The 56147-nt window shown below is 64.7% G+C and carries 56 protein-coding genes and 1 tRNA gene (2 of these 57 running past the window's edge); 31 read left to right on the top strand and 26 right to left on the bottom strand.

Annotation, left to right across the window (positions count from 1 at the left end; genetic code table 11):
* A protein-coding gene (dusA, locus tag VSR68_RS21635) for a tRNA dihydrouridine(20/20a) synthase DusA (RefSeq protein WP_342941776.1) crosses the window boundary here: on the top strand, window positions 1–392 show its 3' portion. Its footprint begins 610 nt before the window's first position; the window shows 392 of its 1002 coding nt (coding positions 611–1002); its start codon lies beyond the left edge, outside the window; the stop codon is at window positions 390–392.
* 85 nt (window positions 393–477) lie between these two features.
* Window positions 478–553 (top strand) — tRNA-His (locus VSR68_RS21630).
* Window positions 554–698: 145 nt separating this feature from the next.
* Here VSR68_RS21630 and VSR68_RS21625 read toward each other — a convergent pair.
* Window positions 699–911 (bottom strand): DUF3820 family protein, encoded by a 213-nt coding sequence (locus VSR68_RS21625; protein ID WP_087735861.1) that lies wholly within the window; start codon window positions 909–911, stop codon window positions 699–701.
* A 43-nt stretch (window positions 912–954) separates the two neighbouring features.
* Window positions 955–2397, bottom strand: coding sequence for an MFS transporter (locus tag VSR68_RS21620; RefSeq protein WP_342941775.1), 1443 nt, complete (start codon window positions 2395–2397; stop codon window positions 955–957).
* A 159-nt stretch (window positions 2398–2556) separates the two neighbouring features.
* Here VSR68_RS21620 and VSR68_RS21615 point away from each other — a divergent pair, with 159 nt between their 5' ends.
* From VSR68_RS21615 to VSR68_RS21605, 3 genes are all read left to right on the top strand, one after another.
* Entirely contained in the window at window positions 2557–3609 is a 1053-nt protein-coding gene (locus tag VSR68_RS21615; protein ID WP_342941774.1) for an NADP(H)-dependent aldo-keto reductase, read from the top strand.
* Window positions 3610–4039: 430 nt separating this feature from the next.
* Complete coding sequence (locus VSR68_RS21610) at window positions 4040–5098, top strand: permease (protein ID WP_342941773.1); 1059 nt, start codon at window positions 4040–4042, stop codon at window positions 5096–5098.
* 309 nt (window positions 5099–5407) lie between these two features.
* Window positions 5408–5830 carry a hypothetical protein gene (locus tag VSR68_RS21605; protein ID WP_087735858.1) on the top strand — a complete coding sequence of 141 codons (423 nt, stop codon included), beginning with the start codon at window positions 5408–5410 and terminating at the stop codon, window positions 5828–5830.
* Window positions 5831–5888: 58 nt separating this feature from the next.
* Here the strand turns inward: VSR68_RS21605 and VSR68_RS21600 are convergent, their stop codons facing one another.
* Both VSR68_RS21600 and nodI read right to left on the bottom strand, forming a co-directional pair.
* On the bottom strand, window positions 5889–6716 hold the full coding sequence (locus tag VSR68_RS21600; RefSeq protein WP_342941772.1) for an ABC transporter permease: 828 nt from the start codon (window positions 6714–6716) through the stop codon (window positions 5889–5891).
* Window positions 6717–6766: 50 nt separating this feature from the next.
* Entirely contained in the window at window positions 6767–7681 is a 915-nt protein-coding gene (gene nodI, locus VSR68_RS21595; protein WP_342941771.1) for a nodulation factor ABC transporter ATP-binding protein NodI, read from the bottom strand.
* 261 nt (window positions 7682–7942) lie between these two features.
* Here nodI and VSR68_RS21590 point away from each other — a divergent pair, with 261 nt between their 5' ends.
* Entirely contained in the window at window positions 7943–8407 is a 465-nt protein-coding gene (locus VSR68_RS21590; RefSeq protein ID WP_090862032.1) for a universal stress protein, read from the top strand.
* 39 nt (window positions 8408–8446) lie between these two features.
* Here the strand turns inward: VSR68_RS21590 and VSR68_RS21585 are convergent, their stop codons facing one another.
* The 3 genes from VSR68_RS21585 to lexA form a co-directional block, all read right to left on the bottom strand.
* The gene (locus tag VSR68_RS21585) at window positions 8447–9106 is read right to left on the bottom strand and encodes a DUF2939 domain-containing protein (protein WP_342941770.1); all 660 of its coding nucleotides are present in this window, start codon (window positions 9104–9106) and stop codon (window positions 8447–8449) included.
* A gap of 203 nt (window positions 9107–9309) precedes the next feature.
* A complete protein-coding gene (locus VSR68_RS21580) occupies window positions 9310–9666 on the bottom strand; it encodes a hypothetical protein (protein WP_342941769.1) in 357 nt (118 codons plus the stop codon).
* 27 nt (window positions 9667–9693) lie between these two features.
* Complete coding sequence (gene lexA, locus VSR68_RS21575) at window positions 9694–10344, bottom strand: transcriptional repressor LexA (RefSeq protein WP_342941768.1); 651 nt, start codon at window positions 10342–10344, stop codon at window positions 9694–9696.
* Between the two features lie 353 nt (window positions 10345–10697).
* On the opposite strand from lexA, the gene VSR68_RS21570 reads away from it, so the two are divergent.
* The 7 genes from VSR68_RS21570 to VSR68_RS21540 all read left to right on the top strand — a co-directional run bounded on the left by VSR68_RS21570 (window position 10698) and on the right by VSR68_RS21540 (window position 18631).
* Window positions 10698–11789, top strand: a complete 1092-nt coding sequence (locus VSR68_RS21570) for a sulfate ABC transporter substrate-binding protein (protein ID WP_342941767.1) — start codon at window positions 10698–10700, stop codon at window positions 11787–11789.
* Between the two features lie 157 nt (window positions 11790–11946).
* Entirely contained in the window at window positions 11947–12849 is a 903-nt protein-coding gene (gene cysT, locus VSR68_RS21565; protein ID WP_342941766.1) for a sulfate ABC transporter permease subunit CysT, read from the top strand.
* Complete coding sequence (gene cysW / locus VSR68_RS21560; protein WP_342941765.1) at window positions 12846–13814, top strand: sulfate ABC transporter permease subunit CysW; 969 nt, start codon at window positions 12846–12848, stop codon at window positions 13812–13814. Before cysT ends, cysW begins: the two co-directional genes overlap by 4 nt.
* Window positions 13815–13829: 15 nt before the next feature.
* Window positions 13830–14888, top strand: a complete 1059-nt coding sequence (locus VSR68_RS21555; RefSeq protein ID WP_342941764.1) for a sulfate ABC transporter ATP-binding protein — start codon at window positions 13830–13832, stop codon at window positions 14886–14888.
* 67 nt (window positions 14889–14955) lie between these two features.
* Window positions 14956–15882: a CysB family HTH-type transcriptional regulator gene (locus VSR68_RS21550; RefSeq protein WP_342941763.1), complete on the top strand. Its 927-nt coding sequence runs from the start codon at window positions 14956–14958 to the stop codon at window positions 15880–15882.
* A 78-nt stretch (window positions 15883–15960) separates the two neighbouring features.
* Entirely contained in the window at window positions 15961–17028 is a 1068-nt protein-coding gene (locus VSR68_RS21545; RefSeq protein WP_428983548.1) for an asparaginase, read from the top strand.
* Between the two features lie 340 nt (window positions 17029–17368).
* Window positions 17369–18631: a PQQ-dependent sugar dehydrogenase gene (locus VSR68_RS21540; protein ID WP_342941761.1), complete on the top strand. Its 1263-nt coding sequence runs from the start codon at window positions 17369–17371 to the stop codon at window positions 18629–18631.
* 298 nt (window positions 18632–18929) lie between these two features.
* On the opposite strand, the gene VSR68_RS21535 is transcribed toward VSR68_RS21540, so the two are convergent.
* The 3 genes from VSR68_RS21535 to gcl all read right to left on the bottom strand — a co-directional run bounded on the left by VSR68_RS21535 (window position 18930) and on the right by gcl (window position 22633).
* Window positions 18930–19838: a 2-hydroxy-3-oxopropionate reductase gene (locus VSR68_RS21535; RefSeq protein ID WP_342941760.1), complete on the bottom strand. Its 909-nt coding sequence runs from the start codon at window positions 19836–19838 to the stop codon at window positions 18930–18932.
* A 104-nt stretch (window positions 19839–19942) separates the two neighbouring features.
* Window positions 19943–20743, bottom strand: coding sequence for a hydroxypyruvate isomerase (gene hyi / locus VSR68_RS21530; RefSeq protein WP_342941759.1), 801 nt, complete (start codon window positions 20741–20743; stop codon window positions 19943–19945).
* 114 nt (window positions 20744–20857) lie between these two features.
* Window positions 20858–22633: a glyoxylate carboligase gene (gcl, locus tag VSR68_RS21525; RefSeq protein ID WP_342941758.1), complete on the bottom strand. Its 1776-nt coding sequence runs from the start codon at window positions 22631–22633 to the stop codon at window positions 20858–20860.
* 441 nt (window positions 22634–23074) lie between these two features.
* Between gcl and VSR68_RS21520 the strand changes: the two genes are divergently transcribed.
* Window positions 23075–23983: a LysR family transcriptional regulator gene (locus VSR68_RS21520; protein ID WP_342941757.1), complete on the top strand. Its 909-nt coding sequence runs from the start codon at window positions 23075–23077 to the stop codon at window positions 23981–23983.
* Window positions 23984–24102: 119 nt separating this feature from the next.
* Here the strand turns inward: VSR68_RS21520 and VSR68_RS21515 are convergent, their stop codons facing one another.
* Window positions 24103–24426 (bottom strand): cupredoxin domain-containing protein, encoded by a 324-nt coding sequence (locus tag VSR68_RS21515; protein ID WP_342941796.1) that lies wholly within the window; start codon window positions 24424–24426, stop codon window positions 24103–24105.
* Window positions 24427–24493: 67 nt separating this feature from the next.
* Window positions 24494–25405 (bottom strand): metallophosphoesterase, encoded by a 912-nt coding sequence (locus tag VSR68_RS21510; RefSeq protein WP_342941756.1) that lies wholly within the window; start codon window positions 25403–25405, stop codon window positions 24494–24496.
* Window positions 25406–25575: 170 nt separating this feature from the next.
* Between VSR68_RS21510 and VSR68_RS21505 the strand changes: the two genes are divergently transcribed.
* From VSR68_RS21505 to VSR68_RS21465, 9 genes are all read left to right on the top strand, one after another.
* Entirely contained in the window at window positions 25576–26427 is an 852-nt protein-coding gene (locus VSR68_RS21505; RefSeq protein WP_342941755.1) for an RNA polymerase sigma factor, read from the top strand.
* Window positions 26417–27364 carry an anti-sigma factor gene (locus VSR68_RS21500; RefSeq protein ID WP_342941754.1) on the top strand — a complete coding sequence of 316 codons (948 nt, stop codon included), beginning with the start codon at window positions 26417–26419 and terminating at the stop codon, window positions 27362–27364. Before VSR68_RS21505 ends, VSR68_RS21500 begins: the two co-directional genes overlap by 11 nt.
* A gap of 184 nt (window positions 27365–27548) precedes the next feature.
* Entirely contained in the window at window positions 27549–27923 is a 375-nt protein-coding gene (gene rpsF, locus VSR68_RS21495; RefSeq protein ID WP_087735835.1) for a 30S ribosomal protein S6, read from the top strand.
* Between the two features lie 73 nt (window positions 27924–27996).
* Window positions 27997–28296 carry a primosomal replication protein N gene (gene priB / locus VSR68_RS21490; RefSeq protein WP_152759767.1) on the top strand — a complete coding sequence of 100 codons (300 nt, stop codon included), beginning with the start codon at window positions 27997–27999 and terminating at the stop codon, window positions 28294–28296.
* Window positions 28297–28298: 2 nt separating this feature from the next.
* Complete coding sequence (rpsR, locus tag VSR68_RS21485) at window positions 28299–28574, top strand: 30S ribosomal protein S18 (RefSeq protein WP_087735833.1); 276 nt, start codon at window positions 28299–28301, stop codon at window positions 28572–28574.
* Between the two features lie 27 nt (window positions 28575–28601).
* The gene (gene rplI / locus VSR68_RS21480) at window positions 28602–29054 is read left to right on the top strand and encodes a 50S ribosomal protein L9 (RefSeq protein ID WP_342941753.1); all 453 of its coding nucleotides are present in this window, start codon (window positions 28602–28604) and stop codon (window positions 29052–29054) included.
* A 171-nt stretch (window positions 29055–29225) separates the two neighbouring features.
* On the top strand, window positions 29226–30614 hold the full coding sequence (locus VSR68_RS21475) for a replicative DNA helicase (protein ID WP_342941752.1): 1389 nt from the start codon (window positions 29226–29228) through the stop codon (window positions 30612–30614).
* 149 nt (window positions 30615–30763) lie between these two features.
* On the top strand, window positions 30764–31390 hold the full coding sequence (locus VSR68_RS21470; RefSeq protein WP_342941751.1) for a DUF47 domain-containing protein: 627 nt from the start codon (window positions 30764–30766) through the stop codon (window positions 31388–31390).
* Window positions 31390–32400, top strand: coding sequence for an inorganic phosphate transporter (locus VSR68_RS21465; protein ID WP_342941750.1), 1011 nt, complete (start codon window positions 31390–31392; stop codon window positions 32398–32400). The genes VSR68_RS21470 and VSR68_RS21465 overlap by 1 nt, the downstream gene beginning before the upstream one ends.
* Window positions 32401–32449: 49 nt before the next feature.
* Here VSR68_RS21465 and VSR68_RS21460 read toward each other — a convergent pair whose 3' ends face one another.
* From VSR68_RS21460 to VSR68_RS21400, 13 genes are all read right to left on the bottom strand, one after another.
* Window positions 32450–33256 (bottom strand): SDR family NAD(P)-dependent oxidoreductase, encoded by an 807-nt coding sequence (locus VSR68_RS21460; RefSeq protein WP_342941749.1) that lies wholly within the window; start codon window positions 33254–33256, stop codon window positions 32450–32452.
* Between the two features lie 162 nt (window positions 33257–33418).
* Entirely contained in the window at window positions 33419–34540 is a 1122-nt protein-coding gene (locus tag VSR68_RS21455; RefSeq protein ID WP_342941748.1) for a C40 family peptidase, read from the bottom strand.
* A gap of 301 nt (window positions 34541–34841) precedes the next feature.
* Window positions 34842–36674 (bottom strand): PhoH family protein, encoded by a 1833-nt coding sequence (locus VSR68_RS21450; protein WP_342941747.1) that lies wholly within the window; start codon window positions 36672–36674, stop codon window positions 34842–34844.
* A 98-nt stretch (window positions 36675–36772) separates the two neighbouring features.
* Window positions 36773–36931 carry a hypothetical protein gene (locus tag VSR68_RS21445; RefSeq protein WP_342941746.1) on the bottom strand — a complete coding sequence of 53 codons (159 nt, stop codon included), beginning with the start codon at window positions 36929–36931 and terminating at the stop codon, window positions 36773–36775.
* A gap of 96 nt (window positions 36932–37027) precedes the next feature.
* Entirely contained in the window at window positions 37028–37489 is a 462-nt protein-coding gene (locus VSR68_RS21440; protein WP_342941745.1) for a peroxiredoxin, read from the bottom strand.
* A gap of 193 nt (window positions 37490–37682) precedes the next feature.
* Window positions 37683–38579, bottom strand: a complete 897-nt coding sequence (locus VSR68_RS21435; protein WP_342941744.1) for a polysaccharide deacetylase family protein — start codon at window positions 38577–38579, stop codon at window positions 37683–37685.
* A 12-nt stretch (window positions 38580–38591) separates the two neighbouring features.
* On the bottom strand, window positions 38592–39638 hold the full coding sequence (locus VSR68_RS21430; protein WP_342941743.1) for a bifunctional UDP-4-keto-pentose/UDP-xylose synthase: 1047 nt from the start codon (window positions 39636–39638) through the stop codon (window positions 38592–38594).
* Window positions 39635–40570 (bottom strand): formyltransferase, encoded by a 936-nt coding sequence (locus tag VSR68_RS21425; protein WP_342941742.1) that lies wholly within the window; start codon window positions 40568–40570, stop codon window positions 39635–39637. The genes VSR68_RS21430 and VSR68_RS21425 overlap by 4 nt, the downstream gene beginning before the upstream one ends.
* Window positions 40567–41643, bottom strand: coding sequence for a glycosyltransferase (locus tag VSR68_RS21420; protein ID WP_342941741.1), 1077 nt, complete (start codon window positions 41641–41643; stop codon window positions 40567–40569). Before VSR68_RS21420 ends, VSR68_RS21425 begins: the two co-directional genes overlap by 4 nt.
* An 18-nt stretch (window positions 41644–41661) precedes the next feature.
* The gene (locus VSR68_RS21415; RefSeq protein ID WP_342941740.1) at window positions 41662–42813 is read right to left on the bottom strand and encodes a DegT/DnrJ/EryC1/StrS aminotransferase family protein; all 1152 of its coding nucleotides are present in this window, start codon (window positions 42811–42813) and stop codon (window positions 41662–41664) included.
* 315 nt (window positions 42814–43128) lie between these two features.
* A complete protein-coding gene (locus VSR68_RS21410; protein ID WP_090862102.1) occupies window positions 43129–43500 on the bottom strand; it encodes an SMR family transporter in 372 nt (123 codons plus the stop codon).
* A 72-nt stretch (window positions 43501–43572) separates the two neighbouring features.
* Window positions 43573–45411 (bottom strand): glycosyltransferase family 39 protein, encoded by a 1839-nt coding sequence (locus tag VSR68_RS21405; RefSeq protein WP_342941739.1) that lies wholly within the window; start codon window positions 45409–45411, stop codon window positions 43573–43575.
* A gap of 455 nt (window positions 45412–45866) precedes the next feature.
* On the bottom strand, window positions 45867–46241 hold the full coding sequence (locus VSR68_RS21400) for an Mth938-like domain-containing protein (RefSeq protein WP_342941738.1): 375 nt from the start codon (window positions 46239–46241) through the stop codon (window positions 45867–45869).
* Window positions 46242–46939: 698 nt separating this feature from the next.
* Here VSR68_RS21400 and VSR68_RS21395 point away from each other — a divergent pair.
* The 6 genes from VSR68_RS21395 (at window position 46940) to moaE (ending at window position 53420) form a co-directional block, all read left to right on the top strand.
* On the top strand, window positions 46940–48187 hold the full coding sequence (locus VSR68_RS21395) for a pyridoxal phosphate-dependent aminotransferase (protein WP_342941795.1): 1248 nt from the start codon (window positions 46940–46942) through the stop codon (window positions 48185–48187).
* A gap of 57 nt (window positions 48188–48244) precedes the next feature.
* Window positions 48245–49576 (top strand): homoserine dehydrogenase, encoded by a 1332-nt coding sequence (locus VSR68_RS21390; protein WP_342941737.1) that lies wholly within the window; start codon window positions 48245–48247, stop codon window positions 49574–49576.
* Window positions 49577–49628: 52 nt separating this feature from the next.
* Window positions 49629–51080 (top strand): threonine synthase, encoded by a 1452-nt coding sequence (gene thrC, locus VSR68_RS21385; protein WP_342941736.1) that lies wholly within the window; start codon window positions 49629–49631, stop codon window positions 51078–51080.
* 268 nt (window positions 51081–51348) lie between these two features.
* Window positions 51349–52614: a molybdopterin-binding protein gene (locus VSR68_RS21380; protein ID WP_342941794.1), complete on the top strand. Its 1266-nt coding sequence runs from the start codon at window positions 51349–51351 to the stop codon at window positions 52612–52614.
* A 29-nt stretch (window positions 52615–52643) separates the two neighbouring features.
* Window positions 52644–52901: a molybdopterin converting factor subunit 1 gene (moaD, locus tag VSR68_RS21375; RefSeq protein WP_342941735.1), complete on the top strand. Its 258-nt coding sequence runs from the start codon at window positions 52644–52646 to the stop codon at window positions 52899–52901.
* Between the two features lie 42 nt (window positions 52902–52943).
* Window positions 52944–53420: a molybdopterin synthase catalytic subunit MoaE gene (gene moaE / locus VSR68_RS21370; RefSeq protein ID WP_342941734.1), complete on the top strand. Its 477-nt coding sequence runs from the start codon at window positions 52944–52946 to the stop codon at window positions 53418–53420.
* A 39-nt stretch (window positions 53421–53459) separates the two neighbouring features.
* On the opposite strand, the gene VSR68_RS21365 is transcribed toward moaE, so the two are convergent.
* A complete protein-coding gene (locus VSR68_RS21365; protein WP_342941733.1) occupies window positions 53460–54008 on the bottom strand; it encodes a group III truncated hemoglobin in 549 nt (182 codons plus the stop codon).
* Between the two features lie 268 nt (window positions 54009–54276).
* On the opposite strand from VSR68_RS21365, the gene VSR68_RS21360 reads away from it, so the two are divergent.
* Together VSR68_RS21360 and clpB are read left to right on the top strand one after the other, a co-directional pair.
* Window positions 54277–54780: an Rrf2 family transcriptional regulator gene (locus VSR68_RS21360; protein WP_342941732.1), complete on the top strand. Its 504-nt coding sequence runs from the start codon at window positions 54277–54279 to the stop codon at window positions 54778–54780.
* A gap of 291 nt (window positions 54781–55071) precedes the next feature.
* Window positions 55072–56147 carry the beginning of an ATP-dependent chaperone ClpB gene (gene clpB / locus VSR68_RS21355; protein ID WP_342941731.1) on the top strand. It continues 1522 nt past the right edge of the window, so 1076 of the gene's 2598 nt are visible here — the first part of the coding sequence; it begins with the start codon at window positions 55072–55074; its stop codon lies off the right edge, out of view.

Raw genomic sequence — 56147 nt, 5'->3', positions numbered from 1 at the left:
AACTCGAGATCATCATCAACGGCGGCATCAAGACGCTGGATGAAGTCGATGCGCACCTACAGCACGTCGATGGCGTGATGCTCGGGCGTGAGGCGTATCACAACCCGTACGTGCTCGCGGAAGTCGATGCGCGTTTCTACGGCTCGACGCAGCCCGCGCCGACACGCGAGGAAGTGGAAGCGAAGCTGATCGAGTACTGTCGCGCCGAGCTGGCGCGCGGCACGTATCCCGGCGCGATCGTGCGTCACGCGCTGGGGCTGTATCGCGGCGTCGCGGGTTCGCGCGGATGGCGGCGCGTCTTATCGGACAGCAAAAAGCTGGCTGCGCGTGATCTTGCGATTTTCGACGAGGCGCGACAGCATTTGCGCGAGCCCAGCGAAATGTTTGAATAAAGGGCTTTGCAAATACGATTCGTGTTTGTATAATCTCGCTTCTTCGTTGCTGAGCAACATTCAGCGGCGAAGGTGTAGGGCAGTGGTGGCTGTAGCTCAGTTGGTAGAGTCCAGGATTGTGATTCCTGTCGTCGTGGGTTCGAGTCCCATCAGCCACCCCAGAGAATTCAGCAGCATCAAGAAACGGCACGGCGAAAATCGCGGTGCCGTTTTTGTTTTGGGGTCCCTTTTCTCAAGGCCTATCGCATTCGATGCAGCGCATCGATCTTCGAACGATCCCACGCTCGTCACACGCACAAACGCCGTTCACTTCTTCCTCAACGGCTCCAGCAAGCTCTTCAAGCCGTTGTGATCGATTTCATGCATTAACGCCAGCAGCCGCCCGATCTCGCCGGGCGGAAATCCTTCGCGTGCGAACCAGTTGAGGTAGTGCCCCGGCAGATCGGCGATCACGCGCCCTTTGTACTTGCCATACGGCATCACTCGCGTCACGAGCAATTCGAACTGTTCGACATTCATCGCCAAATCGCATTCAAACAAAGACAAAGACAAGGCACATCGCTCACGTCCGTTCCCGACGATGCCCGCTCACATGCGCGCCCGCATCGCGCTCGAGACCGAACACATCCAGAATCGCAAACAGCCCGACGACAGCCACCAGCAGGAACGCGACGCTGAAATCGGCGGCCGTCACCGACCGCGCATCGTGTCCATGCAGCCACGCGGCGAGCCGCATCGCGATCGCGCCGAGCGCGACACCCATCCCCATCGTCATCTGCGTGAGCGTGCTGGATAGCGTCGATGCGCCGTTCATCTGCGGCTTCGGCACATCGGCGAAGCTGAGCGTATTGACGGCCGTGAATTGCAGCGAGCGCGACAGGCCGCTCGCGAACAGCACGATACTCGTCAGCGCGAGCGGCGTCGAGGCTGTCAGCAGGCTCATCGCCGCAATGCTCAGCGCCGCGAGCGCGCCGTTCACGAGCAGTACCGATCGAAAGCCGAAGCGCCGCATCACGGGTGTCGTCACGAGCTTCATCGACAGATTGCCCGCGAACACCACGAGCGTCAGCAGGCCCGACTGGAACGCGTTCATTCCGAAGCCGAGCTGAAACATCAGCGGCAGCAGAAACGGCACCGCGCTGATCGACACGCGAAAGAGCGATCCGCCGCCCATCGCGACGGCAAACGTCTTCACGCGAAACGCGGAAAGGTCGACGACGGGGTGCGGACTGCGGCGCAGATGAAGCAGCGCGGCCACACCCGCCGCGAGGCCGCCCGCGAGAAACGCGAGCGCTTCGCGCCACGGCGCGTCCGAGCGGCCGAGCAGTTCCATCGCGTACATGACAGCCGTGCCCGCGATGCCGCACAGCACGAAGCCGGCGCTGTCGAACGGGCGCTTCTGCGTGTCGCGCGCCGCGCCGATGAAGCGCCACGCGAGCACGATGCCGACGATGCCGAGCGGCAGATTCAGATAGAAGATCCAGCGCCACGATGAGTAAGTCGTGATGAAGCCGCCAAGCGGCGGTCCCAGGACGGGCGCGACGAGCCCCGGCCACGTGATGATCGAAATCGCGCGCATGAGGTCGTCTTTGGGCGTCGTGCGCAAAACGGCGAGCCGTCCGACGGGCACCATCATCGCGCCGCCGATGCCCTGCACGATGCGCGCCGCCGTGAATTCGACGAGCCCGTCGGTCATCCCGCATGCGACGGACGCGGCAGTGAACACCGCGAGCGCGGCCGTGAACACGTTGCGCACGCCGAAGCGGTCGGCGGCCCAGCCGCTGATCGGGATGAACACGGCGAGCGTCAGCAGATACGACGTGATGCCGATCGACAGATCGACGGCATGCACGCCGAACGAGCGCGCCATCTGCGGCAACGCGGTGGCGATGATCGTGCCGTCGAGGTTCTCCATGAAGAACGCCGCGGCGACGAGCGTGACGATCAGCGACTGCCGCCTGTCCGCAGGACCGGACCGCGCAGTCGGTGTATCTGACATCGACATGACACTCCGAAGGTTGTAAGCGCATCGAAACCGGCCGCATTGCGTCGCGGCCAACCGACATTCTAGCCACGCACGCGTTTTGCGCGGACGTGGTAATTTCGCCCCTTGTCGTTTTGTCACCCGACAAGACCAGCATTAAAGGAAGAGGGGAACAGTTCGATGGAATATCGCAGACTCGGCGATACGGATGTGCAGGTCAGCCTGATCGGTCTCGGCACCATGACGTGGGGCGAGCAGAACACGGAGCGCGACGCGCACGCGCAGATCGATTACGCGCTCGACCAGGGCATCACGCTGATCGACGCCGCCGAAATGTACCCCGTGCCGCCGCGTGCTGAAACGCAGGGCTCGACGGAGCGCTACATCGGCACATGGATCGCGCAGCATCGCAGCGCGCGCGACAGGATCGTGCTCGCGACGAAGATCGCCGGCCCCGCGCGCCAGCCGCACAATCCACGTCACATTCGCGGCGAGGGCAACCAGTTCGATCGCAAGAATCTCACCGAGGCGCTGCACGACAGCCTCAAGCGCCTGCAGACGGACTACGTCGACCTGTATCAGCTGCACTGGCCCGATCGCAGCACGATGACGTTCGGCCGGCCCGCGTATCCGTGGATCGACGATGCGTACACCGTGCCCATCGAAGAGACGCTTTCCGTGCTCGCCGACTTCGTGAAGGAAGGGAAGGTCCGTCATATCGGCGTGTCGAACGAGACGCCATGGGGCGTCGCGCAATTCCTGCGCGCGTCGGAGAAGCTCGGCTTGCCGCGCATCGCGTCGATCCAGAACCCGTATAGCCTGCTGAACCGCACGTTCGAATCGGGGCTCTCGGAGTTCTCGCATCGCGAGCATGTCGGTCTGCTCGCGTATTCGCCGCTCGCGTTCGGCTGGCTGTCGGGCAAGTACGAAGGCGGCGCGCGTCCGGCAGGCGCGCGCATCTCGCTGTTCGAGCGCTTCCAGCGCTATAGCAAGCCGCAAGCCATCCAGGCGACGTCGCGCTACGTCGAACTCGCGAAGCGCCACGGCCTGTCGCCCGCGCAATTCGCGCTCGCGTTCGTCAACAGCCGGCCGTTCGTGACGAGCAATCTGATCGGCGCAACGTCGCTCGATCAGCTGAAGGAGAACATTGCGAGCGTCGACGTGAAGCTGTCGCCGGAAGCGCTCGCCGAGATCGACGCGCTGCACGAATTGCAGCCGAATCCGGCGCCCTGAACGCTTCGTTTAGTTTTTAATGTTTTAGTGTTTAGTGCGCCGCGGCATGCGTGTCGCGGTGCAGCGCACTCATCGAGCGACTGGATCGCCAGACCAAAAAGACACGCGCGGCGGCACATCGCCGTGCAAACTCGCGTACGATAGCGCGCTTGCCCATTTTCAAGCGCTTTCACGGGCCTTCACGCGCCTTCGCGACACCGGCTCGCACACCGGCCGCCGCATCCGACCTTAGCTCGACAGCCGCTTGCGCGCTCCGCGTGATGTGCGCGACGCCGCGCACCCAATCCTGTGCATGGGCCGCGCGCGGCATACAATGCACGATGCTGACCTTGCACGCGCCGAACGGACGGGCACCGGCGCGATCCTGGCGATACACCCGGGCGAAATCCAGGCGAAATCCAAGCGAAATCCAAGCGAACCGACCACGACGATGAACACCTCGCGCTCCACCACTCCGATCGCCGCCTCGACATGGCCGATTTTCGTGCTGCTCGCCATTGCCGGGCTTTTCTACGTCAAATGGTTTCCGTATTACAACCGCGCGTTCGTCGCGGCGTCGACGCATTCGATCGGCGCGTCGATCCTGATGGGCAGCGCGGCGAGTCCGCCCACGCCGTCGTGGAGCGCGGCGCTCGGCTACGCGCTCGCCTACGGCAAGGCAATATGGCAGGCGATGGTGCTCGGCCTGCTGCTCGGCTCGGCCGTGCAGGCGCTGTTGCCCGCGCACTGGGTCGCGCGACTGCTCGGCAAGACGGGATTCGGCAGCGTCGCGGCGGGCGGCTTGCTCTCGTTGCCCGGCATGATGTGCACGTGCTGCGCGGCGCCCGTCGTCGCGGGATTGCGCGAGCGGCAGGCGTCGCCCGGCGGCGCGATCGCGTTCTGGCTCGGCAATTCGGTGCTGAATCCGGCGACGCTCGTCTTCATGGGCTTCGTGCTCGGCTGGCAGTGGGCCGGGCTGCGCGTCGTGCTCGGCGCCGCGATGGTGTTCGGGCTCGGCTATCTGGTGAACCGTCTCGTCAGCCCAACCGAAGCGCAAGCGGCCGATGCGCGCCTGGTCGAGCTCGTCGACGAGCAGCGCTCGGGCAGTCCGTTCGTCCGCTGGGTCACGATCTTCGTGCGGATGGCCGTGCGCCTCGTGCCGGAGTACATCGTGCTCGTCCTGCTGCTCGGCGCGGCGCGCGCGTGGCTCTTCCCGCACGTGAGCCCGGCGATCGGCAACGAATTCGTGTGGATCGTCGCGCTGGCCGTCGCCGGCATGCTGTTCGTGATCCCGACGGCGGGCGAAGTGCCCATTATCCAGGCGATGCTGTCGCTCGGCATGGGCGTCGGTCCGGCCGGCGCGCTGCTGATGACGCTGCCGCCCATCAGCGTGCCGTCGCTGGCGATGCTCGCGCGCTCGTTCCGTCCGCGCGTGCTGACGATCGTGGCCGTTTCGGTGGTCGGCTTCGGGATCGTCGGCGGGCTGCTGGCCGTGGCGTTGCGATTCTGACGAATCGCTTGCCATCAAACCCGGCGTCGTTGTGCCGAATCTCGACCTAAACTGGGAAACAGGGAGCTGGTGCGCGGTCTGCTGCGTGGCAAGGTGCATACGGCGCATACGGCGCGCGGCGAGTGGTACGATGGCGCCCCTTGAAGCTGGCTAGCGTGAAAAATGCGAGAAAGTGCGCACCAATGCGTAGCAATGGCGCGATAGTCGCGTATCGCTCGTGAAGCAGTGTGGCAATTCGCGGACATTGCTGCGCGGCAGCGCAACAGCAAAGCGGTGAACAACCGCCAATCAGTCAATCCAGGACAACGCATGGCCCAACAAAAGACCAATCCGAAACTCGAGCAGGCGCTGACGCGCGGGGATCTCGCTATCCGTCAGGCGAACTCGGCGCGCGCGACGGCAGTGCTGCGTGCACTAGGCAAGATGATCATCGACGCATCGGCGACGATCGGCGTCGAGGCACACACGTCGATTCCCGACGGCGACCGCATTTACGATCCCGTCGAAGGCCTGTGGCCGCAGGCGTTGCTGGTCTCGCTCGATGGCCCCGTCGAAGAAGCCGACCCCGAAGAGTTGCGCACGATCCGCCTGCGCTCCGACGATCCGGGCACGATGTTCCGCGTCGAGTGGCATCGCGCGGACGGCAAGATCGGGCGTCAGGAAGGCGGCCCGTTTGCGACCGTCGAATTCATCTCCGACGTCGACGTGCCGTGGTCGGACGACGAAGAGTGATCTGATTCGATCTGCCCGAGGGCGCCGCGCGTGGGTCAATAGCCTGCGCGCGGCGCCCTTAGCGCATCATCCGTCGGCGGAACAGCACCGCCGACACGCAGAACGGCACCACCACATACGCGGCCAGCACGGCCACGTGCAATGCGGCATCGTCGAGCGGACGCGCAAGCATCGCCGGCCGGATCAGGTCCACCGCATGCGCGAGCGGCAGCAGTTGCGCCGCCGTTTGCGCGGCGGGCGGCAACTGCGAGAGCGGGAAGAACACGCCCGACAGCAGCAGCATCGGCGTCAACACCAGCGTCTGATAAAACATGAAGAAATCGTACGACGGCGCGAGCGCCGTCACGATCATCGCGGTGCTGGCGAACGCGAGACCCGCGAGCACGATCACGGGCAGCGCGAGCAGCATCGACGGAAAGCTTGCGTAGCCGAGCGCACCCGCCACCAGCATGATCGCGACGCCGGACAGGACGGCTTTGCTGCCCGCCCACACGACCTCGCCGAGCACGATGTCGCCGAGCGTGAGCGGCGTGTGCATGATCGCTTCCCACGTGCGCTGAACGTGCATCCGCGAAAAGCCCGAATACATCGATTCGAAGCTCGCCGACATCATCACGCTCGACGGGACCGTGCCCGCCGCGAGAAACGCGATGTACGACACGCCGTCGACATGTCCGACCATCAGCCCGAGTCCGAAGCCGAGCCCGAACAGATAGATCATCGGATCGGCGAGATTGCCGAACATCGATGCGAGCGCGAGCTTGCGCCATACCAGATAGTTGCGCCGCCACACGGCAATCCAGTTGACGGCGTTCGCCGGCAGCGCGGCGAAGCGCTCGCGCATCGGCTCGGTATGTTCGGGGGTGTCGTATGTGCGTGCGTCCATTGTCGTGGTGTCGCTTGCCTATGCGTTACGTTGCGATTGCGCCGTGACCGTCAGTCCTGCATCTCGCGGCCGGTGAGCCGCAGAAACACGTCTTCGAGATTCGCCGGCCGGTGCAGATAACGCAGCCCCGCGCGCTGCTTCAGCCGCGCATGAACCGGCTGCGGATCGTCGACATAGCAGAAGAGCGTCTCGCCGCTGATTTCCGTGCGCACCGAGAAAGGCGCGAGTTCATCGCGCAGCGCGACGGGATCGGGGCCGTACACCTCGATCACGTCGCAGCCTATTTCGGAAGCAATCAACTCGTTCGGCGCGCCTTCGGCGATCTTGCGTCCTTCCTCGATCACGCATAGCCGGTGACACAGACGCTCCGCTTCCTCCATGAAGTGCGTAGTGAGCAGGATCGTCTTGCCGCGTCCGAGCAGCGAGCGCAGCCGCTCCCAGATCAGATGACGCGCTTGCGGATCGAGGCCCGTGGTCGGCTCGTCCATGATGAGCACATCGGGATCGTTGATCAGCGCACGAGCGAGCGTGAGACGCCGCTTCATGCCGCCCGACAGTTCGCTGACACGCGCATCCGCCTTGCTCTCCAGCCGCGCGAATTCGAGCAGCGACGGCACCATCTCGCGGCACTTCGCGGCGGACAGACCGAAGTAGCGGCCGAAGACCAGCAGGTTTTCGCGGACCGTGAAGTCTGGATCGAGATTGTCGAATTGCGGCACGACGCCGACGCGTGCGCGCGCGAAACGCGAGCGGCCTGGAATCGGTTCGCCGCACAGCCGGATCGTGCCGGCGTCGGGCGCGGCGATGCCGAGCAGCATGCGCAGCGTCGTCGTCTTGCCTGCGCCGTTCGGACCCAGCAGTCCGAAACATTCGCCGGCGCGCACGTGAAACGACAAGCCGTCGACGACAGCCTTGCCGCCATAGCGCTTCTCGACGCGGTAAAACTCGATTGCAGCTTCAGACATACGAAGACGAATGCTCCATGAGTGTGCGCGACGGCTGCGGCGTGGTGCAAAGCGCAAGCCGGCTGCTTATTTTAGGGCATCGGGCTCGGCGCGTTTGGCGCGGCGACACGCATCGCTGGCGGCTCGTTGCGCGATCTTGCGATGCGTCATGCCCGACTGCGCGCTGCCGCGCACTTAGCGTTTTCCATCCCTTGCATGTCGAATTGCGGCGCACCATGATGCAAGAGAGACCGCGATGGTCGCGGAAGGGGGGAAGCGAAAATGGCGAGCTACAAGAAGATTCTGCTGTGCTATGACGGCTCGCGCGAAGGCCGCAAGGCGCTGCGTTGCGGCGCGGATCTGGCGCTCGATCTGCAGGCGGAAACGCATCTGCTGTCGGTCGTCGATATGCGATCGAGCATTGCGCAAAGCGCAGGCCTGCTGACGGATGTCGCTTGCGGCAGTTTCGAAAAGACGGCACGCGAGATATTGCAGGAAGGCGTCGATTGGCTCACACAGCGCGGCGTGCGGGCGACGGGGCATTTCGCGTTTGGTCATCCTATCGATGAAATCGCGTCGCTCGCCGACGAATTGCATGTCGATCTCGTCGTCGTCGGGCATCGTTGCCGCACGGGGTTGTCGCGCTGGTGGATGGGCGCGGGCAACACGCCGCTGCTCGATCGCGTGTCGTGCAGCATTCTCGTCGCGTGCTCGTCGCCCGCCGAAGAGGCGCAAGCGGCAGCCTGACGCGCCGCCTGCGGTTCGGCTCGGTTGAATGGATGCGCGTCAGCCGTTCAGGTCGACGGCTGACAGCTTCCAGTTGACGAGCCCCTGGCGACGGAAGATCGCGGAATAGCGCGTATCACCGACGCCATGCCGATACGTCACAACGAACTCGTTGATGCCACGATAGCCCGCCGTGGTTTCCGGCGGTTGAGGCGGGGGCGCGCCGTTGGCCGCGCTGTTGCTCGTGCTGTTGGCTGCGTTCGAGCCCGGCGCGGGATGCTGCGCTGAATTGTCAGGCGGCACGGCGGACGGCGCAGCAGGCGGCGGCGGTGGGTGCTCGCCCGGTTCGCCGCGCGGCGGCATGCCGTTGAGCAATGCCGCGACGCCATCGGGTGTCGCATACGCATCGACGAGCGGACCAATCAACGCTACACCGATCATCGCGCCGATCGCGGCAAGCGGATTGCCGTTGTGCTGCACGTCGAGCCGGCGCGTGAGCAGTCCCGTCACCTGCAGCTTCAGGCTTTCACGCAGCGACGGATAATCGACGTACTCGTTGACCGTTTCGACATCGCGCGCATCGGCGGCGCGTTTGAGCCGGTCGAGCGCGATATACGGCGACGCATAAGCGAAGCCCAACGCGGCGGCGATGACGATCACGATCAGCGTGATCAGCAGCGGCCGGCTTACCCGGCCTTTCATGCGTACCAGACCTGCCATTGCGCGGGACTCTCCGTTTTCAGTGTCGATCTGATGTGGACCCGATCGACGTCAAAACGATCCCGCAAAGTTGAACGCCCGAACGTGTGCTCTGCGGCTTTAACTACGCGCAGCGCTTGCGTGGCGAATGACGTTTCGACGAAGTTCGCGATGTTCACGCGTGAGCGAACGACTTCGCGACGACGGCAACGTCACTGCGCGCATCAAGCCGCTTGCCTCGCCAGACGATTGTCTTCCTCGGCAATCGCGTGATCGATCATCCGGCACACGGCTTCCATCGTGCCGACCATGATCGTGCGCGACGGACCGTGATAGACCCGCACCGGCGCGCGCCGCGCGGGCTCTGCATTGAGCGCGGAGTTCAGCGACACGCGCGCGAACGCCGGTTGTGCGGACGGCAGCGGCTGAGGTTCTTCATCGAACAGCGATGCCGTGCGGCCCTTGATGCTGGATGCAGCATTCGACGCCAGCGTGACGAGCGGCTCGCAAGGGACGAGGCTGCGCAGATGACGCAGACGGCCGAACTGGCGAAAAGGCAGCAAGCGGGCAAGACGGTCCATGAGTCTCTCCAGACGGTGTTCAGATAATTAGAATTCCGTCGGCCGGATCAGCCCGACCGCGATGCCTTCCAGCGCGAACTCCGCGCTGCCGGCCTGAACAAAAATATTTTCGTAATCGGGGTTCTCGGCGATCAGTTCGATGCCGTTCGGACGGCGCTTCAGGCGCTTCACGGTTACGTCGTCGCCCAGCCGCGCGACGATGATCTGGCCGTCTTTCGCTTCGCTCTTTTTCTGCACCGCGAGCAGGTCGCCGTCGAAGATGCCGGCGTCGCGCATCGACAGGCCGCGCACTTTCAGCAGGTAGTCGGGCTTGCTCGAGAAGAGCGCCGGGTCGCAGGTGTAAGTCTGCGAGATATGTTCTTGCGCGAGGATCGGGCTGCCCGCTGCGACACGGCCGATCAGCGGCAGTGACAACTGCATGATGCTCGCGTGCGGCAGCGTGAACTGATGGGGCGAGTCGTCCGGGCCCGCGATGAGCCGGATGCCGCGCGACGCGCCTGCCGCCAGTTCGATCACGCCTTTGCGCGCCAATGCCCTCAGATGCTCTTCCGCCGAGTTGGCAGAGCTGAAGCCGAGTTCCGCCGCGATTTCGGCGCGCGTGGGCGGGAAGCCCGTGCGCTCGATGGCGCGGCGGATCAGATCGAAAACCTGCTGCTGTCGTGCGGTGAGTTTGGTCATGGCGCCACTGTATGGATAGACAGGTGACTGTATTTTTATACAGTATTCGGCGCATTTCAAGCTTTACTTTAAGTTCGTCGCGGCGGGTGACGTGCAAGCGTCGAAAACCGGCGTTGCGACAGCGCACCTCGCGTCGCGGCGAACGGCAAGCGGTTCTTTACCACGTTTGCATATTAAAAAATGAAGAAACATTATTTTTAATGATGAAAGCCCTTCGATAGACTGGCCTCCACTGATGCAACAGCAGCGCAGAAGCCGCGCCAAAGCCGCTTCCAGCTTGCGAAGCAGCGAATTTCGGCAGGCAGCGGAAGCGCCGGACGAGCGGAATCAAACCAACGAGACGGAGAAGGTCGATGGGCAATCGGAATACGGGGTTCGCGGATGCGGTGACGACAGTGAAGGCGCCGCGCGCGACGCCGCGCGTGGCGAAACGCGGCGGCGCGAAGCGGTTGATCGCGGCGCTCGCGCTGGGCGTGGCGTCGGCGGTCGGCATGATCTCGCAGGCGCAGGCCGATACGGCGCTGCTGAACGTGTCCTACGACCCGACCCGCGAGCTGTATCAGGACGTCAACCTGGCGTTCGGCAAGGAATGGAAGGCGAAGACGGGCGAGTCGGTCACGTTCAAGCAGTCGCACGGCGGCTCGGGCGCGCAGGCGCGCTCGGTGCTCGACGGCCTGCAGGCGGACGTCGTCACGCTGGCGCTCGCCTATGACATCGACGCGCTCGCCACGAAGGGCATCGTCGACAGGAACTGGCAGAAGCGCCTGCCCGACAACGCGTCGCCGTACACATCGACGATCGTGTTCCTCGTGCGCAAGGGCAACCCGAAGCACATCAAGGACTGGGACGATCTCGTGAAGCCGGGCGTGTCGATCGTGACACCGAATCCGAAGACTTCGGGCGGCGCGCGCTGGAACTATCTGGCCGCGTGGGCATATGCGGCGCATCAGCCGGGCGGCAATGACCAGAAGGCGAAGGAGTTCATCACGAAGCTGTACAGGAATGCCGGCGTGCTCGATTCCGGCGCGCGCGGCGCGACGACGAGCTTCGTGCAGCGCGGCATCGGCGATGTGCTGATCGCCTGGGAAAACGAAGCGTTCCTGTCGGTCAAGGAATTCGGCACGGACAAGTTCGAGATCGTGGTGCCGTCGGCGAGCATTCTGGCCGAGCCGCCCGTGGCCGTAGTCGACAAGGTGGTCGACAAGCACGGCACGCGCAAGCTCGCCGAAGCGTATCTGAACTTCCTGTACAGCGACGAAGGCCAGGAAATTGCCGCGAAGAACTTCTATCGTCCCCGCTCGAACAAGGTGCCCGCCGCGCTGACCGCGAAGTTTCCGAAGCTGAAGCTGTACACGGTCGACGACTCGTTCGGCGGCTGGGCGAATGCGCAGAAGACGCACTTTGCCGACGGCGGCGTGTTCGATTCGATTTACCAGCCGCAATGACGTAGCGAAGCTGCGATGTTGGAACGGCGCGCGTCCGCAAGGCGCGCTTCCGCGAGGCGCGCTTTCTGCCGCTTCCGGCGATAAACGAGAAGCACATATGCAGGCGAGGCATGGACCATCCACGCGCCGCGACGCATGACCTTGAAGGGCATTGAGCATGACGACGTTTAACTTGCGCAAGCCGAGCGCGATTCCCGGCTTTGGCGTGACGCTCGGTATCACGGTGGCGTATCTGAGCCTCGTGGTGCTGATTCCGCTGGCGGCCACTTTCCTCAAGACGGCGACGCTCGACTGGAGCCAGTTCGTGCGCGCCGTCACGTCGCCGCGCGTGCTCGCGTCGTACCGGCTGACGTTTTTCGCGGCGCTCGGCGGCGCGCTGATCAATGCGATGTTCGGTTTTCTCGTCGCGTGGGTGCTGGTGCGCTACCGCTTTCCGCTCAAGCGGATCGTCGATGCCATCGTGGATCTGCCGTTCGCGCTGCCGACCTCCGTCGCCGGCATTTCGCTCGCGGCGATCTATTCGGGCAACGGCTGGATCGGCCAGTTTCTCGAACCGCTCGGCATCAAGATCGCGTTCACGCCCGCTGGCGTGCTCGTCGCGCTGACGTTCATCGGCTTGCCGTTCGTCGTGCGCACCGTGCAGCCCGTGCTCGAAGAGTTCGAGCGCGAGCAGGAAGAGGCGGCTGCGTGCCTGGGCGCATCGCGCTGGCTGACGTTCCGGCGCGTCGTGTTGCCCGCCGTGTTTCCCGCGCTGCTGACGGGCTTCGCGCTGGCGTTCGCGCGCGCGCTCGGCGAATACGGCTCGGTGATCTTCATCGCGGGCAACGTGCCGATGAAATCGGAGATCACGTCGCTGCTGATCATCACGAAGCTCGAGCAATACGACTATGCAGGCGCGACGGCGCTCGCCGTCGTGATGCTGGTGGTGTCGTTCGTGATGCTGCTGTTGATCAACACGCTGCAATGGTATTTGCAGCGGCGCACGAGCCGCGCGCGCACGGCGCCTTCCGTGGCGGGCGCTGCGACGCATGCGGCCGTGCTGACGGGAGGTGCGCAATGAGCCGGAATTCAGCGGTGATGTCGCGCGCGGCCGTGGGCAATGCGAGTGCCGCGCGCCGTCCCGATCCCGTGACGGAGCCGCGCGCCGTGCGATGGATACTGACGGGGATCGCGCTGCTGTTTCTCGCGCTCTTTCTCGTGCTGCCGCTCGTCGCCGTGTTCTATCAGGCGCTCGCCAAAGGCGTCGGGTTCTACTTCGAATCGCTCGCCGATCCCGATGCCGTGTCCGCGATCAAGCTCACGCTGCTGACGGCCGCGATCGCCGTGCCGCTCAATCTCGCGTTCGGTCTCGCGGCGTCGTGGTGCATCGCGAAGTTCGAGTTTCGCGGCAAGGCGCTCTTGACCACGCTGATCGATTTGCCGTTCTCGGTGTCGCCCGTGATCTCCGGTTTGATCTATGTGCTGATGTTCGGCGCGCAGGGCTGGTTCGGCCCGTGGCTCGCGAATCACGACGTGCAGATCATTTTCGCGGTGCCGGGCATCGTGCTCGCGACGATCTTCGTGACGTTCCCGTTCGTCGCGCGCGAGCTGATTCCGTTGATGCAGGCGCAAGGCAACGACGAAGAAGAGGCCGCGCATGTGCTCGGCGCATCGGGCTGGCAGATGTTCCGGCGCGTCACGCTGCCGAACGTCAAATGGGGCCTGCTGTATGGCGTGATCCTGTGCAACGCGCGGGCGATGGGCGAGTTCGGCGCGGTGTCGGTGGTGTCGGGCCACATTCGCGGGCAGACGGACACGATGCCGCTGCACGTCGAGATTCTCTACAACGAATACAACTTTTCGGCGGCGTTCGCCGTGGCGTCGCTGCTCGCGTTGCTCGCGCTCGTGACGCTCGGACTCAAGCTGCTCGCCGAGCGTCATCTGTCGGCGGAACTGTCGGGCGCGCGCGACGTGCCCGCGCATGCCGGTCCCGTTCAGTCCTCCGGCGCGGCGCCGCACGCGCGGGCCGCACATTCGGTTCAGTAAGGAGAGTGGTCGAAGATGGGCATCACCGTACGCAATCTGCAAAAGCGCTTTGGCGACTTCACCGCGCTCGACAACGTCTCGCTCGACTTTCCGCCGGGCGAACTCGTCGCGCTGCTCGGCCCGTCCGGTTGTGGCAAGACCACGCTGCTGCGCGTGATCGCGGGCCTCGAATACGCGGACGCGGGCGAGGTCCTGCTGCAAGGCCAGGACGTCGCGGAAGTGGGCGCGCGTGAGCGCAACGTCGGCTTCGTGTTCCAGCACTACGCGCTGTTCCGCCATATGACCGTCTTCGAGAACGTCGCATTCGGCCTGCGCGTGAAGCCGCGCAACGAGCGTCCTTCGGAAGCCGCGATTCGCGAGAAGGTGCACGAGCTGCTGAAGCTCGTGCAGCTCGACTGGCTCGCGCAACGCTATCCGTCGGAGCTGTCGGGCGGACAGCGGCAGCGGATCGCACTGGCGCGCGCGCTCGCCGTCGAGCCGAAAGTGCTGTTGCTCGACGAACCGTTCGGCGCGCTCGATGCAAAGGTGCGCAAGGAGCTGCGCAGCTGGCTGCGGCGCCTGCACGACGATCTGCATATCTCGACGATCTTCGTCACGCATGACCAGGAAGAAGCGCTCGAAGTCGCGGACCGCATCGTCGTGCTGAATCACGGACATGTCGAGCAGGTCGGCAGCCCGCAAGACGTGTACGATCATCCGCAAACGTCGTTCGTCTACGAGTTTCTCGGCGCGGCAAACCGGCTGCATGGGAGCGTCGACGGCAAGGGTTTCGTCGCCGATGGCGCCGCGCAGCCGATCGCAATCGACGCGCATTTCGAGGGCCCGGCCTTCGCGTATGTGCGTCCGCACGATCTCGTGCTGTATCCGCAATCGGCGGGGCATCGCGAAGGCATCGTCGTCGGCGTGCGGCGCGTGGTGACGCTGGGCGGCTCGGTGCGTGTCGAGCTCGAAGCGCGCGAAGGCCATGTGCTCGAAGCGGAACTCGATCGCGAGGCATGGCGCGGCCTGCAACTGGCCGTCGGCGATGGCGCGACGGCCGTGCCGCGCGCGCTGCGCGTGTTTCCCGCGCAGTGATTTGCGTGTTTGTTTCCCATGATGCAGCTAACAACAAATTGACTCTGGCCGAACCGGAGACTTCAACATGAATTTCCAGCAATTGCGTTTCGTGCGCGAAGCCGTGCGGCAGAACATGAACCTGACGGAAGTGGCGAACGTGCTGTACACGTCGCAGTCGGGCGTATCGAAGCAGATCAAGGATCTCGAAGACGAACTCGGCGTCGACATCTTCATCCGGCGCGGCAAGCGCCTGACGGGTCTCACGGAGCCCGGCAAGGCCGTGCATCAGCTGATCGAGCGGATGCTGCTCGATGCGGAGAACCTGCGCCGCGTTGCGCGTCAATACGCGGATCAGGACAACGGCCATCTCGTCGTCGCGACGACGCACACGCAGGCACGCTACGCGCTGCCGAAAGTGGTGCGCCAGTTCACCGAGGTCTATCCGAAGGTGCATCTCGCGCTGCGCCAGGGCAGTCCGCAGCAGATCGCGCAGATGATCATCAACGGCGAAGCGGACATCGGCATTTCGACGGAAGCGCTCGACCGTTATCCGGACATCCTCACGTTCCCGTGCTATTCGTGGCATCACATCGTGGTCGTGCCGAAGGATCACCCGCTCGTGGGCCGTGAGAACCTGACGCTCGAAGAGATCGCGGAGTACCCGATCGTCACGTATGACCAGGACTTCACGGGCCGCTCGCACATCGACCAGGCGTTCGCGAAGGCGGGCGCGCTGCCCGACGTCGTGCTGACGGCCATCGACGCCGACGTGATCAAGACCTACGTCGAGCTCGGCATGGGCATCGGCATCGTCGCGGCGATGGCGTTCGATCCGAAGCGCGACACGGAGCTCGTCGCGCTCGATACGCAGCATCTGTTCGAAGCGAGCACGACGCGTGTCGGCTTGCGCAAGGGCGCGTTTCTGCGCGGCTACGCGTACCGGCTGATCGAGATGTTCGCGCCGCAACTGCACGAAGCGGACATCGCGAGCCAGTTGCGCGAAGCGGCATGAGCGTTGTAAGCGGCACAAGCGTGAAATAAGCGCGGCGTAAGCCTCGCGAGCGTTGCGCGAAGGCTCGCGTTTTCATCGATGGCGGCGGCGAGCGCATCGCTTACAATCGCCGCCATGAATACTTCCACGACTACCTCTACATCGTCCGCGCTGCCGCGCATCGCCGTGCTCGCCACGGGCGGCACGATCGCGGGCGCCGCGCCCGATGCGACCAATACGTCGGGCTATCAGGCGGGCGTCGTCGGCGTCGCGCAACTGCTTGCGGCCGTGCCGTCGCTGGCGACGGTGGCGAACGTGCAGGCCGAGCAGGTCGCGAGCGTCGACAGCAAGGACATGGCGCTCGCGCTGTGGACGAAGCTCGCGCAGCGCGTCGACGAACTGCTGGCCTCCGCCGAGATCGACGGCGTCGTCATCACGCACGGCACCGACACGCTCGAAGAAACCGCGTACCTGCTGCACCTCGCGGTGAAGAGCGACAAGCCCGTCGTGCTGACGGCCGCGATGCGGCCGTCGTCGGCGCTGTCGGCCGATGGTCCGCTGAATCTGCTCAACGCGGTGACGGTCGCGGGCAGCGCGCATGCCAAAGGGCAGGGCGTGCTCGTCGCGTTCAACAACCGCATCCATAGCGCGCGCGATGTCGTGAAGACGAGCACCTATGCCGTCGATGCGTTTCACTCGCCCGAAATCGGCGCGCTCGGCTGGGTGCAGGACGGACGCGTCGAGTTCCAGCGTACCGTCGTGCGGCCGCATACGACGGCGACGCCTTTCGCGATCGCATCGATCGGCGCGCAATGGCCCGCCGTCGAAATCGTGGCGAGCTATGCGGGCGCGTCGCGCATCGCGGTCGATGCGCTCGTCGCAGCAGGCGTGAAGGGCATCGTCGTGGCGGGCACGGGCAACGGCTCGATCCATGCGACTTTGCAGACGGCGCTCGCCGAGGCCGCGGCAAAGGGCGTGGCGATCGTGCGCTCGTCGCGCGTCGGCTCGGGGCACGTGATGCGCAACGGCGCCGCGTCCGACGATGCGCTCGGCTTCGTGACGGCAGGCGCGCTCAATCCATATAAGGCGCGCGTGCTGCTGATGCTCGCGCTGTCGGCGGGACACGCGATGCCGGCTGCATTACAACGAGTGTTCGATACCTACTGAGCCGTCGCGTACGAAGGCCGCCGGCTATATCGCCGTCGCTTTCCATAAGCCTTGGCGCGTTCATTCTTTGCATGCGCCGCGATCTCGGCGACATCAACGCCTTCGCGTGCGCTTTCCCTTCATGTTCCCGCAAGCTACGTAGTCTGCATCGACGATGACTTTCGTCACGTCGATGCAGGCCGCCATTCGTTCCTGCGCTTGCTGCAACATCGTCTATAACAATCAATAGCCAGACGATTGAGGCACGCAGACCTTCATCACCTGAAACGCCCGAAACGTTCATGTCTTTCCAGTAGTTGCAATTCCAACAAACTGCATCACGATAAGTGGAGACATCACGATGAACGCAATTCCGAGGCTTCTGCCGCTCGCCGTCAGCGCGGCGCTCGCGGTCCTGCCCGTTGCGCAGGCGGCTCAGGACAACGTTCAGGCGTTGTCGAACTTCAAGACGACGGGCAATACCAAGCCGGCCGAAGTCGTGCCTCAGACAGGCCCGCGCGCCGAAGCGCTGCGCGAGAACCTGAAGGCGATCAAGCTGCCGCCGGGCTTCAAGATCGAGCTGTATGCCGTCGTGCCCGAGGCGCGCGCGATGGCGATCGAGCCGTCGACGGGCGTGGTCTTCGTCGGTACGTACAAGGATCATGTGTGGCAGGTGACGGACCGCACGAAGCGGCGCGTTGCCGACGATGTCGTGCAGTTCGCCAGTTCCGTGAACTTCAAGGTGCCCAACGGCGTGTGCTTCTCGGCAGACGGCGTGCTGTACATCGTCGAACAGAACCGCGTGCTGGGATTTCCCGCCGCGCAATTCTTCGGCGAACGCGGGCCCGACGTCGCGGCCGCCGTCGTCGTGCCGCAGGGCAAGCTGATTCCGACGCAGTTCGAAAGCTTCAACCACGGCGCGCGCTACTGCCGCGTCGGCCCGGACAAGAAGCTGTATATCGCGCTGGGCCAGCCGTGGAACGTGCCGCCCAAGGACAAGCTCGCCGAGCTCGACAGGAACGGTCTGGCAGGCATCATTCGCATAGATCAGAACGGCAAGAACCGCGAGGTCTATGCGCATGGCGTGCGCAATTCGGTGGGCCTCGATTTCAACCCTAAAGACAAGACGCTCTGGTTCACCGACAACCAGGTGGACGGCATGGGCGACGACACGCCGCCTGGCGAACTCAATCACGCGACGAAGGAAGGCGAGAACTTCGGCTTTCCCTGGTACGGCGGTGGCAAGGTGCGCACGGAAGAGTACAGGAAGGACACGCCGCCCGCAGGCGTCGTGTTCCCCGTCGTCGAATACGCGGCGCATGCGGCCGACCTCGGCATGACGTTCTATACGGCCAAGATGTTCCCGACGAAGTACCAGGGCGGCATCTTCGACGCCGAGCACGGTTCATGGAACCGCACGAAACCGGTCGGCGCGCGCATCATGTTCACGCCTGTCAAGGATGACGGCAGCGTCGGCGAGACGGAGGTGTTTGCGGAAGGCTGGCTCACGCCGAACGGCGAGTACATGGGGCGTCCCGTCGACGTGCAGCAGTTGCAGGACGGTTCGCTGCTCGTATCCGACGATTACGCGGGCGCGATCTATCGGATCTCGTACGCGAAGTAATTGCGTTGCCGGCCGCGGCCACTGACAGGCATCTCATGCCGGCAACAACCGGCTCGACAACTAGCTAGACAATCCGACAGCAGGACACCCGACGATGACGTCTGACCGACCAAGGCTTCCCCGGCATCGCCGGGTGCCGCTGCGGACCCCACTTGCCGCCCTCAGCCCAGAGCGGCTTGATTTGCCCGATCCGATGCGTGCCGCGCGCCGGACCGGGCGCCCCACCAGTGCGCTGCCGTGAACATCGACACGGCAGCTTGCGTTGCTTGCTTCTACTCGGTAAAGAAGGCCCCGAAACTCAGGCCGCTTTCTGATCGGCAGAGGGTGCCTGCGCGACTTCGAAGTTCGCCATGATTTCGAGCGCGCGGACCATCGCCGAGTGATCCCATGCCTTGCCGCCGTTCGCCGCGCACACGCTGAAGAGCTGCTGCGCGCTCGCCGTGTGCGGCAACGCGATGCCCAGCTTGCGCGCGCCGTCGAGTGCGAGGTTCAGGTCCTTCTGGTGCAGCTCGATGCGGAAGCCCGGATTGAACGTGCGCTTCGTCATGCGCTCGCCGTGCACTTCGAGAATGCGCGACGACGCGAAGCCGCCCATCAGTGCCTTGCGCACGCGCTCCGGATCGGCGCCCGAACGCGCGGCAAACAGCAGCGCTTCCGCGACGGCTTCGATGTTCAGCGCGACGATGATCTGGTTCGCGACCTTGCAGGTCTGGCCCGCGCCGTTGTCGCCGATCAGCGAGACGTTCTTGCCCATCAGGTCGAAGAGCGGCTTGGCCAGATCGAAGGCCTTTTGCGGGCCGCCGACCATGATCGTCAGCGTCGCATCGCGCGCGCCGATTTCGCCGCCGGAAACGGGCGCATCCAGATAGTCGCAGCCCAGTTCGTTGATCTTCTTCGCGAACGCCTGCGTGTCGAGCGGGGAGATCGAGCTCATGTCGATCACGAGCTTGCCCTTCGACAGGCCCTTCGCGACACCGTCATCGGCGAACAGCACGTTCGCGACGTCGGGCGTGTCGGGCACCATGACCACGACGATGTCTGCGGCCTGCGCGACAGCCGTCGAATCGGCGACGACCGTGGTCGTTTTGGCGAGATCTTCCGGCACCGGGTACGCGCCGTTGACGAACAGCGAATGGCCGCCCTTGATGAGGTTGCGCGCCATGTGCGAGCCCATGATGCCGAGGCCGATGAATCCGATCTTTGCCATTGAATAAGTCTCCAGAAATGAGGTTCGAAAAATGTGCTCGTGTGCTGACGTTGCCGGGCCGCGACTTCAGGCCGCGATGTCAGCCGCGACTTCAGGCCGCGATCTCAGGCGGACGCATGCGCGCGCTTCACGCCCGCGACGCTTTCCAGCCAGCCGAGGCCTTCCGTGGTCGTCGTGCGCGGCTTGTACTCGCAGCCGACGTAGCCCTGATAGTCGAGCGAATCGAGCAGATCGAACAGGAACCGATAGTTGATTTCGCCCGTGCCCGGCTCGTTGCGGCCCGGGTTGTCGGCGAGCTGGATGTGGGCGATCCGCGCGAAGTGCTTCTTGATCGTCGCGGCGAGTTCACCTTCCATCCGTTGCATGTGATAGATGTCGTATTGCAGGAACAGATTGTCGGAGCCGACGGCGTCGATCACGTCGAGCGTTTGCGCCGAGCGGTTCAGCGCGAAGCCCGGAATGTCGTACGAGTTGCACGGCTCGACGAGCAGCCTGATGCCTTCCTTCTTGAGCTCGGCAGCGGCGAAGCGCAGGTTGTCGACGATCGTCGCGCGCGCCTTGTCGCCGTCGATGCCCTTCGGAATGCCGACGAGGCAGTTGAGTTGCGGCACCTTCAGCGCTTTCGCGTATTCGATCGCGCGGCCCACGCCTTCCTGGAACTCGCCGATGCGGTCCGGCAGCGAAGCGATGCCACGCTCGCCCGCTTCCCAGTTGCCTGCGGGCAGGTTGTGCAGCACGAGCTTCAGCTTGTTCCGCTCGAGACGCTCCGACAGTTCGTTGATCTGATACGGGTAGGGGAACAGAAATTCGACAGCGTCGAAGCCCGCCTCCGCGGCCGCGGCAAAGCGGTCGAGGAACGGCACTTCGTTGAACAGCATCGTGAGATTGGCGGCAAATTTCGGCATGTTGCTTTTTCTCTCTGGTCGGTCAAATTGAACAACGTGAACTGCGTGGTAAGGATGGACGCGCTTCTTTCGAAGCGCATCCATCCGGGTGAAGCGATGCAGCAGGTACGGCGATCAGTCGAGCAGGCTGACGGCGCTCGGCGCATCGGCGCGCGTCAGGGCGAGATCTTCGAACTCGTTGATCGCGTCGATCTCGGTGCCCATCGAGATGTTCGTCACGCGCTCGAGGATCACTTCGACGATCACGGGCACGTTGAACTCCGAGAGCATCGACTGCGCTTTTTCCAGCGCGGGCTTGATGTCTTCGGGCTTGAACACGCGGATCGCCTTGCAGCCGAGACCCTCTGCGACGGCGACATGATCGACGCCATAGCCTTCGATTTCCGGCGCGTTGATGTTGTCGAACGCGAGCTGCACGCAGTAGTCCATGTCGAACGCGCGCTGCGCCTGGCGGATCAGGCCCAGATACGAGTTGTTCACGACGACGTGCACATACGGCAGCTTGAACTGCGCGCCCACGGCCAGCTCTTCGATCATGAACTGGAAGTCGTAGTCGCCGGACAGCGCGACGATCGGGCGCTGCGGATCGGCGGCACGCACGCCGAGTGCAGCCGGAATCGTCCAGCCGAGCGGGCCGGCCTGGCCGCAGTTGATCCAGTTGCGCGCCTTGAACACGTGCAGGAACTGCGCGGCGGCGATCTGCGACAGACCGATCGTGCTCACGTAGCAGGTGTCGCGGCCGAACACCTGGTTCATCTCTTCGTACACGCGCTGCGGCTTGATCGGCACGTTGTCGAAGTGCGTCTTGCGTTGCAGCGTGCGCTTGCGTGCCTGGCATTCCTCGACCCATTCGCTGCGGTCCTTCAGCTTGCCCGCCGCTTTCCATTCCTTCGCGACTTCGACGAACAGTTCGAGTGCGGCCTTCGCATCGGACACGATGCCGAGATCCGGGCCGAACACGCGGCCGATCTGCGTCGGTTCGATGTCGACGTGCACGAACTTGCGGCCCTTCGTGTACACCTCGACGCTGCCCGTGTGACGGTTCGCCCAGCGGTTGCCGATGCCGAGCACGAAGTCGGATGCGAGCATCGTCGCGTTGCCGTAGCGATGCGACGTTTGCAGACCGACCATGCCCGCCATCAGCGGATGATCGTCGGGGATCGCGCCCCACGACATCAGCGTCGGGATCACGGGCACGCCGACGGTTTCCGCGAACTGCACGAGCAGGTCCTCAGCGGCTGCGTTCAGCACGCCGCCGCCGGAGACGATCAACGGCTTGCCGGCATCGTTGAGCATCGTGAGCGCGGCTTCGATCTGCTTGCGCGTCGCAGCAGGCTTGTAGACGGGCAGCGGCTCGTACGTGTCGATATCGAACTCGATTTCGGCGAGCTGCACGTCGATCGGGAGATCGACCAGCACGGGGCCCGGACGGCCCGAGCGCATCAGGTGAAACGCCTGCTGGAACACGCGCGGCACGAGCGCCGGCTCGCGCACGGTGACGGCCCACTTCGTGACGGGCTTCGCGATCGATTCGATATCGACGGCCTGGAAGTCTTCCTTGTACAGACGCGCGCGCGGCGCCTGGCCGGTGATCGCGAGGATCGGAATCGAATCGGCGGACGCGGAATAGAGGCCCGTGATCATGTCGGTGCCCGCGGGGCCCGACGTGCCGATGCACACGCCGATATTGCCGGGCGCTGCACGCGTATAGCCTTCCGCCATGTGCGATGCGCCTTCGACGTGGCGCGCCAGCACGTGACTGATGTTGCCCGCCTTGCGCATGGCCGAGTACAACGGATTGATCGCGGCGCCCGGAACGCCGAAAGCCGTGTCGATGCCTTCTTTTTCGAGCACGAGCACTGCTGCGTCGACGGCTCTCATCTTGGCCATGTTTGTCTCCTGAAGTCTGTCTTGCCGATGTGTCAAAGGGTGTTGGACACACTTTAAGACTGCATACAAGGTTTGATAAGATCATTCACGGTCGCTTATTCCAAAACAAAAAGTATGGAATGTGGGCGGGGTGCGGGTTGGGGCGCGACGACGGCAAATGGTCGTGGGGCGGGCGTGCGGCCGGGTTGCGTAGGGCGGGAGGTAACGCCGAAGCGCCAACGCCGGCCGACTCGCGTTGCGTGGGGCGGGAGTAGGCGCTGAAGCGTCAACTCCGGCGGACTCGCGTTGCGTGGGGCGGGAGTAGGCGCTGAAGCGTCAACGCCGGCCGACTCGCGTTGCGTGGGGCCGGAGTAAGCGCTAAAGCGCCAACGCCGGCCGACTCGCGTTGCGTGGGGCCGGAGTAAGCGCTAAAGCGCTAACGCCGGCCGACAGGAGACGATGATGGATCGCTTTAAACAGATCGAAACGTTCGTGCGCGTCGCGGACGCGGGCAGCCTCGCGTCGGCGGCGCTCGAAGAGGGCGTGTCGCCGGTGATTCTCGGCAGGCGCATCGACGCGCTCGAAAAGCGGCTCGGCGTGAAGCTGATGTACCGCTCGACGCGGCGGCTCGTCGTCAGCGAGGAGGGCGCCGCCTTTCTCGAGCGCTGCCGGGGACTGCTCAGCGAATGGGATCAGGCGGAAAACGAGCTGATGGCGGGGCGGCGCTCGGTGAACGGACATCTGATCGTGTCGGCGCCCGCCGCCTTCGGACGCAAGCACGTCGCGCCGCTCGCGCCGGAATTCCTGAAGGACAAGCCGGAACTGCAGGTTTCGTTCAATCTCACCGACCGCGTCGTCGATCTGGTGCGCGAGGGCTACGACCTGTCGATCCGCATCGGCGGGGCCGTCGATCCGAACTTCGTCGCCGTGAAGCTCGCGACGAACCGGCGCGTGGTCTGCGGCACGCCCGAGTACTTCCGCAAGCACGGCAAGCCGAAGACGCTCGAAGACCTGCCGAAGCACAACTGTCTCGCGTTCAACCTGCAGGGCGGCCAGAACCGCGGCTGGTACTTCCGGCGCAACGGCAAACTGACGACGGTGCGCGTCGGCGGCACGCTCGATTGCAACGACGGCGAGCTGCTGCACCGCTGGGTATCGGAAGGGCTCGGGCTCGGCTGGCGCTCGACCTGGGAAATCGATCAGCAGCTCGCGCGCGGCGAGCTCGAAACCGTGCTCGATGAATACGCGCTGCCCGATTACGACATCCTCGCCGTGTATCCGCAGCAGCGCTACGTGCCCGCGAAAGTGCGCTATTTCATCGACTATCTGAAAGAGGTGTACGGGCGGCCCGATTATTGGGCGAATGCGTAGGGCAAGCGCGTAATGAGCCCGCCGGCCCAACGCATAGGGCCAACGCACAGGGCCAACACATAGGGCCAACGCACAGGGCCAACGCACAGGGCCAACGCACAGGGCCAACGCACAGCGAGCTAGCCCACGACGATCATCCCGTTCATCGTCTCGTGTCCCGATCCGCAGAAGATATCGCACAGAAAATCGACGTTGCCCGCCGGCCCCGCCTGCGCCGGCACACGCACGACGGCGCCCGGCGGCACGTCGGCGCGCACGTTGTACTGCGGAATCGAGAAGCCCATCACCGTGTCCTGCGCGGTCAGCTCGAACACGACCTTCTCATTGGGCGCGAGCTTGATCTGATTGGGCGTGAAGACGAACCTGCGCGCGTGAATCTTGATCACGCGCGGCTCGGCGGCCCGGGCGTCGAAGCGGCCCGAGACGGCGAGCACCACGCCCATGCCGATCAGCGTAAAGAGTCGCCGTCGTTTTCCGTCGATGGCAAGCGATTGCATGGTGGTCTCCTCTTTATGTCGTCCTGATGGGCATCTCGTTGAGCGCGAGCGCGCCGGATTGCGGCGCCACTTCCACGCGCCGCCAGCCCAGCCCGCGATACGGCTCCGACGCGTCCCACGGCACGGGCAGCCTCTTCGCTTGCGACATCGCGGGCGGCAGCGGGAACATCAGCGAGCGCGCCGCGTGATGCGCGATGCCGCCTGTCATCATGTGATGCTCCTGATGGATGTGCCCGTAGAACACGGTCACGTACTTGCGGCGGCTCAGCACGTCGATCACCTGCGCGCCGTCGCGCGTCGCCCAGTCCCATTGCGGCGCGAGATCGAAGAGCGGCCGGTGCGTGAAGAGGACGATGCGCGCGTCCTGCGGCTGGCGGTCGAGATCGGCGGCGAGCCACGCGATCTGCTCGGCGCCGACGCGGCCCGCCGGGTCCGACACGTTGTCGAGCGTGATGAAGTGCACGCCCTTGTGATCGAACGTGTAGTGCGTCTGCCCGAAGTGCTCCTTGTACGCGGCGCCTGCATCGAGGCTCGCGTCGTGTTCGCCCGGCATCAGATAGAGCGGCTTCACTTTCAGCTCCGCGACGATCTGCTGGAACTGGCGCATACGCTCGTGGCGCACGGCGGTGTCGTCGGTGGTGTGGGTGAGGTCGCCCGTGAAGATGACGAAATCGGGCGGCGACGGCAGCGCGTTCACGGCGGCGATCGCCTTGGGCAGCGTGCCCTTCGGATCGGGGTTGACGCCGGGGCCTTCGAAACCCCAATGCGCGTCGGAAAGCTGGACAAAGTAGAAATCGTCGTCGCGTCCGTAGGTGAAGCCGGGCAGCCCCGACGCGAATGCTGCGCCGCCGACGGCCGAGAGCCGCAGGAAGTCACGCCGGCTCAGGCCTTTCAGGCGGTTTGGGTCTTTCAGACTGTTTTTCATGGGAAACCTCGCGAGTTAGGGACTCGCCTGCTGTACCGCGCGGCCACGTTTTCTATTCCCGGTTTCATTTTTTTTGGCGCGTGAAAAGGCCGGGAATAAAAAGCCGGGAATAAACTGGATCGAGGACGGGTATTGCAGCCGTGAAGTCTGGGCGAGCCTGGAGGGGATCGGTGACTGAGACGGGAAAACCTGCTGCCGCGGGCGATGCCGGCGATACATGTGACGCACGCGCCGAGGCGGCGCGCAGTCTGCGCTTTCAGCAGATGGCGCTGCCGCATCTCGATGCCGCGTACAACCTGGCGCGCTGGCTATGCGGCAACCCAAACGACGCCGATGACGTCGTCCAGGAAGCGTTCATGCGCGCGTTCCGCTTCTTCGACACGTTCCACGGCGAGACGGCGCGGCCGTGGCTGCTCGCGATCGTGCGGCGCACCTGGTACACGGAATGGCGGCGGCGCTCGGGCGTGCACGCGACGGTCGAGTTCGACGAGAACCTCGACGACGAGACGTTCGAAGGCTGGAGCGCGAGTTCGCCCGATCCGGAAACGCTGATGCTCCGCGACGAGGACACGCGGCTCGTGCACGAAGCGCTCGAGCAATTGCCCGTCGAATATCGCGAGGTGCTGATCTTGCGCGAACTGGAGGAGCTGAGTTACCGCGAGATCGCGACGATTGCGGACTTGCCCGTGGGCACCGTGATGTCGCGGCTCGCACGAGGACGTCGGAAGCTCGCGACGGCGTTGACGTCGCTGCTGGCGCAGGGGAGCGCGCGGACGACAGGCGGCGCGCGCGGGGGCGGCGCGCGGCGTGCGCCGGACGGCGCAGGCGATGTGCCGGGGGCGCGGCCCGCGATGCGCGCGTCGGCTCAGCCGGCGGGTCTGGCGGGTTCGGTGGGTCTGGCGCAGGGCGGCGCTTCTGGCGGTGCGCCCGATGGTCCACGCAAAACCGAAAGCGGCTGGTTGCCGCACGCTCCCGGCGGGTTGCCGGGCGGAATCGCAAAGGAGGCGCCAGATGGACTGTAACGAAGCGCGGCCGCTTCTCGATGCGAATGCGGACCATGAACTCACGCCGCCACAGTCGCTTGACGTGCAGCGGCATATCGAAAGCTGCGAGGCTTGCCGGAGGGAAAGCGAAATGGTGCGGGCGATGAAGGGCGCGGTGCGCACGGCGGCCTATCACCGCGCGCCCGACGAGTTGCGCGCCAGGATCATGGCGGCGCTGCCCCCCGTGGAAGTCGCCGAGCCGCAATGGCGGGCGCGCGAAAGCGACCGGCAAGCGGAGCCGCGCGCGAGGCGCCGCAACGGCTGGCTCGACTGGCTGCGGCTGCCGCAGGGCGGCGGCTTCGGGGCGCTGGCGGGCGAGGGTGGTGTGAGCGGATCAGGTAACGGTGCCGGAAGTGCAGCCGGGTGGCACGCGGCCACGGCCTGGCGCGGCGGTCTTGCGCTCGCGCTGTGCGCGCTCGTCGCGGCCGGGATCGCCGTGACGCTGCATCGCGCGGGCGAATCGGCGCCGTTCGTCGATCAACTGGTCGCGAGCCATGTGCGCGCGCAACTGTCGGGGCACGATATCGACGTCGTGTCGTCGGATCAGCACACGGTGAAGCCGTGGTTCAACGGCAAGCTCGACTACGCGCCGCCCGTCGAGGATCTGGCGGCGAGCGGGTTTCCGCTGGCGGGCGGGCGGCTCGATTACATCGGGCATCGGCGGGTGGCGGTGCTCACGTACCGGCACGCGAAGCACGTGATCGACGTCTACGTGTTTCCCGAGGACGATCCGGCGGCGGGCAAGCCCGGCCCGGCGCTCGTGCGCGACGGTTACGCACTCGCCCGCTGGCGCGACGACGGCATGATGTGGTGGGCCGTCACCGACGCCGCGCCCGAATCGCTGACAGCGCTGCAGGCAGCGCTGAGCGCGCGGCTGCGCGGCGAAGCGCCCGGCGCGCCCTATCCGGGCAGCTGAGCGACTGGTTTAGCAGGCAACCGGGGAATGCCCGATTCCCTAAGCCCTTGAAAACACGCCTGAATCGGCCGTGCGACGCACGCTTAATGTTGCAAACAGTGTCGATTCAGGTTATAGTTTCCGGCTTCTCACTTGCCACACCGGTTCCGACGCCCGGGTGGCTTCAATCCACAAGGAGTGTGTAATGCGTCATTACGAAATCGTATTCATCGTGCACCCCGATCAGAGCGAGCAAGTGCCCGCCATGATCGAGCGCTACAAGTCCACGATCACGTCGCACGGTGGCCAGATCCACCGCATCGAAGACTGGGGCCGTCGCCAGCTGGCCTACATGATCGAGAAACTCGCGAAGGCTCACTACGTCTGCATGAACATCGAATGCGACCAGACCACGCTCGACGAGCTGGAACACGCGTTCAAGTTCAACGACGCCGTTCTGCGTCACCTCATCGTCAAGATGAAGAAGGCCGAAACCGGCCCGTCGCCGATGATGAAGGAAGTGCAGCGCGAAGAAGCCAAGAAGGCGGCTGCAGCGCAGTCGACCGAAGCGCAGGCTTAAAGCAGAACCGTTAAGCCATCAGAGTTACGCGCCGCTCATTGGTACACCACGCGGACATCCTTAGAAGGAACCAATGAACCGGCTGCAACTTACGGCAAGCGTCGTCGAACGCGAACCGGTGCGGTACACCCCCGCCGGCGTTCCGATTGCAGGCTGTACGTTGCAACACCGCACGCAGGTCGTCGAAGCGGGCATTGCCCGAACCGTCGAGCTGACCATGCAGGCGGTAGCGGCCGGTGAGGCGAGCGGCAGGCTGGAGCGGGTTGAAATGGGCGTCGATACGCTCTTCACCGGCTTCCTGGCGAAGAAAAGCCGCAACGCGAGAACTCTGGTGTTTCACATCACAGAATTGCAGGACATTGGAAAGGACTGAACATGGCCCGCCCCACTGGTAAGAAATTCGACAAGCGTCGTCAGCAACAAAACCCGCTCTTCAAGCGCAAGAAGTTCTGCCGTTTCACGGCAGCTGGCGTCGAACAGATCGACTACAAGGACATCGATACGCTGAAGGACTTCATCGGCGAAAACGGCAAGATCACGCCGGCGCGTCTCACGGGTACCAAGGCCCACTATCAACGCCAGCTGGACACGGCTATCAAGCGCGCGCGTTTCCTCGCGCTGATGCCGTACACCGACCAGCACAAGGCCTAACCCGACGACGCCATAAGGAGCATCCGAATGCAAATCATTCTTCTCGAAAAAGTCGCGAACGTCGGCAATCTGGGCGACATCGTCAAGGTGAAGGACGGCTATGCACGTAACTTCCTGATCCCGAACAAGAAGGCTCGCCGCGCAACGAAGGAAGCGATCGCCGAATTCGAAGTTCGCCGCGCAGAACTGGAAAAGAGCGCTGCCGAAAAGCTGGCGGCTGCCCAGGCTCAAGGCGAAAAGCTGACTGGCCTGACGCTGCAGATCGCGCAGAAGGCTGGCGTCGACGGCCGTCTGTTCGGCTCGGTGACGAACGCCGACATCGCCAACGCGCTGACCAAGCAAGGCTTCGTCGTGGAAAAGGCGCAAGTGCGTCTGCCGGAAGGCCCGCTGAAGCTGGTGGGCGACCACCCCGTGCACGTTTCGCTGCACACGGACGTCACCGTCGACGTCACGGTGTCGGTGCTGGGCGAGCACGTCTAAGCTGCACGCGTAGACAGGATGTGAGGTCGCCGGGAAGTTTCCGGCGACGAGGGCAGGGGCCGGGAAACCGGCCTCTGCCTTTTTTATTGTCCGCAATCGTTGTTTACGCGCCCGGGTGTTCGCTGTCGAACGCTTTGCTGCTGTTCTCCATTTGCTTGATAATTCCACCCCATGAACGCACCGTCGAAAGATCCTCAACTCGAGTCGCTTAAAGTCCCGCCCCATTCCATCGAGGCCGAGCAATCGGTGCTGGGCGGCCTGCTGCTCGACAACGGCGCATGGGACCGCATCGCCGACTTCCTCGCGCAAAGCGACTTTTACCGCTACGACCACCGCATCATCTTCGAGCACATCGGCCGGCTGATCGCGGCGACGCGTCCCGCCGACGTCGTGACCGTCTATGAAGCGCTGACCACGTCGGGCAAGGCGGAAGAAGTCGGCGGGCTCGCGTATCTGAACGCGCTCGCGCAGAACACGCCGAGCGCCGCGAACATCCGCCGCTATGCGGAAATCGTGCGCGACCGCGCGGTGCTGCGCCGGCTCGTGTCGGTGGCGGACGAGATTTCCGCGGACGCCTTCAATCCGCAAGGCAAGGAGGTCCGCCAGCTGCTGGACGAGGCGGAATCGAAAGTGTTCTCGATCGCGGAAGACGGCGCGCGCGGCACGCAGGGCTTCCTGGAAATCGGGCCGCTGCTGACGCAGGTCGTCGAGCGCATCGACACGCTGTACCACACGGCCAACCCGAGCGACGTGACGGGCACGCCGACAGGCTTCGTCGATCTCGACCGGATGACCTCCGGGATGCACGGCGGCGAGCTGATCATCGTGGCGGGGCGTCCGTCGATGGGCAAAACGGCGTTTTCGATGAATGTCGGCGAATACGTGGCCGTCGAGTACGGGCTGCCCGTCGCCGTATTCTCGATGGAAATGCCGGGCACGCAACTGATCATGCGTATGCTCGGCTCGGTCGGCCGGCTCGACCAGCACCGCATGCGAACCGGGCGCCTGACGGACGAGGACTGGCCGAAGCTCACGCACGCGGTGCAGAAAATGAGCGAGGCCCAGATCTTCATCGACGAAACGGGCGGCCTGAACCCGATGGAACTGCGCTCACGCGCGCGGCGTCTGTCGCGGCAGTGCGGCAAGCTCGGCCTGATCATCATCGACTACCTGCAGCTGATGAGCGGCTCGTCGACGGGCGAAAACCGCGCGACGGAAATTTCCGAAATCTCGCGTTCGTTGAAGAGCCTCGCGAAAGAACTCGACGTGCCCGTGATCGCGCTGTCGCAGCTGAACCGCGGGCTGGAGCAGCGTCCGAACAAGCGCCCCGTGATGTCGGACCTGCGTGAGTCGGGTGCAATCGAGCAGGACGCGGACGTGATCCTCTTCATCTACCGCGACGAAGTGTACAACCCGGACAGCCCCGACAAAGGCACCGCCGAAATCATCATCGGCAAGCAGCGTAACGGTCCGATCGGCCCCGTTCGGCTCACGTTCCATGGTCAATACACGAAGTTCGACAATTTTGCGGGTCCGCAGAACTTCTACGGCGGCGAGTAGCACAACTTCGCGCGGGCGGGGAAACCGGGTTGCGCCTCCCGTTGCGCGCGCGCCTAAATCGCGGCCACGCGCCGCACTGAAAGTGGTCCCTAACGGTACAATATTGCGGTTTTATGACAGCTTCACCGTGACCACTTTCCGGGGACCCAATGTTCGGTCGATTCATGCCCACCGAGGGCAAATTCTTTGAAATTTTCAACGCTCACGCGCAGCACATCGTCTCGGGTAGCCGGGAACTCGAACTCCTGATCGATAACCTCGGCGACGCCGAGATTCACAAGCAGAACGTGCAGACGGCCGAGAAAGCGGCCGACAAACTGACGCACGAAACGATCGATCTGCTGCACAAGACTTTCATTACGCCGCTCGACCGCGACGAGATCCACAAGCTGATCACCACGATGGACGACATCCTCGACCTGATGGAGGACGTCGCCACGGCCATTTCGCTGTATGACGTGCAGGCCGTCACGTCGGAGGCGAGCCAGCTCGCGCACATCTCGACGGCTTGCTGCGAACGCGTGCAGGCGGCCGTCGGCATGCTGTCGGACATGAAGCAGGCCCGCGAGATCCTGAAGGCCTGTGAAGACATCGACCGTCTGGAATCGGACGCCGATCGCGTGCTGCGCTCGGCGATGTCGAAGCTCTTCCGCGAAGAAGACGACGTCAAGACGCTGATCAAACTGAAGGCGATCTACGAGCTGCTCGAGTCGATCACCGACAAGTGCGAGGACGTAGCGAACATCATCGAAGGCATCGTGCTGGAAAACGCGTAATGCATTCGATACAACTCGCCATCTGGGCGGTCGCGACGCTCGTCGTCGTCGCGCTCGTCTTCGACTTCATGAACGGCTTTCACGACGCGGCGAACTCGATCGCCACCGTGGTTTCGACGGGCGTGCTGAAGCCGCAACAGGCCGTCGCGTTCGCGGCCGCGTTCAACGTCATCGCCTATTTCATCTTTCACCTGAAAGTCGCGCAGACCGTCGGCAAGGGCACGATCGATCCCGCGATCGTCGATCATTACGTCGTGTTCGGCGCGCTGGTCGGCGCGATCGGGTGGAACATCGTCACGTGGTACTACGGCATTCCGTCGAGTTCGTCGCACGCGCTGATCGGCGGGCTGGTCGGCTCGGCGCTCGCGAAATCGGGCTGGGGCGCGCTGAACTGGGACGGGCTCATCAAGACCATCACGTTCATCATCGTGTCGCCGCTGCTCGGCTTCGTGCTCGGCTCGTTCTTCATGCTGATGGTGTCGTGGCTCTATTTCCGCACGCCGCCAAGCAAGGTCGACCGGCGCTTCCGCCGCATGCAGCTGCTGTCGGCGGGGCTCTACAGCCTCGGTCACGGCGGCAACGACGCGCAAAAGACCATCGGCATCATCTGGATGCTGCTGATCGCAACGGGCTACGCGTCGGCGACGGGCGACGCGCCGCCGCTTTGGGTGATCGGCGCGTGCTATCTGTCGATGGGTCTCGGCACGCTGTTCGGCGGCTGGCGCATCGTCCGGACGATGGGACAGAAGATCACGAAGCTCAAGCCCGTCGGCGGCTTTTGCGCGGAGGCGGGCGGCGCGATCACGCTGTTTCTCGCATCGTTCCTCGGCATTCCCGTTTCCACCACGCACACGATCACGGGCGCGATCGTCGGCGTCGGCGCGACGCAGAAGCTGTCGGCCGTGCGCTGGGGCGTGGCGGGCAATATCGTCTGGGCGTGGGTGCTGACGATTCCGGCGTCGGCCGTGCTCGCGGCGGCCGGCTGGTGGCTCGGCCACCGCTTCCTGTAGGCTTCAAAAGCTGGGCTTCAAAAGCGAGCCTTCAAAAGCGGCGCGCCGCTCAGATCAGCGGCGCGCTGCCTCCATCCATCGGGACGATCGCGCCCGTCACATAGCTCGCGCGACGGCTCGCCAGAAAGAGCGCGACGTCCGCAATTTCGTCCGGCTTCGCAAAGCGCCCGAGCGGCACGCGCGCTTCGCCGCGCGACAGCGCCTCGGCGGGCTGGATGCCTTCGCGCGACGCTTCCAGTTTCAGCGCCTCCTCGACGCGATCCGTCAGCGTCGCCCCCGGATTGATCGCGTTGATGCGTATGCCGTAGCGCGCGTAATAGTGCGCGAGGCCGACGGTCGCGAGCATCAGCGCCGCGTTCGCCGCGCCGCCCGCGATGTGAATGTCGCTCGCGATCTTGCCGCCCATGCCGATGATATTGACGATCGTCCCCGGCTCTTTCGCCGCACCGGACTTCACGCGCTCGGCCATGCGCTTCAGCACTTCCTGCTGCGGGTAGATGTACGGGAAGTATTTGGCTTCCATCGTCGCCTTGAACGCGTCGGCGTCGAGCGTTTCGGGATCGTAGCGGCGCGCCGCGCCCGCGCTGTTGATCAGGATGTCGATCGGGCCGACGGCGCCTGTCGCTTCGTCGACGACATCGGTGGCGCTGTGCGGTTCGTGCAGGTCGGCGCGGGTCAGATGGATGTGCAGCCCTTCGCTCGCAAGCTGCTCGCGGGCGCGGGCAAGATTGGCGGGATCGCGCGAAACGATCGCGACTTTCGCACCCTCCATCGCGAATGCGCGCGCACACGCCAGACCGATGCCTTTGCTGCCGCCCGTTACCAGGACCACTTTGTCTTTGAGTCCGAGATCCATCGTCGCCACCCGCCATCAGGGAAATATCGAAAACGATAGCAGAGGTGTGAGCGGGCTGGTGGCGAATCGGCCGGCGGCGGCTTTGTCGCATGGTGGGATTCGCGATGAATCGTGCGTGTGCGACGGCTGGCGGGCGCCCGTCAGACGCGCGTTCAGACGCGATCAATAGCCGCCGTTGGCAAAGCCCGCGATGGGGTCGTCGTTCGTCCGCGTCGGGGCGGGAATGGGGCGCGAAGCCGACGACGCGCGCATGATCTGCACGCCGCCCGAATCCGTCGATGGCTGCGCGTCGCGGGCCTCGCGGGCTTGACGGGCCTGACGCGCCGCGACGGCGGCGGGAGGAGGCGGCTCATAGGCATCGGCGGCGGCGTCGATGGCGTCGGGCGCTTGTTGTGCGTCAGCGGGCGCCGGCGCAGCGGCGGCAGCCGGCGACACCGCGCCCGCAGCGCGCGACTGCGTCTGCGCGGCACTCAGTCCCGGAGGCGGCGGTTCGAACGGATCGGCGGAAGCGGCGGCGGTCGCGCTTGCGGACACCGAAGGCTGTTGGACCGATTGCGCGGCATACGCGCTGCCTTGCCTGTATCCATTGACAGCGGCGTTGACGCTGGCTGCTTCACGCGATGCGCTCGCCGCGTCATAAACCGCCGGCTTCGATGGCGCGACGGTCGCAACGGCGGGCGCCGCAGGCGCGGGCGCCGACGCCTGGTAGCTCGGCGCATCGAACGGCGTCGTCGTCGGCTTGCTCAGCGCCGGCGCGACACGACGGATGCCGTCGAAACGCCTGGCCCAGTACGGATTGGTCAGATAGTCGAGCCGCACGGTGCCGCCCGTCGACGGCGCGTTCACGAAGCGCAGCTTGCCGACATAGATCCCGACGTGCGAATGCGGCCGTCCCGTCGTGTTGAAGAAAATCAGGTCGCCGGGCGCGATCTCGTCCGGTTCGACGGATTCCCCGCGCGAACTCATGTCGGCCGTCGTGCGCGGCAGATTCACGGATGCCGCGCGTTGCACCACGTAGTGCACGAGGCCGCTGCAATCGAAGCCGCTGTCGGGTGTATTGCCGCCCCAGCGGTACGGCACCCCGACGAGTCCCATCGCCTGAATCGAGATTTCTTCGCGTCCGATGCTGTGATCGACGAAATTGGGCAGGCCCGGCGGCGTGGTCCGATACGCACCGCCGGACGACGCATACGACCCGCCCGAGCCGCGCACGGTCTTCTGCGGCGCGCCTGAGCAGGCGGCGAGCAGGGCGGCGATGAGCAGTGACAGCGTGAGGCGGAGCATGAAAGCGAAGCCGGGCGACGACGCCCGGCAAAGGCCGACGATGCCCGATGGTAGCCCTTGCAGCGGGCCTCCGGCAAGAATTCCTGAGAAATGACTTGAAGTTTACGCGCTAAATGTTGCGTCGCGCGGACGACACGCGCTCACATTGCCCAACAATCGGGGATTCGACGCGCGTAGCCCGTTCAGGCGAAGCGTCAAGAACCGGCAATGAAAAAGCCGCTTCCGGCGGCAAACCGGAAGCGGCTTTGAAACAGACTTTGAAGCGGCTTTGACCCTGCGGCTTCGAAATCCAGAGAAGCGGTCAGAGAATATCGGAGGCGTAATCCGCGAGCCGTGAGCGCTCGCCGCGCGCGAGCGTCACGTGGCCGCTGTGCGCCCAGCCCTTGAAGCGGTCGACGACATACGTGAGGCCCGAGCTGCCTTCCGTCAGATACGGCGTATCGATCTGCGCGATGTTGCCGAGGCAGATGATCTTCGTGCCCGGGCCCGCGCGCGTGACGAGCGTCTTCATCTGCTTCGGCGTCAGGTTCTGCGCCTCGTCGATGATCAGATACTTGTCGACGAACGTGCGTCCGCGCATGAAGTTCATGCTCTTGATCTTCAGGCGCGAGCGGATCAGCTCCTGCGTGGCCGCGCGGCCCCATTCGCCCGCCGCATCGTCGGTCTTCTGCAGCACTTCGAGGTTGTCGTCGAATGCGCCCATCCACGGCTGCATCTTTTCCTCTTCGGTGCCGGGCAGAAAACCGATGTCTTCGCCGACGGGCACCGTCGCGCGCGTCACGATGATCTCGTTGTAGCGCTTGTCGTCGAGCACTTGCGCGAGGCCCGCCGCGAGCGCGACCAGCGTCTTGCCCGTGCCGGCCTGGCCGAGCAGCGTGACGAAGTCGATTTCCGGGTTCATCAGCAGGTTCAGCGCGAAGTTCTGCTCGCGGTTGCGCGCCGTGATGCCCCACACGTTGTTCTTGTGGTGGCCGTAGTCGCGCAGCGTCTGCAAGAGCGCCGTCTTGCCGTTCAACTCGCGCACGAGCGCATGGAACGCCGGCTCGCCGTTCTGCGGCTCCAGATAAACGAACTCGTTGACCAGCATCGACGCGCACAGCGGACCCGTCACGCGGTAGTACGTGGTGCCCGTCTTCGTGTCCTGCCAGCTTTCCATGCCCTTCGCGTGCTTCGTCCAGAAGTCCTGCGGCAGCTGACGGATGCCCGAGTAGAGCAGGTCCTTGTCCTCGAGAACCTGGTCGTTGAAGTAGTCTTCAGCGGGCAGGCCGAGCGCGTGCGCCTTGATGCGCATGTTGATGTCTTTCGACACCAGCACGACCTGGCGGTCCTGCCGGTCGCGCTGCAGCGCGCGCACGACGCCGAGGATCTGGTTGTCGGCCTTGCCTTCCGGCAGGCCTTCGACGGGCTCGATATCCGTGAGCTTGGTCTGGAAGTACAGGCGTCCCAGCGCTTCGAGGCTGCCCAGGCGCGCGAGCGGAATGCCTTCCGACATCTCGCCCGCGTTCGCGACGAGCGAATCCAGCGTGCGGCTCACCTGGCGTGCGTTGCGCGCGACTTCCGACATCCCCTTCTTGTGATTGTCGAGTTCTTCCAACGTCATCATGGGCAGATAGACGTCGTGTTCCTCGAAGCGGAAGAGGCACGTCGGATCGTGCATCAGCACGTTGGTATCGAGCACGAACAGCTTGCGGATCTCGGCTTCCGTGCCGCGCGTCACGCGTTTTTTCGTGCCGGCGCGCGTCGGCGTGGCGGGCGCGGCGGTCTCCGCTTCGGCTTCGGCGGAACCCTTGCCGCGGCGCGCGACGACGGGCGCAATCGCCTCGTCGTCTTCAGCGGACACGGACGGCACCGGCTGCAGCAACGCGGCCGTCTGCTTCGCCTTGCGGCTGCGCGACGGCGCGGCCTCGGGCAACGCGGAAGCGGACGACGTGGCGATCGGCGGGACGGGACGCAGGGTGGTCGCGGCGTTGGCGGCGTGCGTCATCGGTGTGGCGACATTGGCGCGGCCGAATTCGGCCGATGCGGCTTGCTCCCCTTCATGCGCCTGTTTTCGAGCAGGTTTGGCAGGCCTGGCCTTGTATTCATCAGGCGGCAACAGATTGCCGAGCTTGCTGGGTGGGGTAGGCAAAGGCATGGTTTCCCTCAAGTAAAGCGGGTCACAGTTCTTCGCCGCCTGCCGCAAACTGTCGTGCGTCGTGCGCTCGCAATTTGCGTCCGGTGGCGCGTGTCGGATTAGTAATGCCGGTTCGCCTGGTTTTCGATCGGCTCCTTGACGAAAGTGCGCTGCGAACGACGCGAACTGCTGCGCGCAATTAAAAAAGCCGCCGCCCCGGCAAACGGGGCAAGCGGCTCGACCTGGGTGATCGCATCACGCCTGATGACCCGCCTCATTGCCGTACCGTCAGCGACGACAATGACGCGATCTGCAGCGCAACTGCGCGAAAAATTAGATGAACAGGCACTCATTGCGGCCCAATATAACGCGCCTCAAAGCGCTTGTACAGCCTCCAGGATCTCGTCGACATGGCCCGGCACCTTCACGCCGCGCCATTCGTGGCGCAATACGCCTTCACCGTCGATGACGAATGTGGAGCGCTCAATACCCCGTACTTCTTTGCCATACATTTTCTTCATTTTCATGACGCCGAAGAGCGTGCACAGCGTTTCGTCAGGGTCCGATACCAAGGTAAACGGCAGTTCGAGCTTGGCCTTGAAGTTATCGTGCGAACGCACGCTGTCGCGCGACACGCCGACGATCTCCGCGCCCGCCTTCCTGAACTTCGGATACAGGTCGCGGAACTGCAGGCCTTCCGTCGTGCAGCCCGGCGTGTTGTCTTTCGGATAGAAATACACGACGACGTTTTTTCCGCGCAGGCTGGACAGCGTGAAGTCGCCGCCCGTTGCGGGGGCGGTGAAGTCGGGAACGGGTTGATCGACTGCGATGGGCACGTGGTCCTCCGGTTGTTATCGTGATCGGCAGCCGCGACGGCGATCTGCCTGAACGCTTTCTTCTGGGTTGCTTGGGTGCTTCGGGGCGGCTCCCGGACAGGAGCGCTGCGGCGTGGCGTGCCGGCTTGCTGCTGGCTTGCAAAACGGGCGCGCAATCGGAGGACGACCAACGATGCCCACCTTCGTCGCATGGCTAGCCGGGCTGAACGATCAGCTCGCCGGAGCGGCCCGGGATCTCGCCCCACGTCACAGGGTACGACGGCAGTGTGTCACGGTCTAGCGCGGCGTGATAATCGCCCATCGTCGCGAACGTGTGGCCTTGCGCGCGCCAGCCGGCGAGCAGTTGCTCGAACACAGGCGCGAGCTTCTGGCCTTCGAGTTCCGCGTGCAGCGTGAACACCTGGTCGTGCGGGTTGTGCTCGGTGCGCTTGAGCAGCCACGCGGCGACGTTGTCCGTGTCGATGCCGTCGATGCCCAACACTTCGTCGAGCGTCGGCAGCGTGGTCGGCATCTGCACATGCGAGAGCGTGCGGCCGCCGACGACGGGGAAGTACGGCGTATGTCCGCGCCCATCGGACGCGTACTGCATGCCCCATGCGTCGATCTGCTCGAACGCGTGTCCGTTCATCTGCCAGCCGGCCGCGCCGTGCGTGACGGGCGGCATGCCGAAGATGTCGACGAAACGGTCGTGGCTCTTCTGCATCTGCGCGATGGTCCAGTCGCGCGGACGCGAACGCACGTTGTCCTGCCAGTAGACGTGATCCCACGTATGAATGCCGCATTCGAAGCCGGCTTCGTGGATGGCGCGCATTTCCGGGCGGGTGCGCGCGCCGATGTCCGGTCCGGGCAAGAGCACGCCGTACATCAACTGCTTCACGCCGTAGTGCTCGACCACGGACGTGCGCGACACCTTCTTCAGAAAGCCCGGCCGCAGCACGCGCCGCATCGCCCAGCCGGTGTGGTCGGGGCCGAGGCTGAAGAGGAACGTGGCGCGCGCCTTGTAGCGGTCGAAGATGCGCGCGAGATTCGGCACGCCTTCACGCGTGCCGCGCAGCGTATCGACGTCGATCTTCAGGACGATCAAGGCCAAGAGCGGCAGCCCTTACTGTTGTTCGACGAGCGCGCGCGCCTCGGCGACATGGCCGCGGTACGCTTCGAAAATCTTGCGCAGTGCTTCGTCGAACGTCGACTGCGGCGCCCACGCGAGTTCCTGCATCGTGTTGTCGATCTTCGGCACGCGGTTCTGCACGTCCTGATAGCCCGCGCCGTAGTACGCACCCGACGACGTCTCGACGAGCTGCACCTTCTTCGCCGAATCCGCGTACTCGGGGAATTCGGCCGCGAGCGCCAGCATCTTGTGCGCGAGCTCGCGCACTGAGAAGTTGTTCTTCGGATTGCCGATGTTGTAGATCTTGCCCGTCGCGACGCCGCCCTTGTTCTCGATGATCTTCATCAGCGCGCTGATGCCGTCGTCGATATCGGTGAACGCGCGCTTCTGCGCGCCGCCGTCGACGAGGCTGATGTTCTCGCCGCGCACGATATGGCCGAGGAACTGCGTGACCACGCGCGAGCTGCCTTCCTTCGGCGTATAGATCGAGTCGAGGCCCGGGCCGATCCAGTTGAACGGACGGAACAGCGTGAAGTTGAGGCCTTCCATGCCGTAGCCCCAGATCACGCGGTCCATCAGCTGCTTCGAGCATGCGTAGATCCAGCGCGGCTTGTTGATCGGGCCGTAAGTGAGGGCGGATGCGTCCGGGTCGAACTGCTCGTCCGAGCACATGCCATAGACTTCGGAAGTGGACGGGAACACGAGGTGCTTGCCGTACTTCACGGCCGAACGCACGATGGGCAGGTTTGCCTCGAAGTCGAGCTCGAACACGCGCAGCGGCTGCTGCACATACGTTGCGGGCGTGGCGATGGCGACGAGCGGCAGGATCACGTCGCACTTCTTCACGTGATACTCGACCCACTCCTTGTTGATCGTGATGTCGCCCTCGAAGAAGTGCATGCGCTCGTGGTTGACGAGATCGCCGAGGCGCTCCGTCTGCATGTCCATGCCGAACACTTCCCAGTCGGTCGTTTCGAGAATGCGCTTGGACAGGTGATGGCCGATGAAGCCGTTCACGCCCAGAATCAGGACTTTTTTCATGCGTTACGGGAAGATTGAGTGAGCTGGGTGAATTCGGCGGGGGAGACGACGCGCTCCTGGCCGTCGCGCTGATGCCGCAATTCGTGGATGGCGATGACGCGGCCGTCGCCGCATGTCGCAAAAAAGCCATTATCGCCTACGTGGACGCCGGGCGGCAAATCCGCGCCGGCCGCGCCGGGCTGGGCCAGCCGCGCCCGCGCAATGACGAACCGCTCGCCGCCGATGTCCGTGAACGCGCCCGGATACGGCGGCGCGACGGCGCGAATCAGGTTGTAGACCTGCTGGCCGCCCTGGCTGAAGTCGATGCGCCCGTCCTCGGGCTTGCGTCCGCCGAAATAGCTGCCGTGCGCGAGATCGTTCGGCAGATGCGGCGCTTCGCCCGCGAGCAGCGCGGGCAGCGCGCGCCACAGCGTCTGCTCGGCGGCGACCGTCACCTTGTCGAAGACCTGCGCGGCCGTGTCGTCGGGCAGGATCGGGACGGGCGTTTGCGCAATGATCGCGCCCGCGTCGGGCTTCGCGCCCATTTCGTGCAGCGTCGCGCCCGTTTCGGTTTCGCCGTTGAGCACGGCCCAGTTGGTCGGCACGCGCCCGCGATATTTCGGCAGCAGCGAGCCGTGCACGTTGTACGCGCCGCGCGGCGCGACGGCGAGCAGATCGACGGGCAGCATGTGCCGGTAGTAGAACGAGAAGATGAAGTCGGGCTGCGCGTTGACGACGAGCGAGCGCAACGCCGGGCTCTTCGGATCGGCGGGCGTCACGACGGGAATGCCGTGCCCGGCGGCGACGGACGCGACGCTGCCGAACCAGATGTTCTCGGTCGGATTGTCTTCGTGCGTGACGACGAGCGCGACGTCGACGCCGCGCGCGAGCAGCACCTGCAGGCAGCGCACGCCGACGTTGTGGTAAGCGAATACGACGGCGCGCGGCTTCATGTGCTCGGTCCCTGATCGGCGCTGATGGCCTGCGCGGAGTGCGTCGACTGCCCGCCTTGCATGCCTTGCGTGTCCTGACCGGCCGGCTGGCGAGGCTGCGTCGGCATGGGGTCGCCTTCGCGCTGCTCGAGAATGGTTTGCACCAGATAGCGCGGACGCGCGCGCACCTGCTGATAGATTCGCCCGATGTATTCGCCGAGCAGGCCGAGCGCGAAGATGATTACGCCGAGCATGAAGAACGTGATCGCGAACAGTGTGAACACGCCTTGAACTTCCGCGCCGATGATGAAGCGGCGAATCAGCAGCAGCACGAAGAGGCCCGCCGAGCCCATCGACAGGATCACGCCGATAAACGACAGCCATTGCAGCGGCACGACCGAGAAGCCCGTCACGAGGTCGAAATTCAGGCGGATCAGACTGTAGAACGAATACTTTGATTCGCCCGCGAAGCGCTCTTCGTGCGCGACTTCGATCTCGACGGGATTCTGCGCGAACGTGTACGCGAGCGCGGGAATGAACGTGTTGATTTCGCCGCAGCGGTTGATCGTGTCGATGATATGGCGGCTGTACGCGCGCAGCATGCAGCCCTGGTCGGTCATCTTGATGCGCGTGATGCGCTCGCGCAGACGGTTCATCGCGAGCGACGCCTTGCGCCGCCACAGGCTGTCCTGGCGCTGCATGCGAATGGTGCCGACATAGTCGTAGCCTTCGCGCATCTTCGAGCACAGCTTGCCGATTTCCTCAGGCGGATTCTGCAGATCGGCATCGAGCGTGACCACGATCTCGCCACGCGACTGCTCGAAGCCCGCGAGAATCGCCATGTGCTGTCCGTAGTTGCCGTTCAGCAGAATCACGCGCGTCGTGTCGGGACGGGCCCGGAACTGCTCCGCGAGCAGCGCCGCCGACCGGTCGCGGCTGCCGTCGTTGATGAAGATCACCTCGTAGCTCGTGCCGAGCGCGTCGAGGGCCGGGTACAGGCGCGAGAACAGCGCGCCGAGTCCCGCCTCCTCGTTGTACACGGGGATGATGACCGAGAGTTCGGGGGCGACCGGGCGTGGGTCCGTGTGATTCATTTCCGCTGGGTTTCCGCTTTATTGACCGTATTGTTGGCAAATTTCGTTCACCGCGCGGCACACGCGCTCGACATCGCCTTCCGTCATCTGCGTGAAGAGCGGCAGCGTGACCGTGCTCGCGCCATAGTGCTCCGCATGCGGGAACATGCCTTCCCTGAAGCCGCGCGCGCGGTACAGCGAGAACAGGTGGATGGCCGGGTAGTGCACGCCCGTGCCGATGCCGCGCTCCTTCAGTTGCTCCATGAAGCCCGCGCGGCTGATCGACAGGCGCGCGAGCGGCAGCGTGACGAGGAACATGTGCCAGTTGCTGTTCTCGAAGTCGGCGAGCGGCAGGCCCATGCCGAGCCTCGCGGCCGCGCCGCCTTCAAAGCCCGCGAAATAGGCGCGCGCGAGCGCGTGGCGCTGTGCGCGGAAGCGCTCGATGTGCGGCAGCTGGCCAAGGCCGACGCGCGCCGCGACGTCCGTCAGGTTGTACTTGCCGCCGAGCAGCTCGCAGTCCATGCCGTCGAAGCCCGTGCGCACGATGCCTTGCAGGCGGTACTTCTGCGCGAGGACGGCTTCCTCCTCGTTGTTCAGCACGAGCGCGCCGCCTTCGATCGATGTCAGGTTCTTGTTCGCGTGGAAGCTGAACGACACGATGTCGCCGAGCTTGCCGATGCGCTCGCCTTTCCACGTCGAGCCGAACGCCTGCGCCGCGTCTTCGATCACGCGCAGCTTGTGCGCGCGGGCGATCGCGTAGAGACGGTCCATGTCGACGGGCAAGCCCGACAGGAAGACGGGAATGATCGCCTTCGTGCGCGGCGTGATCGCCTTTTCCATCAGGTCCAGGTCGATGTTGCGCGTCGCCGGGTCGATATCGACGAACACGGGTGTCGCGCCGACCTCGATGATCACGTTGCTCGTCGCGACCCACGACGCCGGCGTTGTGATGACTTCGTCGCCGGCTCCGACGCCCGCGATGCGCAGGCCGATTTCCAGCGTCGCGGTGCCCGAGTTGAACGTGCGCACCGGGCGGCCGCCGCAGTATTCCGACAACGCCTTTTCGAACGCCTGGTTCTGCGGGCCCGTCGTGATCCAGCCGGAGCGGAGCACGTCGGCAACACCGCGGATCGTTTCTTCATCGATCTCGGGACGAACGAACGGCAGGAACGGAACAGATGACTGGGTCATGGATGGTTATGCTCGATATAAAAAGGGCACGGTCTGACACAATACTGACAATCGGCTTAATTCAAGCTTAAACGCCGCGCCTACGTTGTCGGCGCCTCGATGCGGCGGCGATAATGTGCGACTTCCGCACCAATGTCCAGTGCTCGAAACAATTCAAGAGACATTAGCAGACGGGAACGGGCTTGCCAGGGGATTATTCTGCGGCGGAGCAACGTCGGCAGCGCCGACGATGCCCATCGTGCGCGATCGCCCCCGTAGCGCGCGATCACGCCGCCTCGCCACGCCTCACGCCCGCCGTTTCCATCAGCGTGCCCATCAACTGCGCGCGACGAGGAACACACCCACCAGGATCACGCCGATGCCGACGAGGCGCTGCGCCGACAGCACTTCGCCGAACAGATACCACGCAGCAAACGCGTTTACAACATAGCCCAGCGACAGCATCGGGTAGGCAATCGACACATCCACGCGCGACAGCCCGACGATCCACACGACGACGCTCAGCACATAGCACGCGAGCCCGCCGATGATGGGCAGCTGCGTCGCGATCCTGAACCCGATCGGGATGATGTTGGCGACGGTGAAATCGAAGTGGCCGACGGCGTTCGTGCCGGCCTTCAAGAGCAGCTGGGCCGTCGCGTTCAGCGCGACGCCCGCAAGGATGCAAAAGAGCGAAATCGGATTCATCGAATAGACGTTTGGGTGAGGGAAGCGGTCATCGCTGCCGCGCTCGCCGCGTTCATTGCGCGTTCACTGCGTTCACTGCGTTTGCTGCGGCCCGGAGGCCGCCTGCGCCGCGCCGGGTTGCGCGACGGCTGGCGCGGCGGCGCCTTGCTGCGCGCCCGCCTGTTCGGAGCCTGGCTTCTCGACGATCACACGCCGGGCGTCGCGCGCGACGACGGTCATCGGCAAGTGCTGCGCGCTGAGTTCCTCGTAGCGCTCCGGCGACATCAGCGCCAACGCGTAGCGGTCGGCTTTCCAGCGCTCGATCCATTGCGGGATCGTCGGCACCCATTTTTGCGGTTCGACCGACACGCCGAAGGCCAGTTCGTCCGCATGCTCGACCATGATCATCGTGTGTCCGATGTAGAACGGCACCGTGTGGTCGAGCACGCCGACCGAGTAGAACGGCGTGTCGGCGGGCAGTTTCGCCAGTTCAGCCTTCACGGCGGGAGCGAGCGGCGCGCCCGACGACAGCCGGCCGAACGCGTCGTGCCCCGTGCCGGCGATCACGGCGAGCAGGACCCATCCGAAGCCGAAGATCGTGGCGGCGCCGAAGAGGCCCGCGCCAGCGGCCCGCGCGCCGTTTTGCGCGCCCGCCTGCAGCACAGCGGACGAGCCGTTTGCGGCGCGGCGCGTGCGCCAGTTGAGCCAGATCGCCGCGAGAGTCAGGACAAAGCCGACGGCGAGCGCCGCGTACACCCAAACGCGGAATTCGAGGTACAGCGCATTCGGGTTGCGCTTGTCGCCCAGATGACCGAGGAACACCGCGCCGAATCCCGCCGCGACGAGAAATACCGCGTAGCCCGTCAGATGTCGGTGGAACTGCTCGCGCGTGACGAGGGGCAGGTACAGGCCGATCACGAGCGCGATCGGAGGCGCGATGGGCAGCGTGTACGACAGCAGCTTCGAATGCGACGCACTGAAGAACAGGAAGATGAAGACCGTCCACACGAACAGCATCGTCACGGGCGAGAAGCCATTCGCCTGGCGCGGCATGCGCAGCGCGTTGCGCACGCTCTGCACGCTCACCGACAGCCACGGCAGGAAGCCGACGATCAGCACGGGCACGAAGTAATAGAACGGGCCGGGGCGGTTCTGCTCGGGCGTCAGATAGCGCCTGAACTGCTGGACGATGAAGAAGAAGTTGAAGAATTCGGGGTTGCGATCCTGCACGATCAAGAACCACGGCGTGACGATCGCGAAGAACACGATCAGGCCGCTCACGAGATACAGGCGCTTCCAGATCGCCCCGTCGCGCGAGATCAGCGTGTAGAGCACGAGAACGGCGCCCGGCAGGATCAGGCCGATGAGCCCCTTCGACAGCACGGCGAACGCCATCGACGCCCACACGACCCACATCCACAGCCGCTGCTCACGCGACGCGAGACCCGGACGCTGCGCGAGCAGCAAGCCGAAGAGCGTCAGCTCCATCCAGAACGACAGGCCCATGTCGAGCGTGTTGAAGTGGCCCATCAGGTTCCAGTACGGCGAGCTTGCAAGCACGAGAGCGGCGAACAGGCCCGTCGCGGCGTTGAACACGCGCGCGCCCGTGTAGCCGATCAGCAGCACGCCCGCGAAGCCGGTGAGCGCGGTATAGAGACGCGCCTGCCACTCGCCGATGCCGAACCACGCAAACGACAGCGCATTCGCCCAGGTTTGCAGCGGCGGCTTCTCGAAGTACTTGTAGCCGTTGTAGCGCGGCGTGATCCAGTCGCCGGTGACGAACATCTCGCGCGCCATTTCGGCGTAGCGGCCTTCGTCGCTCGGCAGCAGATGGCGCCAGCCCAGCGGCACGAACCAGATCACGGCCAGCGTAAGCACGAGCAGCAGGACCGTCGTGCGATTGAGCGTCAGCCCGGACGGCTTGTCGTTCATGTGTTGTTCAACCCTTCTCGGCGCCGCTCGCGCGGCTTCGTTCTTATCTCGACCGGACGGGGGTCCGGTTGTTGCGGTGCGTCCAGCGGGTGCGCGGCGTGCATCGCCCGGCCGGTGAGCCGGCGGGCGCCAGGCGGCGCGCGTTGTCGGCACGTTATCGACGTGTTCTCGACGCGCTATCGGCCCTTTATCGGCCCCTTAGCGGCCCGTCACGCGGAGCAGCCGCCGATTCTCCATCGGCGACGCTTATGACACCCTTATCTCCGCAGCTTTGCGGCAGCCGCCTGCTCCCGCTCGCGGGCAGGCCGTTGCGAGCGCGTCATCCGATGCGGTGCGGCTGCCGGAACGCGCGCAGGCGCGCAGTGTACTTGATCCGCGTGACACGCCCGTCAAAAGGTGCCGGTGTGCCGCGCGAAACGCCGTTCAGCGCTCGGCCCGATGCGCCGCGAGTGCCGCTAGCCTTCGATCAGCAGCGCGGCGGCGACCTTGCGGCCTTCCGCCATCAGAATGTTGTAGGTCCGGCAGGCGGCCTTGAAGTCCATCGTTTCGACGCCGATCCGCTGGGCCGCGAGGGCGGCCGTGAGGCGCGGATGCGGAAAGCGCAGGCGCTCGCCGCTGCCGAATATGACGACTTCCGGCGCCGGTTCGATCAAGAGCGCGAAGTGCTCGGGCGAGAGGGCCTCGAACGACGACACCGGCCAGCTCATGACGGGACCTTGCGGCAGCACGATGATGCTGCCCGTATGACGTTCGAGATTGATTTCGACATAGTCGGCGCCGTAACCCGTGACGGTGTTCAGGGCGCCGCTCGAATCCTGGTGTAATTTCAAACTGGTTTTCCGTGGTCGTCGTAAGGCATGCACTGCTTGCGCCGTGTGTCGCGTTTCGACCGGCAGGCGCGAAGACGGGTTCAACTCGCCGGTTCGTGCGCGGCCTCAATGCGCGGCTTCAATGCAGGTCGATGCCTCGTGCGCGGGCATTCTGGCCTTGCGTGGTGCATTGCGGAAGTTGCCCAATATCCGCTAAATTATAACTTTTTAGCCGCCCGGTGGCTCCCCTCGAGGTCCGCGCGCTGCCACAAGCCGCGCCCGCAAGGCTGGCGACTGCGCCCGCCGTCCATAGTGGGGTGCCCGGAACGCGCCGGCACAGGCGTCAACGAGACGCCCGCTTGCGCGTCGACTGGGGTGTCGACCGAGGCGTCCGAAGTGTCGGCAACGCGCGCGTAATAGCAGCAAAGCAGGCAGCAAAGCGGCAGCGGAGCGTCCAGCAAAACGCTGGCAACCCGCGAGCCGTATGTGCAAGCAGAGCGCGCCAGCAATACGCGCGCCGTGCCGATGCCGTACGCGACGACGCACCAGGCGGCATGTCCGCGCCCGCTCCGCCGCTCGATGGCCGCGCGCGCCGCGCCGCCCGTGTTCCGCACGACGCCCTGCGCCGGCCCGCCGGCCGGTTGCGCAAACCCAGTCCTCATGGCTTGCCCGCTGCATGGGGCGCAGCCCAGTGGTCCCGCTCATTTACCCAGGATGAAGTGCCCGTCGTGAAACCGATACTCAAATCAAACAAGCTGTTGAACGTCTGCTACGACATTCGCGGGCCCGTTCTCGAACACGCGAAGCGCCTCGAAGAAGAAGGCCATCGCATCATCAAGCTGAACATCGGCAATCTCGCGCCGTTCGGTTTCGACGCTCCGGACGAAATCATCCAGGACATGATCCGCAATCTGCCCGACTCGTCGGGCTATTCGGACTCGAAGGGCGTGTTCGCGGCGCGCAAGGCGATCATGCATTACGCGCAGCAAAAGGGCGTCGTGGGCGTCGAGCTGGACGACATCTACATCGGAAACGGCGCGTCCGAGCTGATCGTGATGGCGATGCAGGCGCTCCTCAACGACGGCGACGAAGTGCTGCTGCCCGCGCCTGACTATCCGCTTTGGACGGCGGGCGTGAGCCTGTCGGGCGGCACGCCCGTGCACTATGTGTGCGACGAATCGAACGCGTGGATGCCCGACCTCGACGACATCCGCGCGAAGATCACGCCGAACACGAAGGCGATCGTCGTGATCAACCCGAACAACCCGACGGGCGCGCTGTACTCCGACGAACTGCTGCTCGCGCTGATCGGGATTGCGCGCCAGCACGGCCTCGTCATCTTCGCGGACGAGGTCTACGACAAGATCGTCTACGATGGCAAGAAGCACACGTCGATGGCCGCGCTGTCCGAGGACGTGCTGACGGTCACGTTCAACAGCCTGTCGAAGAGCTACCGTTCGTGCGGCTATCGCGCGGGCTGGATGTGGGTGTCGGGGCTGACGGGCGAAAATCGCCGCCGCGCGAAAGACTACTTCGAAGGCCTCGGCATTCTCGCGTCGATGCGCCTGTGCCCGAACGTGCCCGGCCAGTACGCGATCCAGACGGCGCTCGGCGGCTATCAGAGCATCAACGATCTGATTGCGCCGGGCGGGCGGCTCTACAAGCAGCGCCAGCTCGCGTACGACATGCTGACGGCCATTCCGGGCGTGACCTGCGTGAAGCCCGAGGCGGCGCTGTACATGTTCCCGCGCCTCGATCCGAAGCTGTATCCGGTCGAGAACGACCAGCAGTTCATCCTCGATCTGCTGCTGGAGGAGCGCGTGCTGCTCGTGCAGGGCAGCGGTTTCAACTGGAAGGCGCCGGATCACTTCCGTGTCGTGTTCCTGCCGAACGTCGACGATCTCGCCGATTCGATCCACCGGATCGCGCGCTTCCTCGACGGCTATCGCAAACGCCACGCGGCCTGAGGGCGCGCATCAGCGCCCGAACCGATTTTCCACTCTCTCACTAGACACACACGCTGCATGGAACCGATCAAAGTTGGACTGCTGGGCTTCGGCACGGTAGGCAGCGGCACCTTCACGGTACTGCGCCGCAACCAGGAAGAAATCAACCGACGCGCGGGCCGCGGCATCGAGATCGCGCGCATTGCCGTGCGCAATCCCGCGAAGGCCACGGCGGCGCTCGGCGGCGAGGCGGGCACGGTCGCGGTCACTGACGACTTCGGCTCGGTCGTCGACGATCCGTCGATCGCCATCGTCGCGGAAATGATCGGCGGCACGGGCATCGCGCGCGATCTCGTGCTGCGCGCGATCAACAACGGCAAGCACGTCGTGACGGCCAACAAGGCGCTGCTCGCCGTGCACGGCACGGAAATCTTCGAGGCGGCGCGCGCGAACGGCGTGATGGTCGCGTTCGAAGCGGCTGTCGCGGGCGGCATCCCGATCATCAAGGCGCTGCGCGAGGGCCTCACGGCCAATCGTATCCAGTACATCGCGGGCATCATCAACGGCACGACGAACTACATCCTGTCGGAGATGCGCGACCGCGGCCTCGACTTCGCGACGGCGCTCAAGGCCGCGCAGGAACTCGGCTACGCGGAAGCGGACCCGACCTTCGACATCGAAGGCGTCGACGCCGCGCACAAGGCGACCATCATGAGCGCGATCGCGTTCGGCGTGCCCGTGCAGTTCGACAAGGCCTACGTCGAAGGCATCAGCAAGCTCGCCGCGATCGACATCCGGTACGCGGAAGAACTGGGCTACCGGATCAAGCTGCTCGGCATCACGCGGCGCAGCGACAAAGGCATCGAGCTGCGCGTGCATCCGACGCTGATCCCCGGGAAACGCCTGCTCGCGAACGTCGAAGGCGCGATGAACGCGGTCGTCGTGCACGGCGACGCCGTCGGCACGACGCTGTACTACGGCAAGGGCGCGGGCGCGGAGCCGACGGCGTCCGCCGTGGTCGCCGATCTCGTCGACGTGACGCGCCTGCACACGGCCGACCCCGAGCACCGCGTGCCGCATCTGGCGTTCCAGCCGGACCGTCTGTCGAGCACGCCGATCCTGCCCATCGACGAAGTGACGAGCGGCTACTACCTGCGTCTGCGTGTCGCCGACGTGACGGGCGTGCTGGCCGACATCACGCGCATCCTCGCGGACACGGGCATTTCGATCGATGCGCTGCTGCAAAAGGAATCGGAGCAGGTCGACGTGTCGAAGAAGGGCGAGACCGACATCATCCTGATCACGCATGAGACGGTCGAGAAGAACGTCAACGCGGCGATCGCGAATATCGAGGCGTTGAAGACGGTCGTGTCGAAGGTGACGAAGCTGCGCATGGAAGCGCTGAACTGACGCACGCAAAGCACACGACGCACGACACGCACACTCGCAACGAGGCAAGCTCATGAACTACATTTCCACGCGCGGCGCCGGCATCGGCGAGCGCCACACGTTCTCCGACATCCTGCTCGGCGGTCTCGCGAAGGATGGCGGCCTGTATCTGCCGGCCGAATATCCGCAGGTATCAGCGGATGAACTCGCGCGCTGGCGCGCGCTGCCGTACGCCGATCTCGCGTTCGAGATCCTGCGCAAGTTCAGCGACGACATTCCCGTCGAAGACTTGCGCGAGCTGACGCGCCGCACGTACACCGCGCAGGTGTACTGCAACGTGCGCGACGAAGAGAACGCCGCACAGATCACGCCGCTGAAGACGCTCGGCGTCGAAGACGGCGCGCCGCTGTCGCTGCTCGAACTGTCGAACGGTCCGACGCTCGCGTTCAAGGACATGGCGATGCAACTGCTCGGCAACCTGTTCGAGTACACGCTCGCGAGGCACGGCGAAACGCTGAACATTCTCGGCGCGACGTCGGGCGATACGGGCAGCGCCGCCGAATACGCGATGCGCGGCAAGAAGGGCATTCGCGTCTTCATGCTGTCGCCGCACAAGAAGATGAGCGCGTTCCAGACGGCGCAGATGTACAGCCTGCAAGACCCGAACATCTTCAACGTGGCGATCGACGGCGTGTTCGACGATTGCCAGGACATCGTCAAGGCCGTGTCGAACGATCACGCGTTCAAGGCGCAGCAGAAGATCGGCACGGTCAATTCGATCAACTGGGCACGCGTCGTCGCGCAGGTCGTGTACTACTTCAAGGGCTACTTCGCGGCCACGAAGCGCAACGACGAACGCGTGTCGTTCACGGTGCCGTCGGGCAACTTCGGCAACGTCTGCGCGGGGCACATCGCGCGGATGATGGGGCTGCCCATCGAAAAGCTCGTCGTCGCGACGAACGAGAACGACGTGCTCGACGAATTCTTCCGCACGGGCATTTACCGCGTGCGCAGGTCGTCGGAGACGTATCACACGAGCAGCCCGAGCATGGACATCTCGAAGGCGTCGAATTTCGAGCGCTTCGTGTTCGATCTGCTCGGCCGCGATCCGAAGCGCGTGCTGCAACTGTTCCGCGACGTCGAAGAAAAGGGCGGCTTCGATCTGCAGGCGAGCGGCGATTTCGCGCGCGTGCAGGCGTTCGGCTTCGTGTCGGGGCGCAGCAGCCACGACGACCGCGTCGAGACGATTCGCGACGTGTTCCAGCGCTACGACACGATGATCGACACGCACACGGCCGACGGCGTGAAGGTCGCGCGCGAGCACCTGCAGGCGGGCATTCCGATGATCGTGCTGGAGACGGCGCAGCCGATCAAGTTCGGCGAGACGATCCGCGAGGCGCTGGAGCGCGAGCCGGAGCGTCCCGCGGCGTTCAGCGGGCTCGAAGACCTGCCGCAGCGCTTCGAAGTGCTGCCGAACGACGCGCAGCGTGTGAAGGACTTCGTCGCGGCGCATACGGGGGCTTGAGCGGGTGCGGGGTGCTATGGTGCGACCACCAGCTCCATAGCGCCCGGTCACACAGACGGCGCACGTTCATCGACGTGCGCCGTTTTGTTTTGCGGCGCGTGCCGATCCGCGCAACCATCCCGCAGCCATTCGTCACGTCCCGGACAAAATCGCCCATCAACGCGACGCGGCCGCGCCCGTTACAATGATTCTTTTCGAATCGCTTCCTTTCCGATCGATGCCCACACCTACGTCTTCGACGCCTGCGCAGTCCGCGCCGCGCGCGCCGATGCTGTCGACGGCCGACGCGCTCGCGACGCTGCTCGGCGCCGCCGTGCAGATCGTCGGCACCGAAACGCTGCCGACACTCGATGCGACCAACCGCGTGCTCGCCGCCGACGTGATCTCGCCGCTCGACGTCCCGCCGATGAGCACGAGCGCGATGGACGGCTATGCGGTGCGTGTCGCCGAGCTGTCGCAAGGCGAACGGCGCTTGCCGATCTCGCAGCGCATTCCGGCGGGCCATGCGCCGCAGCCGCTCGCGGAAGGCACGGCGGCGCGCATCTTCACGGGTGCGACGGTGCCGCCCGGCGCCGACGCGATTGTGATGCAGGAGCAAACGGAAGCGGCCGGCGACGACGTGGCGATCCTGCATACGCCGAAAGCGGGCGAATGGATCACGCAGCAGGGCGCCGACATCCGCAAGGGCGCGACGATCCTGCCCGCCGGCACGCGGCTCACGCCGCAGGCGCTGGGGCTTGCGGCGTCCGTTGGATGCGCGAATCTCGAGGTCGTGCGCCGTGTGAAAGTCGCCGTGTTCTTCACGGGCGACGAACTGACGATGCCCGGCGAGCCGCTCAAGCCCGGCGCGATCTACAACTCGAACCGCTTCACGCTGACGGGCCTGCTGCAGAAGCTCGGCTGCGAAGTCACCGATTTCGGCATCGTTCCCGACAAGCTCGACGCGACGCGGCAAACGCTGCGCGACGCCGCGCAGGCGCACGATCTGATCCTGACGTGCGGCGGCGTGTCGGTGGGCGAGGAAGACCACGTGAAGCCCGCCGTCGAGGCCGAAGGGCGCCTGTCGATGTGGCAGATCGCGATGAAGCCGGGCAAGCCGCTCGCGTTCGGCGCGATTCGCCGCGCGTCGGCGCAGGGCGAAAGCGCGGCGGCGGGTGGGGCGGGCGCATCCGGTGCATCGGGCGCGGCGAGCGAGACGTTCTTCATCGGCCTGCCGGGCAATCCCGTGTCGACGTTCGTCACGTTTCTGCTGTTTGTGCGGCCGTTCCTGCTGCGCCTCGCGGGCGTGCGGACGGTGACGCCGCGCGCGCTGTCGCTGCGCGCCGACTTCACGCAACACAAGGGCGACCGCCGCAACGAATTCCTGCGCGCGCGCGTGAACGCCGCGGGCGGTCTCGATCTGTTCCCGAACCAGAGTTCGGCGGTGCTGACGTCGACGGTCTGGGGCGACGGCCTGATCGACAATCCGCCGAATCATGTGATCAGCGCCGGCGAGACCGTGCGCTTCATCCCGTTTTCCGAATTGCTGAACTGAGCGCGGCCGTTATCGGGCCGCTACCGAGAATGAAGATCCAGTTGAAATATTTTGCGAGTGTGCGCGAAGCGCTCGGCCGCTCAGACGAATCCGTGGACGTGCCCGAAGGCATCGCGACGGTCGGCGACGTGCGCGCCTGGCTGCGCGTGCGCGGCGGCGCGTGGGCCGAGACGCTCGCGGAAGGCCGCGCGCTGCGCATGGCGTGCAACCACGTGATGACGGACGCGGGCACGCGCATCACCGAAGGCTGCGAAGTCGCGTTCTTTCCGCCCGTGACGGGCGGCTGAACAGGGCCATTGAATCAGGCCAAAGAGGCGGGAGGACGAACGATGACGGTCCGCGTTCAGACAGAAGACTTCGACCTGACGGCGGAAGTCGCCGCATTGCGCGCGCAGAATCCGAAGGTCGGCGCGGTGGCGTGCTTCGTCGGCACGGTGCGCGACATCAACGAAGGCGAAGCCGTCGAGACGATGGAGCTCGAGCACTATCCGGGCATGACGGAAAAGTCGCTCGAAGCGATCGTCGACGCCGCTCGCGAGCGCTGGCCCGGCACCGATGTGCTGATCGTGCACCGCGTCGGCAAGCTGATGCCGCTCGATCAGATCGTGCTCGTCGCGACGACGTCGAAGCATCGCGCGAACGCGTTCGCGTCGTGCGAATTCGTGATGGACTACCTGAAGACCCAGGCGCCGTTCTGGAAGAAGGAAAAGACGGAAAGCGGCGAGCGCTGGGTCGATGCGCGTGTCACCGATGACGAAGCGCTCGCGCGATGGGGGCTGGCGTCGGCGAACTCAAAGGCGGATTGAGCGAAGCCCGGCTCAATCGCCGTCGCTCGGAAGTCCGGCTCAATCGCCGTCGCGCGATTTGCCGATGATTCTGGCCGGAAACGGCTCGCCGCGCGGCCGCGCATGTTCCGCCTCGTGCTCTTCGCGCGGACGACGGCGCGGCGCGACGCGCTCCAGCAGCGCCTGCTGTTCGGCGGGAATCTGATAGTCCCAGCCAAAGCGGCTCAACTGCAAGCTTTGTGCGATGCGCAGCGCCGGCTCCATGAAACGCACGGCGGCGGCCGGTTCATAGCGCGATTCGACCGTATCGAGAAACAGATAGAGCCAGTGGCTGAAGTGCCGCGGCTCGACGCCGGCGAGCGGCATGTGCGCCTGCTGCACGTTGCCGCGATATTGCTTCGCGCCGAGAACCAGCGATCCCCAGAACACGCACATCTTCGGCAGATGCTCGTCCCAGCGGCCCGCCAGCTTCTCTTCGAACACGGGACCGAGCAGCGCGTCGGCGCGCACGCGGTCGTAGAACGCGTAGACCAGTTCGCGGATGTTCTCTTCATCCGGTTCGGCGTAGCGCGTGGCGAGACGTTCGGCCGCGGGAATAGTGGAAGACATTTCGGACTTCATAGGTCAAATAAGTGAGACGCGGCAAGCGCTCCGACACGAAGCTCACACAATCCCGTCGCAAACGTTGGGCGTGCTCATCTAAAGTCAGAAAAAAGTGCGCTTCAAACGAAAGTTAGCGTTTATAGTTACGCGAAATAACGAGATAAACGCGGCAATAAGATGCGTTTTCGACGCATGCTATTGCGCGCTGCAGTACCGGCGTTTATGGGGAGGCGTGAACATTCCGCACGTGATCCCCGTCGCGACTTGCCTTTCAATGAGACTGACAGACTATACCGATTACTCACTGCGCGTGTTGCTTTACCTCGCAGTCCGTCCCGAAGGACTTGCGACGATCCAGGACATATCGGACGCGTACGGCATATCGAAGAATCATCTGATGAAGGTGGTTCAGCGGCTTGCGGAACTCGGCTGGGTCGAGACCGTGCGCGGGCGCAACGGCGGTCTGCGGCTGTTCGAGCATTCGTCGGCGCTGACCATCGGCGAGGTGGTGCGCGCAGCCGAGAGCGACTTCACGCTGGTCAGCTGTTTCAACGGCAGCGATCCGGCGGCGCATCGCGAATGTGTCATTCAGTCGCAATGCCGTCTGAAGAGCGTGCTCGAAGCTGCGCGCGAAGCGTTTTTCCGCGAACTTGACGGCTTTACGATCCGCGATATCGCCGAGCCGGCATCGCCGCTGATGTCACTGCTGGGGCTCAAGCCGTCGGCGACCGTCGTGCCGATCGTGCCCATCACACCCGCCGTGCCGACGGGCACCTGAGCCGACCGCACGACCGGCCGCCGGTGTGGCCGTCGTTCGCGCTCGTACTCTGCGCGTATGAACGGCTCGCGGGCGGGCTCGCGCCGTTTGCCGGCGCCTGCCGCGAGCCGCTGCCCGCCATCTCCCGCCTTCGCTTTCCCCGTGCTGGTCGCGGCGCTAAACTGCGCTGTGTCCCGGGCCGGACGCGATAGCGCGGCTGCCGCGCGAATTCTCTCTCCCTGATGCAAAAAAGCGCTTGAAACCTGCCTAAAACGCCTCATTTTGGTGGTAATCGAAATTGGAGGTCTCTTGATGAGAATCGACAAACTCACCACTAAATTCCAGGAAGCGCTGGCCGACGCGCAAAGCCTTGCCGTCGGCCATGACAATCAGTACATCGAGCCCGTTCACCTTCTCGCCGCTCTCGTCGCGCAACAGGACGGCTCGGCGCGTTCGCTGCTGTCGCGCGCCGGCGTCCATGTCCAGGCGCTGCAAACGGCGTTGAACGACGCGATCACGCGTTTGCCGCAAGTCCAGGGGACGGACGGCAACGTGCAGATCGGCCGTGACCTCACGGGTCTGTTGAACCAGGCCGACAAGGAAGCACAGAAGCTCAACGACACCTACATCGCAAGCGAAATGTTCCTGCTCGCCGTCGCCGACGACAAGGGCGAAGCCGGCCGTCTCGCGCGCGAGCATGGGCTGTCGCGCAAGTCGCTGGAAGCGGCCATCGTCGCGGTGCGCGGCGGCTCGCAGGTGCACAGCCAGGACGCCGAAAGCCAGCGCGAAGCACTGAAGAAATACACGATCGATCTGACCGAGCGCGCCCGTGCAGGCAAGCTCGATCCTGTCATCGGCCGTGACGACGAAATCCGCCGTTCGATTCAGATCCTCCAACGCCGGACCAAGAACAATCCGGTGCTGATCGGCGAGCCGGGCGTCGGCAAGACGGCGATCGTCGAAGGTCTCGCGCAGCGCATCGTCAACGGCGAAGTGCCGGAAACGCTCAAGGGCAAGCGCGTGCTGTCGCTCGACATGGCCGCGCTGCTCGCGGGCGCGAAATACCGCGGCGAGTTCGAAGAGCGTCTGAAGGCCGTGCTGAACGACATCGCGAAGGACGAAGGGCAGACCATCGTCTTCATCGACGAGATTCACACGATGGTCGGCGCGGGCAAGGCCGAAGGCGCGATGGACGCGGGCAACATGCTGAAGCCGGCGCTGTCGCGCGGCGAACTGCATTGCGTCGGCGCGACCACGCTCGACGAATATCGCAAGTACATCGAAAAGGATGCCGCGCTGGAGCGCCGCTTCCAGAAAGTGCTCGTCGACGAGCCGACAGTCGAAGCGACCATCGCGATCCTGCGCGGCTTGCAGGAGCGTTATGAACT

This window comes from Paraburkholderia phymatum (genome assembly GCF_038900715.1).
GTDB lineage: Bacteria > Pseudomonadota > Gammaproteobacteria > Burkholderiales > Burkholderiaceae > Paraburkholderia > Paraburkholderia phymatum_A.
This window is presented reverse-complemented; position numbering and strand designations above follow the sequence as displayed.

Bases quoted from the DNA above. Each gene is read 5' to 3' on its own strand.
- VSR68_RS21470 (WP_342941751.1), top strand. From the start codon at position 30,764: ATGTTCGGTCGATTCATGCCCACCGAGGGCAAATTCTTTGAAATTTTC.
- gcl (WP_342941758.1), bottom strand. From the start codon at position 22,633: ATGGCCAAGATGAGAGCCGTCGACGCAGCAGTGCTCGTGCTCGAAAAA.
- VSR68_RS21455 (WP_342941748.1), bottom strand. From the start codon at position 34,540: ATGCTCCGCCTCACGCTGTCACTGCTCATCGCCGCCCTGCTCGCCGCC.
- VSR68_RS21610 (WP_342941773.1), top strand. From the start codon at position 4,040: ATGAACACCTCGCGCTCCACCACTCCGATCGCCGCCTCGACATGGCCG.
- VSR68_RS21555 (WP_342941764.1), top strand. From the start codon at position 13,830: ATGGGCATCACCGTACGCAATCTGCAAAAGCGCTTTGGCGACTTCACC.
- VSR68_RS21365 (WP_342941733.1), bottom strand. From the start codon at position 54,008: ATGTCTTCCACTATTCCCGCGGCCGAACGTCTCGCCACGCGCTACGCC.
- VSR68_RS21620 (WP_342941775.1), bottom strand. From the start codon at position 2,397: ATGTCGATGTCAGATACACCGACTGCGCGGTCCGGTCCTGCGGACAGG.
- VSR68_RS21510 (WP_342941756.1), bottom strand. From the start codon at position 25,405: ATGAAAAACAGTCTGAAAGACCCAAACCGCCTGAAAGGCCTGAGCCGG.
- VSR68_RS21625 (WP_087735861.1), bottom strand. From the start codon at position 911: ATGAATGTCGAACAGTTCGAATTGCTCGTGACGCGAGTGATGCCGTAT.
- VSR68_RS21390 (WP_342941737.1), top strand. From the start codon at position 48,245: ATGGAACCGATCAAAGTTGGACTGCTGGGCTTCGGCACGGTAGGCAGC.
- moaD (WP_342941735.1), top strand. From the start codon at position 52,644: ATGAAGATCCAGTTGAAATATTTTGCGAGTGTGCGCGAAGCGCTCGGC.
- VSR68_RS21605 (WP_087735858.1), top strand. From the start codon at position 5,408: ATGGCCCAACAAAAGACCAATCCGAAACTCGAGCAGGCGCTGACGCGC.
- VSR68_RS21615 (WP_342941774.1), top strand. From the start codon at position 2,557: ATGGAATATCGCAGACTCGGCGATACGGATGTGCAGGTCAGCCTGATC.
- VSR68_RS21570 (WP_342941767.1), top strand. From the start codon at position 10,698: ATGGGCAATCGGAATACGGGGTTCGCGGATGCGGTGACGACAGTGAAG.
- VSR68_RS21600 (WP_342941772.1), bottom strand. From the start codon at position 6,716: ATGGACGCACGCACATACGACACCCCCGAACATACCGAGCCGATGCGC.
- VSR68_RS21475 (WP_342941752.1), top strand. From the start codon at position 29,226: ATGAACGCACCGTCGAAAGATCCTCAACTCGAGTCGCTTAAAGTCCCG.
- rpsR (WP_087735833.1), top strand. From the start codon at position 28,299: ATGGCCCGCCCCACTGGTAAGAAATTCGACAAGCGTCGTCAGCAACAA.
- VSR68_RS21405 (WP_342941739.1), bottom strand. From the start codon at position 45,411: ATGAACGACAAGCCGTCCGGGCTGACGCTCAATCGCACGACGGTCCTG.
- moaE (WP_342941734.1), top strand. From the start codon at position 52,944: ATGACGGTCCGCGTTCAGACAGAAGACTTCGACCTGACGGCGGAAGTC.
- VSR68_RS21360 (WP_342941732.1), top strand. From the start codon at position 54,277: ATGAGACTGACAGACTATACCGATTACTCACTGCGCGTGTTGCTTTAC.
- VSR68_RS21460 (WP_342941749.1), bottom strand. From the start codon at position 33,256: ATGGATCTCGGACTCAAAGACAAAGTGGTCCTGGTAACGGGCGGCAGC.
- VSR68_RS21535 (WP_342941760.1), bottom strand. From the start codon at position 19,838: ATGGCAAAGATCGGATTCATCGGCCTCGGCATCATGGGCTCGCACATG.
- VSR68_RS21415 (WP_342941740.1), bottom strand. From the start codon at position 42,813: ATGACCCAGTCATCTGTTCCGTTCCTGCCGTTCGTTCGTCCCGAGATC.
- VSR68_RS21410 (WP_090862102.1), bottom strand. From the start codon at position 43,500: ATGAATCCGATTTCGCTCTTTTGCATCCTTGCGGGCGTCGCGCTGAAC.
- VSR68_RS21380 (WP_342941794.1), top strand. From the start codon at position 51,349: ATGCTGTCGACGGCCGACGCGCTCGCGACGCTGCTCGGCGCCGCCGTG.
- cysW (WP_342941765.1), top strand. From the start codon at position 12,846: ATGAGCCGGAATTCAGCGGTGATGTCGCGCGCGGCCGTGGGCAATGCG.
- VSR68_RS21425 (WP_342941742.1), bottom strand. From the start codon at position 40,570: ATGAAGCCGCGCGCCGTCGTATTCGCTTACCACAACGTCGGCGTGCGC.
- VSR68_RS21430 (WP_342941743.1), bottom strand. From the start codon at position 39,638: ATGAAAAAAGTCCTGATTCTGGGCGTGAACGGCTTCATCGGCCATCAC.
- VSR68_RS21515 (WP_342941796.1), bottom strand. From the start codon at position 24,426: ATGGGCGTGGTGCTCGCCGTCTCGGGCCGCTTCGACGCCCGGGCCGCC.
- VSR68_RS21420 (WP_342941741.1), bottom strand. From the start codon at position 41,643: ATGAATCACACGGACCCACGCCCGGTCGCCCCCGAACTCTCGGTCATC.
- VSR68_RS21545 (WP_428983548.1), top strand. From the start codon at position 15,961: ATGGCGGCGGCGAGCGCATCGCTTACAATCGCCGCCATGAATACTTCC.
- VSR68_RS21445 (WP_342941746.1), bottom strand. From the start codon at position 36,931: ATGAGGCGGGTCATCAGGCGTGATGCGATCACCCAGGTCGAGCCGCTT.
- priB (WP_152759767.1), top strand. From the start codon at position 27,997: ATGAACCGGCTGCAACTTACGGCAAGCGTCGTCGAACGCGAACCGGTG.
- thrC (WP_342941736.1), top strand. From the start codon at position 49,629: ATGAACTACATTTCCACGCGCGGCGCCGGCATCGGCGAGCGCCACACG.
- VSR68_RS21500 (WP_342941754.1), top strand. From the start codon at position 26,417: ATGGACTGTAACGAAGCGCGGCCGCTTCTCGATGCGAATGCGGACCAT.
- VSR68_RS21540 (WP_342941761.1), top strand. From the start codon at position 17,369: ATGAACGCAATTCCGAGGCTTCTGCCGCTCGCCGTCAGCGCGGCGCTC.
- VSR68_RS21580 (WP_342941769.1), bottom strand. From the start codon at position 9,666: ATGGACCGTCTTGCCCGCTTGCTGCCTTTTCGCCAGTTCGGCCGTCTG.
- cysT (WP_342941766.1), top strand. From the start codon at position 11,947: ATGACGACGTTTAACTTGCGCAAGCCGAGCGCGATTCCCGGCTTTGGC.
- rplI (WP_342941753.1), top strand. From the start codon at position 28,602: ATGCAAATCATTCTTCTCGAAAAAGTCGCGAACGTCGGCAATCTGGGC.
- VSR68_RS21520 (WP_342941757.1), top strand. From the start codon at position 23,075: ATGGATCGCTTTAAACAGATCGAAACGTTCGTGCGCGTCGCGGACGCG.
- VSR68_RS21450 (WP_342941747.1), bottom strand. From the start codon at position 36,674: ATGCCTTTGCCTACCCCACCCAGCAAGCTCGGCAATCTGTTGCCGCCT.
- rpsF (WP_087735835.1), top strand. From the start codon at position 27,549: ATGCGTCATTACGAAATCGTATTCATCGTGCACCCCGATCAGAGCGAG.
- VSR68_RS21465 (WP_342941750.1), top strand. From the start codon at position 31,390: ATGCATTCGATACAACTCGCCATCTGGGCGGTCGCGACGCTCGTCGTC.
- nodI (WP_342941771.1), bottom strand. From the start codon at position 7,681: ATGTCTGAAGCTGCAATCGAGTTTTACCGCGTCGAGAAGCGCTATGGC.
- hyi (WP_342941759.1), bottom strand. From the start codon at position 20,743: ATGCCGAAATTTGCCGCCAATCTCACGATGCTGTTCAACGAAGTGCCG.
- lexA (WP_342941768.1), bottom strand. From the start codon at position 10,344: ATGACCAAACTCACCGCACGACAGCAGCAGGTTTTCGATCTGATCCGC.
- VSR68_RS21585 (WP_342941770.1), bottom strand. From the start codon at position 9,106: ATGGCAGGTCTGGTACGCATGAAAGGCCGGGTAAGCCGGCCGCTGCTG.
- VSR68_RS21550 (WP_342941763.1), top strand. From the start codon at position 14,956: ATGAATTTCCAGCAATTGCGTTTCGTGCGCGAAGCCGTGCGGCAGAAC.
- VSR68_RS21590 (WP_090862032.1), top strand. From the start codon at position 7,943: ATGGCGAGCTACAAGAAGATTCTGCTGTGCTATGACGGCTCGCGCGAA.